Here is a 51848-nt window from a genome sequence, read left to right on the forward strand (position 1 = left end):
ACCGCCAGAACGGCACGCCGACCGCGGCGGGAGACGACCAATGACCAGCGCCAACTCCGTCACCCTGCCGCTGTCAAACGGGCTCCGAGCCGCCCCAGCCAGACCGTCACGGTAGATTGGAATTGCGCGGAACGCTGCTGGCGGAGAAGAATTTTCTTGGTATGCGATGGTCTCGTGCTGGCCCGGCAATGCATCGGAAACCGAGATGATCGCAGCTTCGACCTTTGACTTGCACATCGACCGCCGCGGCAGCAACTGCGCCAAATGGGACAAGATGGAGGCCATCTACGGCGTGCCGGTCTCCGACGGCATCGCCATGTGGGTCGCCGATATGGACTTCCGCCCGCCGGCCTGCGTTCAGGCCGCGATCGAGGCGATGGCAGCCCATGGCGTCTACGGCTATTTCGGCGACGAGAAGACCAACAGCGACGCGATCCGCTGGTGGATGCAGGAGCGCCATGGCTGGACGGTCGAGCCGCAGGCGATCTTCACCACGCACGGGCTGGTGAATGGCACCGCGCTCTGCGTCGACGCCTATACCAGGCCGGGCGACGGCGTCGTGCTGATGACGCCGGTCTATCACGCCTTCGCCCGCGTCATTAAGGCGGCCGGCCGCGAGGTCGTCGAATGCCGGCTGGCGCAGCAGGATGGCCGCTACGTCCTCGACATCCCCGCCTGGGATGCGCAGATGACCGGCAAGGAGAAGGTGCTGATCCTGTGCTCGCCGCATAATCCGGGCGGGCGGGTCTGGAGCCGTGAAGAACTCAGGCAGATTGCCGATTTCTGCGTCCGCCACGACCTGGTCCTGGTCTCGGACGAGATCCACCACGACCTCGTCATGCCCGGCCACAAGCACATCGTCATGCCGCTGGCTGCGCCGGAGATCATCGATCGCCTGGTGATGATGACGGCGACGACCAAGACCTTCAACATCGCCGGCGCCCATGTCGGCAACGTCATCATTCCCGACGAGAAGCTGCGCGCGCCGTTCCGTGCCCGGATGAATGCGCTCGGCATCTCCCCGAACTCCTTCGGCATGGAGATGTCGACCGCCGCCTACAGCAAGGAGGGCGCGGCCTGGGTCGATGCGCTCACCGCCTATCTCGACGGCAATCGCCGGGTCTTCGACGCGGCCATCAATACCATCCCCGGCCTGCGTTCGATGCCGCTGGAGGCGACCTACCTCGCCTGGGTTGATTTCTCAGGCACCGGCATGGAGCCGAAGGACTTCATCGCCCGCGTCGAGAAGCAGGCGAAGATCGCGGTGAACCACGGCGTCAGCTTCGGCGCCGGCGGCGACAGCTTCCTGCGCTTCAACCTGGCGACCCAGCGTTCCGTCGTGGTCGAGGCGGCCGAGCGCCTGAAGCAGGCCTTCGCCGACCTTCAGTGAAGGCTGGGACCTTCAGAAATGCGCGAGATAGCCGCCGTCGACCGGTAGCGTCACGCCGGTGACGTAAGCCGCTTCCGGCGAGCACAGGAAAGCGACGGCGCCGACCAACTCGTTGGGAACGCCCCAGCGCCCGATCGAGGTTCGCTGCGCCAGCATGCCGGCGATGCCGGGGTCGGCGACGAGGCCGGCATTGGCTTCGGTGGCGAAGAAGCCAGGCGCAACGGCGTTGACCGTAATGCCGCGCGGGCCGAGCTCGGCCGCAAGCGCGCGGGTGAGCGCCTCAAGCCCGCCCTTGGTCGCGATGTAGCCGGGGTCGCCGGCGCGCGCGATCGAACCGGCGATCGAGGTGATGTTGACGATGCGCCCGCCATCCGGGATGTGCCGGGCGAGCCGCCGCACCAGGTCGAAGGGCGCGACGAGATTGACCTCCAGCAGCGCGCGGAAGGCGGCACGGTCGAGCGCGTCGAGCGGCCGACGGTCGCGCAGGCCGGCATTGTTGACGAGGATGTCGATGCGGGGATGACGGGCGACCAGCGCATCGAGCGCCTGCGCGGTCGCATCCTCGTCGGTGAGGTCGGCGGCGAAGGTCGAGACCGCGAGGCCTTCCGCCGCCAGCTCGGCCGCGGCGCTGTCCAGCACGGCCTGGCTGCGACCATGGATCACCACATGCGCGCCGCGTGCGGCGAGCCCCTTGGCGATCGCGAGGCCGAGGCCCTTGGCCGCGCCAGTGACCAGAGCCGTTCGTCCGTTCAGATCAGTCATCGGCTCTCGTCGTCAGCCATGTAGGGGACGCCGAGTTTGTCACTCGGCGATGCCCTATCGCGTCAGCACCGGCCGGGTCCATCACAGCCGCTGCGAGGTCGTGCCCTTGGCGATGATCGGGCCGGTCGGGCGCCCGGTCGGCGAGCCCGATGCCGGCTCCAAGGTGATCTCGAAAAGCTGGCCGTTGCCGAGCGGCAGATTGTCGAGCCGCAGGGGCGTCGAGCGCGCGCGATCGATCAGGCCGACCGAGCGCGGGCCGACGGCGCGGTCCCACAAGGTCCAGATCTCCAGCGCCTTGCCGGCCGGCACGTCGATGCTCTGCAGGGGCAGCATCTCGACGCGGCCATCGGCGAAGGTGTTGACGACGGCGGCAGCGGCATTGCCCTCGGTCAAAAGCACCGCGACCATCAATGGCTGGCGCTTGGCGCGATCGAGCGCGCCGAAAAGCCCGGCCGCCAGCAATATGGTCGCCAGCGCGCCGGCGAAGGCCGCTCCGCGCCAGACGAACAGGCTGTTCCACCACTCGGCGACGCGGCTGGAGCCGGCCATTGCCTGGCGGGCTGTCGCCGCCGAGGCTGCCGGCTGGATCAGGCCGGCTAGTCCGGTCTCGATCCGGGGCCAGAGATCGGCGGGGGGCGTGATCGGGGCGGCCGTGGCGTCGAGCGCAGCGAAATGGCGGCGCCAGCGTTCGACCGCCGCCGCGAAGGCACTGTCCTGCTCGAGATGCTGCTCGGCGGCCTCGCGTTCCCGGCCTTCGAGCAGGCCGAGGACATATTCGCCCGCGAGTGCGACCGCTTCAGGCGAGGCTGAATCTGCGGAGGGGCTCATCCGAGGCACTCCTTCAGCGAGAGCAGGGAACGCCGGATCCAGGACTTCACCGTGCCGAGCGGCAGCTTGAGCCGGCTGGCGATCTCGCCGTGAGTGAGGCCTTGGACGAAGGCTAGCAGCACGAGGCTGCGCCGCTGCGGCGACAGCATCTCCAGGCAGGCGCGCAGCGCGCTGGCGTCGGACAGTTTCGCCATCACCGTTTCCGGATCGTCCTCCTCGCTCGCCGTTTCCTCGGCGATCGGCGTGTCGCTGGTTTCGGTGCGTTTCTCGTCGCGCAGGATCGAGAGCGAACGGTTGCGCAGGATCGCGTAGATCCAGGTCAGGCCGGCACCGCGCTCGGGATCGAAGCGGCCGGCATGCCTGAAGATCAGCACGAATGCGTCCTGCACCGCTTCCTCCGCCAGGGCCCGGCGCTTCAGCAGACGTTGCGCCACACCGAGCATACGCGGCGACTCGGCCTCGTAGATGCGCCGGAGTGCAGTTTTATCGCCGGCGGCGCAGGCGAGCAGTGCGGTCTCGATCTCGCCGTGCGCTACGGGCTGCTTCACGTCGCTCGCCATCCATCTCCCCGGTCTCCGGCCGCTTTCGCGGACCAAGCGGCCCATTGTTACGCGATGCCGGCAACCTTGGATGCAGGGTGCGGCTTTTATTTTTTCATCCGCATCCGCCCCGGAGGCTTGCCGCTATCCGCCATGGGTGCCGCACCGCAGGAGGCGTCGGCCAGCCCCTTTGAGATCGCGACACGAACCGGAGGACATCACATGACCAAGGCTCGCAACCTGCTTCTCGCTTCCACCGTTCTCGGCGCGGCCCTTGCCGCCAGCGCTGCCCAGGCGGGCACGCTCGCCGTGCTGACAGGCGACGACACGCTGACCATGGTCGATACCGCGACCCAGAAGGCCGGCAAGTCGATGAAGGTCAGCGGCATCAACGGCAAGATCGCCGGCATCGACGTTCGCCCGGCCGACGGCATGCTCTATGCGCTCGCTACCGACGGCACGATCTACACGGTCGACAAGGCCGGCAAGGCGACGATGAAGTCGAAGATGGACACGGTGCTCTCCGCCAGCACGATGGCGACGGTTGACTTCAACCCGGCAGCCGACCGTCTGCGCGTCATCGGCGCCGATGGCACCAATCTTCGCGTCAATGTCGAGGACGGCAAGACCACGGTCGACGGCAAGCTGAAATTCGCCGAGAGCGACATGCACAAGGGCGAGACGCCGATGGTCGTCGCCGGCGCCTACAGCAATTCGGTCAAGGGCACCAAGGAAACGGCGCTCTACGACATCGACGGCAAGATCGGCGGCTTGCTGAAGCAGGCGCCGCCGAATGACGGCGTGCTCGGCGCAATCGGCAAGCTCGGCATCGCCCCGAAGGCGATCGCCTTCGACATCGAGACGGCCGCCGATGGCAGCAACACCGGCTGGCTCGTCGCCGATGGCGGCCTCTACAAGGTCGATCTTGCGTCGGGCAAGGCCACGATGGTCGGTAAGATCGGCGGGCTCGCCGCGCTGGTGCGTGATGTCGCGGCGCTGCCGGCGATGTGATCCGAACGCTGCTTTCGACCGGCGGGAGGCCGTCGCTCCAAACGGGGCGGCGGCCTTTCTCATCCGGGAAGCAGCTGAGGCGGTGGCCGGGCTTTCGCCATAGTTGCAGTGGAGCCTGCAATCGGCGACGCAGATTGCAGAGGCGAGTCATGGCGGATCGCTCCGAGCCAGGTCGGAAGGCACTGACGCTGCAGCGCTTCGGCCTCGGCCTGAAGCAGGGGCAGGGCGGAATGCTGAGCGATGTCCGCGAGCGCCTGCTGGCGGAGATTCGTAGCGACGGTGCTGCCCAGCCGCGCGTCAGCTTCTCCGGCGCGGCGCCGATCGGCCGGGCGCTCTATGCTTTCGAGGATGAGGAGCGCGCCGCGCGTGAATCCCGCCGCATCGCCGGCCAGCAAGGCGCGGGGCAGGGCGTGCAGGTTGCCGCTGCGCCGCCCGCTCCGGGACAGCCGCAAGGCCAGATGCCGCGGCCGGCCCAGCCGGAACCGCCCTTTCCGGCGAAGGTCTATCGTGAGGAAGCGGTTGCCCGCGTCCAGGGCGCGCTCGATGCCGAGACCGGCTTCGCCGAGCGGCTGGTGCAGTTCTGGTCGAACCATTTCTGCGTCTCGGTGGCCAAGGGCAATTTCGTCCGCGCCATGGCCGGCGCCTTCGAGCGAGAGGCGATCAGGCCCAACATCTTCGGCCGCTTCGAGGATCTGCTGATCGCGGTGGAGAGCCATCCGGCCATGCTCAACTTCCTCGACAACCAGCTCTCGATCGGCCCGGATTCGCGCGCCGGCAAGCGCCGCGGCCGTGGCCTCAACGAGAACCTCGCTCGCGAGATCATGGAGCTGCACACGCTCGGCGTCTCCGGTGGCTATACACAAGGCGACGTCACCTCGCTGGCGCGGATCATCACCGGCTGGACCATCGTCGGGCGCGATGCTCGTCTCGGCTTCCCCGGCTCCTTCGCCTTCAATCCCGGCCTGCACGATCCCGGCGGCCAGAAGCTGCTCGGCAAGGTCTACCGGCAGGAGGGCAAGGAGAAGGGCATGGCGGCGCTCGCCGACCTTGCCCGCCATCCGAGCACGGCCAATTTCATCGCCCGCAAGCTCGCCCGCCATTTCGTCGCCGATGATCCGCCGCAGGCGCTGGTCGCCGAGCTCGCCCGCGTCTTTCTTGAGACCGGCGGCGATCTCGCTGCGCTGTCGCGGGCTTTGGTGACCTCGGAACTCGCCGTGGCTGCGCCTGCGGCCAAGCTGCGCACGCCGCAGGAGTTCCTGGTCGCCTCGTTCCGAGCGCTCGGCCGCAAGCCGGATTTCGGCCAGATCGCCGGCCCGCTCGGTGCGATGGGCCAGCCGCTCTGGCAGCCCTCCGGGCCGGACGGCTATCCCGATACGAACGCAGCCTGGGCGACGCCGGAGGGAATCAAGACCCGGATCGACGTCGCCGCCCAGCTCGGCCGGCAGGCGGCCGGCTCGTTCGCCGATCCACGTGCGCTGGTCGAGGAGTTGCTCGGCCCGCTCGCTTCGCCGCAGACCCGGCAGGCGGTGGCGCGAGCCGAGAGCAAGCCGCAGGCGCTTGCGCTGCTGCTGATGTCGCCCGAATTCCAGCGGAGGTGAGCATGGCCGCCGACGATGATGATTGCGAACGGATGACGCCTTCGCGCCGGGCCGTGCTCGGGGCGGCCAGCGCGCTCTTCGCCTGGTCCTATATGCCGAAATTCGCCCATGCGGCGGCCGGCGCGCGCGATTCCCGCTTCCTGCTGGTCGTGCTGCGCGGCGCGCTCGACGGGCTCTCCGCCGTGCCGCCGCTCGGCGATCCCGGCTACGCCGATCTGCGCGAGGGCATCGCGCTGGCGAAGGACGGGCCGGAGGCGGCGCTGCCGCTCGACGGCTTCTTCTACCTGCATCCGGCGATGCCGAACCTGGCGCGGCTCTATGCCGGCGGGCAGGCGGCGATCGTCCATGCCAGCGCCACCGGTTATCGCGAGCGCTCGCATTTCGACGGGCAGGATGTGTTGGAGAGTGGGCAGGGCGGTCCCGGCAAGACCGAGAGCGGCTGGCTCAACCGGCTGATCGCCAGCCTGCCGGCGGGCGAGGCGGTGTCGCGCCATGGCGCGCTCGGCGTTGGCGTGGTGCCGCCTCTGGTGGTACGGGGTGAGGCGCCGGTCCTCGGCTGGGCGCCGCCGCGCATGGCACGGGCCGGCGCGGATCTGGTCCAGCGCCTCGGTGATCTCTATGGCGAGCGTGATCCCGCTTTGGCGCTGGTGCTGAAGCGAGCGATCGAGACCGAACTGATCGCGTCGAAACAGGGCGCCGAGCAGCCACGCGGCGGCGGTGGGCCCGACAGCGTTGAGGGCATGAAGCGCATCGCCGAGGGGGCTGCGCGATTGGTCGGCGCCGAGGACGGCCCGCGCATCGCGGCACTGGCGTTCGAGGGCTGGGACACGCATGCGAACGAGGGCGGCGCCAAGGGGCGCCTTGCTAATCTGCTCGGCGGGCTCGACGGTGCACTCGCAACCTTCGAGAGTGGGCTGAAGCCCGTCTGGAAGGACACGGTGGTGATGGTCGTCACCGAGTTTGGTCGCACCGCCCGCGTCAACGGCACGGTCGGCACCGATCATGGCACCGGCACGGTCGCCTTCCTCGTTGGCGGCGCGGTCAAGGGCAGGCGGATGATCGCCGACTGGCCGGGATTGAAGCCCGAGCAATTGCACGAGCAGCGTGACCTCAGACCGACCACCGACATCCGCGCGGTTGCGAAGGGCGTTGTTGCCGACCTCTTCGGGCTCTCGGGGCCTGTGCTGGCCGAGAAGGTGTTCCCCGGCACCGGCGGATTGGCGCCGATGCAGGGGTTGGTGGTTTAGCCACCTTCTCCCCCCCAAGGGGAGAAGGAAGAGCAGGCTCAAGCCCAGGCGCGGCCCTTCAGCTTCTCCTCGAAGGCGTCGATCTTGGTCGATTTCTCCATGGTGAGGCCGATGTCGTCGAGGCCGTTGAGCAGGCAGTGCTTGCGGAACGGGTCGATCTCGAAGCGGAGCTCGCCGCCGTCCGGGCCCTTGATCGTCTGGTTGACGAGATCGACGGTCAGCGTCGCGTTCGAGCCGCGATCGGCGTCGTCGAACAGCTTCTCCAGGTCTTCCTGGCTGACCACGATCGGCAGGATGCCGTTCTTGAAGCAGTTGTTGTAGAAGATGTCGGCGAAGCTGGTGGAGATCACGCAGCGGATGCCGAAATCGAGCAGGGCCCAGGGCGCGTGCTCGCGCGACGAGCCGCAGCCGAAATTGTCGCCGGCGACCAGGATCTCCGACTTGCGATAGGCCGGCTGGTTGAGGACGAAGTCCGGGTTCTCCGAGCCATCCTCCTTGTAGCGCATCTCCGAGAACAGCGCGGTGCCGAGGCCGGTGCGCTTGATCGTCTTCAGATACTGCTTGGGGATGATCATGTCGGTGTCGACATTGATCACCTTCAGCGGGGCGGGGGTCGAGGTCAGGGTGGTGAAGGGCTGCATGGCGGATACTCCGGCGGTCTTGTCTGATGAGGTTGGGGCGAGGCGGCGCGCTAAAGCTGTGCCGTCAGGAGCTTGAAGCTGGCGAAGGTGAAGAAGGCGGCGAGGCAGGCTTCGGCGCGGCGGCGGATCCTGCGATAGCCCGCCACCATCGCGGCGGTCGAGAACAGGTAGGCATAGGTCTGGTTGATCGCGAGCGAGATCGTCAGGCAGCCGAGGATGATGGCATAGAGCACTACCGTCGGCGTCTCTGGCCTGAGGCCGAGCGCGATGATCGCCGTCCAGCTCAGTATCGCCTTCGGGTTGGTGAGGTGCATCAGGTAGCCGCGCAGATAGAGGCGGCGGCCCGAGCCGCTGGCTTTCGGCGGCGGCATCTCCGCCTGCATGGCCGAGCGCGCCGAGCGCCAGGCCAGGAACAGGAGATAGAGCCCGCCGACGATCTTGATCGCGTAGAGCGCGCCGGGATGGGCGACGATCAGCGCGGTGACGCCGATCGCGGCGAGGATGCCCCAGGTCAGCGATCCCGTGGTGACGCCGAGCGCCAGCGTCATCCCGGCCTTGCGGCCATGCTCCATCGAGGTCGCCATCACCTGGAGATTGCTCGGGCCGGGGCTGGCGACGGCGATGAAGAAGGCCGAGAAGACCAGAGCCAGGTCCGGCAGGTGGCGGATCAGATCATCGAGCATCGTCTTTATCCCGCCGCCTTCTCGATCGCGTCCATGTCATCATCGTCGAAGCCGAAATGGTGGCCGATCTCGTGGACGAGCACATGGGTGACGATGGCGCCGAGCGTCTCGTCGTGCTCGGCCCAGTAGTCGAGGATCGGCCGGCGATAGAGATGGATGGTGTTGGGCATCTGTCCGGTCTGCGGGGCATAGCCTTGCTGCGGCAGGCCGACCCCTGAGAACAGGCCGAGCAGGTCGAACGGGCTCTCGGCCTCGAGCTCCTTCAGCACGTCGTCCTCGGGGAACTCGGTGACGTTGATGACGAGATCGGCGCAGAGCTTGCGGAAATCCTCTGGCAGGCGGTCATAGGCCGCCTGCGCCAGGATCTCGAACTCGGCGCCCGAGGGCGCCCGCACGCCATCCCAGTCAAGACCCTGCGAGGCCTCGCCCGAAGCGGCTGACTTGATCGAGGGAACGGAGCCCATCACCAGATCTTCAGTTGATGCCCGAGCCACCAGGACAGGCCGATGAAGGCGATCAGCGAGAGGCCGCGACCGATCCTGCGGCCCCAGAGCTCGATTTGATCGCCTTCCGGCGCGTCCTTGCCGGAGAAGTGGTCGGCCGCACGGCCCATCGAGGAACCGAGGTAGCTCTCGGAATCGCGCTTGACGCGATCGAGTGCTTCCTTGGCCTCGTCGGCGCGGGCGGCTTCGCGGGGATCGGCAGTCATTTGACCACGCCAGGAGCTGCACGACCGGCGAGCATTCCCTCCAGCGAGAGGTCTTCATCGACGTCCGGCCAGTGGACTCCGATGCCGGGTCCCAACAGTTCCCAGTTTCCCCGCTGCGCAGGCGTGGCGCCGAGCAGACGCGGATACCAGAACAACGGTGTCCCCAGCGATCGGCCATCGCTGAGGTCGACGAACAGCATCGTCTCGTCGCAGCGGACGTTGCGGATCAGGACCCTATCGGTAGCCTTGGCAGTGCTCATTCCAACGCTCCTGCAATTCGTGCCGATGTGCCCGAACGATCGCCAATATGCGCGCCAACTCCTTGGCGGAAAAGCCGCCGGTGTCGGCGAAGCTGAGATCGTGCAGCCAAATCTTGGCAACGAGCCGGTCGCGCTGAACGTGCATATGCGCCGGCTCGGTGCAGTCCGCGCTGAAGAAAAGGAAACGATAGGGTCCTTCTCTCAGCGCGGTCGGCACGATCTGTTTCAGCCCAGCGTGCGCACGTCGACAAAGCGGCCGGTCAGGGCCGCCGCCGCCGCCATCGCCGGCGAGACGAGGTGGGTGCGGCCGCGATAGCCCTGGCGGCCCTCGAAATTGCGGTTCGAGGTCGAAGCGGCGCGCTGGCCCGGCTTGAGCTGGTCGGGGTTCATGCCGAGGCACATCGAGCAGCCCGGCTCGCGCCATTCGAAGCCGGCGGCGATGAAGATCTTGTCGAGCCCCTCGGCCTCGGCCTGCTGCTTCACCAGGCCCGAGCCCGGCACGATCATGCCGTAGTCCAGGCTCTCATGGATCTTCTTGCCCTCGACGATCTTGGCGACGGTGCGCAGATCCTCGATGCGGCCATTGGTGCAGGAGCCGATCCAGATCACGTCGAGCGGGATCTCGGTCATCTTGGTGCCGGCGGTCAGGCCCATGTACTCGAGCGCCCGCTTCTTCGAGGCGCGCTTGACCTCGTCCTCGATCTGCTCGGGATCGGGCACGGCGCCGGTGACCGAGATCACGTCCTCGGGGCTGGTGCCCCAGGAGACGATCGGCGGCAGGTTGGCGGCGTCGAGCTTGACGATGCGGTCGAAATGCGCGCCCTCGTCGCTGCGCAGCGTCTCCCAATAGCGCACGGCCTCGTCCCAGGCCGCACCTTGAGGCGCCTTCGGCCGGCCCTTGAGATAGGCATAGGCCTTCTCGTCCGGCGCGACCATGCCGGCGCGGGCGCCGCCCTCGATCGACATGTTGCAGACGGTCATGCGGCCTTCCATGGTGAGGCCGCGGATCGCCTCGCCGGCATATTCGATCACCGAGCCGGTGCCGCCGGCGGTGCCGATCTCGCCGATGATGGCCAGCGTGATGTCCTTGGCGCCGACGCCCGGAGCGGGCTTGCCGTCGACCTGGACCAGCATGTTCTTGGCCTTCTTCTGGATCAGCGTCTGGGTGGCGAGCACATGCTCGACCTCCGAGGTGCCGATGCCGTGGGCCAGCGCGCCGAAGGCGCCATGGGTCGAGGTGTGGCTGTCGCCGCAGACGATGGTGGTGCCCGGCAAAGTGAAGCCCTGCTCGGGGCCGACGATGTGGACGATGCCCTGGCGGATATCGAGTTCGTTGAAGTACTCGACGCCGAAATCCCTGGCGTTCTGGGCGAGTGCCTCGACCTGGATCCGGCTTTCCTCTTCCTGGATGCCCTTGGAGCGGTCGGTGGTCTGGATGTTGTGGTCGACCACGGCCAGCGTCTTGTGCGGCGCATGAACCTTGCGGCCGGTCATGCGCAGCCCCTCGAAGGCCTGCGGGCTGGTGACCTCGTGCACGAGGTGGCGGTCGATATAGAGCAGGCAGGTGCCGTCGTCCTGGCGGTCGACGACGTGGTCCTCGAAGATCTTGTCGTAGAGGGTGGTGGGGGCCTTGGTCGCAGTCATGGCTTCATCGCCTTCGGTATGGAAATCAGGTAGCGGCCCGCTTTGGGGCCAGCACGCATCGCAAAAAGCCTGTCGCCGGCCGGACGGCCGGTCTCAGGCGCAGGTAAGGCCAGCTGCGAGCGAGGCCGTAAAGCGGCCGAAGAAGCGCCAGGGCAGGCGGGCATGGTCATGCAGCGCGGCGAAGCCCTGGGTGGTCGGAAAACGGCGCAGGTTCAGCGTGCGGCGCATCACGCGCCGGACTTCGCCCCTGTTCTGCCGCTTCACCGTCATGGCTCGCTTCTACCAGTTCCAAACTGCACGGGCAACGCACTGAGGCTGTCGCAGCGGCAGGCGCGTAGCGCGTTCCGTGCAGGGCTGATATCTAGCGGCTCCCGCCGCGCCGCGAAAGGGTGGCTGCGCCGGCAAACGGATTGGTGATGCGATGGCGCGCTTCTTCCCCTTCATGCTGCTGGCGGTCATCGCTTATGGCGTCACTGTCGCGGCGTTGGGCATCCCGCTCTCGCGCGAGATTCTCAATATCGGCCTGCCGTCGGGCACGGCCTTCGTGCTGACGGTCAGCGAGCTCCTGCTCGCGATCTCGACCATCGTTCTGTTCTTCGAGATCATGAATGCGACCAGCGCCAAGTCGAGCTCGATCCTGAACCATGGCCTGTCCATGGTGGTGTTTATCGCCTGCGGGCTGATCTTCCTGTTCGTGCCCGGCTTCGGCACCGGCACCTTCGTGATCATCACGCTGATGGCGCTGGTCGACGTGATCGCCGGCTATTCGATCAGCATCCTGACGGCACGGCGGGATATGACCTTCGGGAACAACGAGTAACGCTTCCCGTCATGGTCGGGCTTGTCCCGGCCATCCACATCTTCCTTCAGCGAATGCGGTGTTCAAGACGTGAATGCTCGCCACAAGGGCGAGCATGACGTAGCAAGTGCGCCTTCGTCCTAAAGCTCACTCCGCAGCTGCCACAGCTCCGGGAAGAACGAGCGCTCCAGTGCCGTCTTCAGGAACTTGACCCCGCTGGAGCCGCCGGTGCCTTGCTTGAAACCGATGATGCGTTCGACCGTCTTCATGTGGCGGAAGCGCCATTGCTGGAACTGGTCCTCGACATCGACCAGCTCCTCGGCGAGCTCGTAGAGATCGAAATAGCGGTGCGTATCGCGGTAGATCGAGAGCCACGCCGCCTTCACCGCCTCGTTCGCCACGTGCGGCTGGCTCCAGTCACGTTCCACGCACTCTGCCGGGACCGGTAGGCCGCGCCGGGCCAAGAGCCGCAGCGCCTCGTCATAGAGGCTCGGCGCGTTCAGCAATTCCTGCAGATGGGCGTGATGTTCGGGGTGATGCTTGTGCATCGCCGCCATGCGCGGATCCTTGGCGCCGAGGCGGAATTCAAGCGCGCGATACTGGTAGGACTGGAAGCCCGAGGACTGGCCGAGCGCATCGCGGAAGGCGAGGTAGTCGGCCGGGGTCATGGTCGAAAGCACATCCCAGGCGCTGATCAATTGCGCCTGGATGCGCGAGACCCGCGCCAGCGATTTGAAGGCCGGCTGCAATTCGTCGGTCTTGATCGCGGCGATGGCGCCGTCGAGCTCATGCGCGGCGAGCTTCAGCCAGAGCTCCTGCACCTGGTGGATGGTGATGAACAGCAATTCGTCGGGCGCGTCGCTCAACGGCTTCTGCGCCGCCAGCAGGAGGTCGAGGCCGAGATAGGAGCCGTAATCCATCCGCTCCTTGAAATCGGTCTGCATGCCCGGCTCGATCCGGCTCTGGTGATCGCCCGTCCCGCTGGTCATGATGCTGCCCTCGCTTCGCCTCGCGCCTTGACTGAGGGGAGGCGCAAGATATTTTAAGTTTAAAGTATTTTACCCGTTCGGCAAGGTGGCGGAGCCTGATGATGGACCAGACGACCAATGCTCCCGCGCCGCTCGGCCGCCCGCCCTTCGACCTTGCCGCCGAGTTCTCCAGCTTCCGCCAGAACTGGCCTGAAAAGCTGCATTTCGCCGCCCACAGCCATCATTTCTGGCCCGATGCCACCCGCGAGGCGCATTTGCGCGCCTGGGACGATGCCGCCCGGCTCGTCGACGGCAAATGGCAGGAGGTGCTCGGCCCGGTCTGGCTGAAGGTCGCTGAGGGCGTGGCCAAGCACCTGAACCTGCCGGGGATCGACGGGCTCGTCCCGGCCAACAACACCCATGAATTCGTCAACCGGCTGCTCTCCTGCCTGCCGCGCGAGCGCAAGCCGCGCGTCCTGACTAGCGATGCCGAGTTCCATTCCTTCCGGCGCCAGATCGAGCGGCTCGCCGAGGACGGGCTGATCGAGCTCACCGTGGTGCCAGCCGAGCCCCTCGCTGGCCTGACCGAGCGGCTGGTCGCGGCGGCACAGCAGGGCTCCGGCCCCGACATGGTCTTCGTCAGCCAGGTCCATTTCAACTCGGGCTATGCGCTGACCGGCCTTGAGGTGCTGGTCGATGGCGTCAGCGCGCCCGGCCGGCTCGTCGTGATCGACGGCTATCACGGCTTCCTGGCCCGCCCGACCGATCTCTCGGGGATCGCCGACAAGGCCTTCTACATCGCCGGCGGCTACAAATACGCGATGTCGGGTGAGGGCGCCTGCTTCATGCATTGCCCGCCCGGCTTCGCCATGCGACCGCGCGACACGGGCTGGTATGCCTCCTTCGGCGCGCTTGCCGGGCCGCAGGGGGGGATAGGCTATGCCGAGAACGGCTGGCGCTTCATGGGCGCGACCTTCGACCCGTCCGGCCTCTATCGCATGGGCGCGATGTTCGACTGGCTGGAGGCCAAGGGGATCGACGTTCCTGCCATTCATGCCCACGCCCATGCCCTGCAGGCGATCTTTGCCGAGGGATTGGCGCAGCGGCCCTGCGGCGTGCTCGCTCTCGAAAACCTGGTCGTGCCGCTGAGCGAGCCGGCGCGCGGCAATTTCCTCACCTTCCGCCATGCCGACGCGGCGCTCTGGCATGAGAAGCTGAAGCAGGCCGGCATCACCGTCGACCTGCGTGGCGACCGCCTGCGCGTCGGCTTCGGGCTCTATCAGACGGAAGCCGATGTGAAGCTGCTGCTGGAGCGGTTGCTGACGTTGCGGTAGGCTCTGCTCGCGATCGGCTTGCACCCCGCGCCGATCGATCAAGCGGACGGAGCTGACGCATGAAGACGCTGCCGGGCCTTGTGATCGCTGCCGCTCTCGCTTCTCTCGCTCCCGCCTTCGCCCAGGCGCCGCGGAAAGCCATTGCCTCTCCGGCGGTACAGAAGGAATTCGATGGTTTCATCGGAAAGTTCCGGGCAGCGCTGACGGCCAACGATGCGATGGCCGTCGCGGCCATGACGCGCTTGCCCTATATGGCCGACGCCTCCATCAGCAACGCAGCGCAGTTCCGCGCCAAGGCCTGGCCGCAGGATTTCACCGCGAAGAACCGTACCTGCCTCCAGCGCACCAAGCCGGTCTACGACCGCGACGGCGCCGGGAACGAGGTCTACGCCATCGCCTGCGGCGGCAGCATCTTCACCTTCACGAAGACGGCGAGCGGGTTCCAGCTCACTGACGTCGATATCGCCGATTGATCAGGTCATGCGCGCGTCAGCGCTGCGCCGTATCGACGCTGACCACCACCGACATGCCGGGCGAGAGCCGTTCGGCGAGTTCCTGACCGGGATCGATCATGATGCGGACCGGCACGCGCTGGGCGATCTTGACGAAATTGCCGGTGGCGTTCTCCGGCCGGATCACGCTGAACTCGGAGCCGGCCGCCGGTGAGAAACGCTCGATCTTGCCGGTCAATCTGGCATGGCGCAGCGCATCGACCGTGAAGGAGACCTTCTGGCCGAGGCGCATGCCGGGCAGCTGCGTCTCCTTGAAATTGGCGATGACCCAGACCTGGCTCGGCACCAGCGCCATCAATTGCGTGCCGGCCGAGACATATTGGCCGAGCCGGGCAGAAACCTCGCCGAGGCGCCCGTCCTGCGGCGCGGTGATGCGGGTGTTCTGCAAGTCGATCTCGGCGAGATGGACCGCCGCCTCGGCGCCCTGCACCGCAGCTTCGAGCGAAGCCTTGTTGACGATTGCGCTCTGTACGTCCTGCCGGGAGACATCGACGGCCGCATGGCTCGCCGTCAGGGCGGCCTTCGCCTGGTCGAGCGCCTGCAGGCTCTGGTCGGCATTGGTCTGGTTGACGACGCCGCGCTCGCGCAGCGGCTCGATTCGGCCCCAATTGGCTTCCGCCGTGCGCAGGGCAGCCTCGGCGCTGGCGACATTGGCTTCGCTGGCGCGCAGGCGCGCCTCGGCGGCGTGACGGGCCTGTTCGGAATTGGCGAGCGCGGCGCGCTGGGCGGCGAGGCTGGCGCGGGCCTGATCGAGCCGCTGCTGGAAGATGCGCTCGTCGATGCGAACGAGGAGTTGGCCCTGCTTCACCGTGGCGAAATCCTGAACGGCCACCTCGGCGATATAGCCGGCGAGCTGCGGCGCGATCACCGTGACCTGGCCGCGGACATATGCGTTCTCGGTGGTCTCGATCGCGCTGGCGAAGGGTGGCAGCCGCCATGCGTAGAGGATGACGGCGAGCCCGGTGAGGCCGACGGCGAGCGCGATATAGGTCGAGATGGAGCGGAAGATGCGGGTCATGGCCGGGGCGAGGGTTCAGGCGTGGTGGTCGGAGCGGTGAAGCGCTCCCGCAGATGCAGGATGGCGAGATGGGCGAGGAGCCCGGTGAGCGCGCTGCCGGCGATTAGGGCGATCAGCAGGAAGGCGTCGTTATAGGCGAGTACGGTCGCTTCCCGGATCGCCTGCTGGGCGAGCAGGGTGACGCCCTCGGCTCGCGTTAGCCCGGCGTCGGTCAGCATATGGCCATAGGTACCGGCAAGCTCCTGGATGCGCTGGGCGACCATTGGGTCGGCCAGCGAGAAATGCTCGGCGAGCTGGCTGTAATGGAAGCTGGTCCTGAGCGTGATGAAGCTGCCGAACAGGGCCGAGCCGAGCAGGCCGCCAATGCTCTGGGTGAACAGGAAGATCACGAAGAAGCTGAGGATGTAGACCGGCCCGCGCGCAAGCGCCGGGGCGAGGCCCTGTCCCATGGCAGCGGGCAGGAAGAGGGCGGAGCCATAGGCCACCAGCGCCTGGCTGAGGTGGATGTCGTCCGGGCGGGTCAGGTTGGTGGCGCTGCTGTCCAGCAACGCACCGGTCATGATGCAGATCAGCGCGGCCGCGTAGAAGGCGTTCTCCCGCCCGGGCCGCAACAGCGCCGCGCAGGTGAAGCCGCCGGCCAGGATCGCCGCCAGGATCACGCCGTAGAGCGGCAGGGTCTGCTCGTTCTGGAAGCCGAGTGCCTGGAAGAAATTGGAGGCGCCGACCGTCTGCTCCGCCAGCACGATCCGGAAGAGCAGCAGCACGGTGGCGTAATGCAGCGTCGCCGGGCTCGTCAGCCAGCGTATGTCGATGAGCGGGCTTTGCCGGTGCAGTTCGATGATCGCTGCCAGCGTCAGACAGAGCATCGCGCCGGCGAGGAGCCAGCCGAGCCAGGGCGCCTCCAGCCACCAGTAGATCCGCCCGAGCGAGAGCGCGACGGCGATGGCGCCGAAGCCGAGCGCGATCAGGAGATAGCTCACCCCATCCAGCGGGCCGATCACCTTGACCCGCGGCGGCGGCGTCAGCGGCAGGGCGTAGACCAGCCCGAAGGCGAGCAGCGCCAGCCCCATCTCGAACAGGGTGAGGCCGTGGAAGCCGCCGATCTCGAGCAGGCTCGGCGACAGCAGTCGCGTGATCGGAATGCCGAGCGTGGTGTTGGTCAATGCGAGGGAGAGGCCGACCGTCAGCTTCTGGCGCGGCTGCAGCGGCTCGATCATGTAGAGAAAGGCGAGCGAGGACAGCGGCGCGGCCGCGATCCCGCTCATGAAGCGCACGACCACAGCCGATTGCAGGTCGTGCACGAAGAAGTTCAGCAAAGCGGCGATGACGAAGCCGGCGATGCTGATCTCGGCGAAGTTGCGCAGCCCGTATTGCATCCTGATCTTGATCAGGGCGATCGAGAGCGAGACGTTCGGCGCCAAATAGGCAGCGATCAACCAGTTGGTCTCGGCGACGGTGGCGCCGAGATCGCCCTGGATCTGGTAGACATTGGTGGTGACGAGATTGGCGCCGACCTGCTGCGTCATCGCCAGCATGGTCGAGGCCAGCATGTAGCCGAGCGCACGCGCCCGGCTCATGCTCGTCGCGGCGGGAGGCGGCGGCGCGGCCTGCGGAGCGGGGGAGGGCGCGTTCATCCGGCCGCCCCGCGATTGGCGGCGATGTTCCGCGACATCCGCGAGAGCACGCGCAGGGCGATCTCCAGCTCCTCCCGGTCGACCCCGTCGAGCACATCGGCGCGCAATTCGGTCAGGAAGGCAAGAATGTCTTCGGCCTGGGCGCGTGCTGCCGGCGTCAGGAACACGTGCCGGGCCCGTCGGTCGCCTTCGACGGCGCGGCGTTCGATCATGCCGGTGCGTTCGAGCCCGTCGAGCAGGCGCACCAATGTCGGCTGTTCGATGTCGAGCAGCCCGGCGAGGTCAGACTGGATCGGCCCATCGGCCTTGGCGAGCTGCATCAAAAGGCGGGCTCGCGAGAGCGTCAGCCCCATGTCCCGGGCGCGCTCGTCGACCAGTGCCCTGAGCTTGCGGTTGGCCGACGCCAGCTCGGCAGTGAAGGCGGCTTGAAGCTCCGGAGAGTCCATAGCGTTCACATGAATAGCTTGCTAATGATGTGCTTACATATCAATGTGAATGACGCATCGCAATCGCCGTTTTCTGGATCGGATATGCGCTATGGGAATGCCGCGCTTTGCGCCTGGGCGGGCATAGGCAACAAAAAACGCGGCCCGAAGGCCGCGTTCCCGAAATTCCGAAGCGGGTAAAGGAGGCTCACTTGCCGTCCTTGCCGCCCTTGGCCTCGACGCGCTCGGCGATGCGGGCCGACTTGCCGCGGCGATCGCGCAGGTAATACAGCTTGGCGCGGCGAACCTTGCCCTTGCGGACGACCTTGATCGAGTCGAGGTTCGGCGAATACAGCGGGAAGACGCGCTCGACGCCCTCGCCATAGGAAATCTTGCGGACGGTGAAGCTCTCGTTGAGGCCGCCGCCATTGCGGGCGATCACGACGCCTTCATAGGCCTGGACGCGGCTGCGCTCGCCTTCCTTGACCTTGACGTTGACCTGCACGGTGTCGCCGGGCTGGAAGTGCGGAATCTCCTTGCTCGCGGCGAGCTTGGCGATCTGCTCCTGGTCGAGCTGCTCGATGATGTTCATGGTCTTCTCCATGGCCGTGTTCGCGCGGGTAGCGCGGGCTTTCGGCTCGCTGTTTTCAGTTGAGGGCGTGGCCATACAGCAGGGCGGCGGGTTTGTCGAGACGCCGCAGCGACTGGTCCGAGCCCGTGTCCGATCATCTTGCACAATTTCGCCGGCAAGGCGACGAGATGCGACATGCTGGCCGAGATTCTGTCCTATGCGTCGCTGTTCACCCTGCTCGTCGGGCTGATCGCCGGCACTGTCGGCGGCGTGGTCGGGACAGGCTCCTCGATCATGCTGCTGCCGGTGCTGGTTTGGTCCTTCGGGCCGAAGCAAGCGGTGCCGATCATGGCGGTGGCCGCGGTGATGGCGAATCTGGCGCGGCTCGCGGCCTGGTGGCGCGAGGTCGACTGGCGCGCCTTCCTCGCCTATGCGCTGCCCGGCATCCCGGCGGCGATGCTCGGCGCGCGCACGCTGCTGCAATTGCCGGCTGCGGCGATCGATATCGGCCTCGGCCTGTTCTTTCTGCTGATGATCCCCGGGCGGCGCTGGCTCGCGGTGCGCCAGATCAGGCTCGGCCTCTGGCAGCTCGCTGTGGCCGGGGCGGCGATCGGCTTCCTGACCGGCCTCGTGCTCTCGACCGGGCCGCTCAGCGTTCCCGCCTTCGCCGCCTATGGCCTGAGCAAGGGTGCACTGCTCTCGACAGAGGCCGCGACCTCGCTGTTCATCTACCTGACCAAGGTCGGGACCTTCCGCAGCTTCGGCGCGATGCCGCTGGCGATCTTCGCCAAGGGCTTCATCGTCGGCTCCTCGCTGATGCTCGGGGCCTTCGTCGGCAAGGCGCTGGTGCGGCGCATGGATGAACGCACCTTCCAGATCCTGCTCGACGGGATGCTGCTGCTCTCCGGTCTGTTCCTGCTGCTGGCCGCATTTCGTTAGATCATCGCGCATCCAAACGGATGCGGTCACGATGATCTATCATAGTGTCATCGCATGGGATTCTTCCGAAAAGTGGATTCCACTTTTCGGTCCGATGCTATAGGCGCGCTTCCGGCCGGCGGCGTCGGGCTGTATGCAAGCGACAGTCCCAAGATTGCGGAGCAGCATCATGTCCGAGAGTTCGATCAAGACCGCCCTCGTCACCGGGGCCGCGCGCGGGATCGGGCTCGCGACCGCCAAGCGTTTCCTCGCCGACAACTGGCGCGTCGCCTTGCTCGACATCGATGAGCCGGAACTGGCCAGGGCGATGGCCGACCTCGACGCGCCAACGGCGACGATGTCGATCGGCTGCGACGTCGCAGCGCCCGAACAGGTCGGGGAGGCGGTTGATGCAGTGGTCGAGCGCTTCGGCCGGCTCGACGCGCTCGTCAACAATGCCGGAACCGCCGTGTTCAAGCCGCTGCTCGAAACTAGCTATGCCGAATGGCAGCGCGTCCTCGCCGTCAATCTCGACGGCCCGTTCCTGACGACCCAGGCGGCCGCGCTGGTGATGGCCGATAATGGCGGCGGGGCCATCGTCAACATCACCTCGATCTCAGGCCTGCGCGCCTCGACGCTGCGTGTCGCCTACGGCACCAGCAAGGCGGCGCTCGCCCATCTCACCAAGCAGCAGGCGGCCGAGCTCGCGGGGCTCGGCATCCGCGTCAACGCCGTCGCGCCCGGCCCGGTCGAGACCGCGATGGCCAAGGCCGTGCACTCGCCCGAGATCCGCGCCGACTATCACGATGCCATCCCGCTCGCCCGCTATGGCGCGGAAGAGGAGCTGGCCGAGGCGATCTTCTTCCTGTGTAGCGACAAGGCGAGCTACATTACCGGCCAGGTCCTCGCCGTCGATGGCGGCTTCGACGCGGTCGGCATCGGCCTGCCGACGCTGCGCGGGCAGCGCCGCAACCGCTAGCCCAACAGCCCCGCCAGCGCCTCCTTTAGCGTGACGCTGCCGCGGCGCGTCTCGCCGACGTCCTCGAAGGCGGCGCGGCCGGCGTTCATCGCATCGTAGAGCCCGGCCAATTCGCGCGCATGGCTCGCGCTCAAGCCCGCAGCGACGAGGCCAGGCTCCCATTCCTCACGCGGCGTCGGCACCGCCATGACCGGCTTACCGAGCAGCTCAGCCAGCGCCAGCGCCGCATCCTCCGGCGAATACTCCGCTGGCCCCTTCAGGTTGACGATGCGTTCGCCGGCATGCGGGCGGGCAAGCTCTGCAGCCGCCTGCCGGCCGACATCGATCGCGGAGACGGTTTCGCCGGCGGCGTCGAGTGGCTGGCGCATGCTCGGCAGGATGCCGTGCTCGGCGGCGACGGCGAGGACGCTACCCCAGTTCTCCATGAATTCGGTGGCACGGATGAAGGTCAGCGAGGGCGCGGAGCCGCGTAGCACCTGCTCGAAATCGTACAGGGCGCGCACGATGCCGGTGCCTTCCGTGCGGTGGGCGCCGCTCGACGACAGCACCACCACATGCGGCACGCCGGCACGCCGGATCGCTTCGGCGATCGTCGCTCCGTTCTTCGCCGCAGCGGCGAAGACGTCCTCCGCGGCGTGCGGGACCGGGTTCAGGACGTAGACCGCATCAGTGCCGGCGAAGGCGGCCGTCAGCGCTTCGACATCGTCGAGGTCGGCCTTTGCCAGAACTGCGCCCTTCTCGGCCAGCGCCGCCACACGGCTCGGCTCCCGCACGATCGCCCTGACCGCATGGTCGGCTGCGAGCGCAGCTGCCAAAGCCGCGCCGCCCGTCTGTCCCGTCGCTCCCATGATCGCAAACATCTCGGTCCTCCATCGGTTGCTGCGATGGAGATAACAGGGCAGTATCAGAAGGATAAGTACGCACAATTTTTATACTTACTTGGAGCTGCCATGCGCCCCTCGCTGAAGGACATCCCCTATGTCTGGTGCCCGGTGGAGGCGACGATCGACGTGATCGGCGGCAAGTGGAAAGCGCTGATCCTGTTCCAGCTGACGCAGGGACCACGCCGCTTCAATGCGCTGCGCCGGCTCCTGCCGCATGTGACGCAGCGGATGATGACCCTGCAGCTGCGGGCGCTTGAAGAGGACGGCATCATCTCCCGCAGCGTGCAGGAGACGGTGCCGCCCAAGGTCGAATATGCGCTGACCGAGCAAGGTTGGGCGCTCGCGCCGATCTTCGAGGCGATGGCGCAATGGGGCGAGGCACATGGCCTGCGCAGGTCAGAGCCGGCCTGAGCCTGTGGGCAATATTCCGCTTGCGCCGGTCCCGGAACGGCGCGAACCTGCCCCTCGACATCCCTCTTCGACGGCCGCCCGACCCTGTCGGGCCGGAGCGACCGCCGCCCCGCCGGCGTGGGCGCTCCGTTTCAGTTCCCGCCGGTCAATCGCTGCATCGGACTCAAGCCTTGAAGGCCGTCGTCCGCGCGGCCAGACCCGAAGGAGGACGACATGGCTGCGACTTCCGGCAATGGAGGAAACCCGTCCGGCGTCAGAGGCAGGGGGCCGCGATGCATCGCGCTCGTCGGCCCCTTCCAGAGCGGCAAGACCAGCCTGTTCGAGAGCATTCTGGAGCGTTGCGGTGCCGTCTCGCGTGCCGGCTCCGTCAAGACGAAGAACAGCGTCGGCGACGCTTCGCCAGAGGCGCGTTCGCATCAGATGAGCACCGAGCCCAATGTCGCCAGCGTCGACTTCATGGGCGAACGCTACACCTTCATCGACTGCCCGGGTTCGGTCGAGTTCCTCCAGGAGATGCGCCATGTCCTGCCGGTGGTCGACGCCGCGGTGGTGGTCTGCGAGGCTGATGACCGCAAGGCGCCAGCGCTGGAGCTCGTGCTGCGCGAGCTCGAGGAGGCCGACATCCCGCGCTTCCTCTTCCTCAACAAGATCGATTCCGCCTCGCGGCGCGTGCGCGAGACGCTCGGATTGCTGCAGCGCGCCTCGCGTACCCCACTGCTGCTCCGGCAGATTCCGATCTGGCAGGGCGGCATCGCCGTCGGCTTCATCGACCTCGCCCTGGAGCGCGCCTTCATCTATCGCGAGCATGCCCCGAGCGAGGTCGTGCCGCTGGCGCCTGAAGAGGTCGAGCGCGAGCGCGACGCGAGATTCTCGATGCTGGAGAAGCTCGCCGATTACGACGACGAATTGATGGAAGGCCTGCTCGGCGACATCGAGCCGCCGCGGGACCTCGTCTTCGACGACCTCGCGCGCGAGCTCAAGGAACGCCATGTCGTCCCGGTGCTGATCGGCGCGGCCGAGCGCGGCAACGGCGTTACCCGTTTGCTCAAGGCGCTGCGGCACGAGGCGCCGCCCCTGGAGGTGACGCGCGGTCGGATCGGCGTCGTCGACAGCGGCGCGCCGCTCGCTCTGGTGCTGAAGACCTGGCAGTCCGGCCAGGGCGGCAAGCTCTCTCTGGCCCGCGTGCTGCGCGGGCGGATGGCGGAAGGCGATGTGATCACCTCGTCCGGCGGGGTCGAGGCGCGTATAGCCGGCGTGCTCGAGCTCAAGGGCTCCGAGCAGCAGCGCCGTCCGGCGGCGGAGGAGGGTGAGACCGTCGCCTTCGCCCGGCTCGAAGGGGTACGTACCGGCGACGCAATCGCGGTCGGCAAGATCCGGCCCGATATCGTCAGTGCCGTCGCGCCGCCCGAGCCGGTCCATGCGCTCTCGGTCGGCGTCAAGGATCGCAAGGACGATGTCAGGCTCACCACCGGCCTCGCCAAGCTGATCGAGGAGGATCCGGCGCTCGCGCTCGAGCATCGTGCCGAGTTCGGCGAGATGCGCCTGTCCGGCCAGGGCGAGATGCACTTGCGCGTCGCGCTCGAACGGCTCGCCGGCCGCTATGGCGTCAATGTCGACAGCGGTGCGACGCAGATCGGCTATCGCGAGACCTTGCGCGGCAAGGCCAGCGCCCGCGGCCGGCACCGCAAGCAGAGCGGCGGCCATGGCCAGTTCGGCGATGTCGTACTGGAGATCGCTCCGCTCCAGCGTGGCGAAGGCATCCGCTTCGTCGACCGCATCACCGGCGGCGTCGTGCCCAAGCAGTACATCTCCTCGGTCGAGGCCGGCGTACGCGACTATTGCCAGCGCGGGCCACTCGGTTTCCCGCTGGTCGATATCGAGGTGACGCTGACGGACGGCTCCTACCACACGGTCGATTCCTCCGACATGGCCTTCCGCCAGGCGGCCCGGATCGCGATGGGCGAGGCCTGCCCGCAGGCCAGGCCCGTGCTGCTGGAGCCGATTCTGGCGGTCGAGATCGTCATTCCTTCGGATGCGATGTCGCGGGCCTCGGCGATCGTCTCGGCGCGGCGAGGCCAGATACTCGGCTACGATGCGCGGCCCGGCTGGCGCGGCTGGGACCAGATCAACGCGCTGATGCCCGAGGCCGAGATGGGCGGTCTGATCGTCGAATTGCGCTCGGCGACGGCCGGTGTCGGCTCCTTCAGCGCCCGCTTCGACCATCTCGCCGAGCTCGCCGGCAAGCCGGCCGATGCGGTGGTCGCGGCGCAGGCGATGGCACAGGCGCGCTAGAGCTTGCACGGCAAGTCGCCGCACAAGCAGCTTATAGACTTTAGTCTATGAACTAAAAGGGTAAGGGCAGATTCGCCGGTCAGCTTGTCTCGATCTGACCGGATTCGCCTCTGCCTGTGGTGCGGTGCCTTGCCTGCGATCCGGCGCGACGTTTGGCGCCGGCTGTTGCAGCGAGAAGGTTTATATGTAAACTTTCTAGCGGCGGGTGCTTGCGCCCGCCGCTAGGCTTGCGCAGTGTAGCGCCAGACAATCATAAGGTGCGGAACGTGACCGGCGGGCAGCCGAGCGTCCGCCGCGCGGTGCTCACGCCCGGCAACAGGGCAGGCCGCAGAGGGGAGGATGAGGATGACGGCTCTTTCCGCGGTTCAGGCGACATCGGATACGCGTCCCTGGCTGGCGCATTATCCGCCGGCCGTGCCGCCGGTGATCGATGATACCGGGGTCGGCACGCTGGCCGATCTGATCCGCAACGCCTGCGAGACCTATCCCGATCGTCAGGCCTTCGAGAGTTTCGGTAAGTCGATCACCTTCGCCGAGGTCGGGCGCGCGGCGCGTGCCTTCGCTGGCTGGCTGCAGGCGCAGGGCTTCGAGAAGGGCGATCGCATCGCGCTGATGATGCCGAACATCCTGGCCAATCCGGCGACGATCTTCGGCACGCTGCTCGGCGGCTTCACCGTGGTCAACGTCAATCCGCTCTACACCGCCCGCGAGCTCACGCATCAGCTCAACGATTCCGGCGCACGCGCGCTGGTGGTGATCGAGAATTTCGCCCATGTCGTCGAGGAGGCGCGGCCCAATATCAAGCTCGACGCCATCGTCGTCGCTACCGCCGGCGACCTGATGGGTTTCAAGGGGGCGATCGTCAATTTCGTCGCCCGCAAGATCAAGAAAGTGGTCAAGCCCTACAACCTGCCGGGCGCGGTGCCGTTGAAATCGATCTTCGCCGCGCCGTCGCAGATGATCCCGGTCGCAATCGTGCCCGAGGACATCGCCTTCCTGCAATACACCGGCGGCACCACCGGCGTCGCCAAGGGCGCGACCCTGACCCATCGCAACGTTGCTTCCAATGTCGCGCAATGTGCGCTCTGGCTCGGCTGGGAGCTCGAGGCGCCGCATGGCCGCGACGACTATCAGCACGTCATGGTGACGGCGCTGCCGCTCTACCACATCTTCGCCCTGACCTGCTGCTGCATGTTCATGCTGCGCATCGGCGCCAAGAGCCTGCTGATCGCCAATCCGCGCGACATCGCCGGTTTCGTCAAGATACTGAAGGGGAGCCGGTTCACGCTCTTCTCCGGCGTCAATACGCTCTACAACGCGCTCGCCAGCCATCCCGAGATCAAGGATGTGAACTTCTCGGAGCTGCGCTTCGCGATCGCCGGGGGCATGGCGACGCAGGCTGCCGTCGCCAAGCGCTGGAAGGAAGTCACGGGACGGCCGATCATCGAGGGCTACGGCCTGTCGGAGACCTCGCCGGTCGCATCGGTCAACCGCACCGACATCACCGAGTTCACCGGCACGATCGGCTATCCGCTGCCGTCGACCGACTTCGCCATCCGGGACGCCGAGGGCAACGACATGCCGGCCGGCCAGCCCGGTGAGATCTGCATTCGCGGGCCGCAAGTGATGGCCGGCTACTGGAACCGGCCGGACGAGACCGCCAAGGTGATGACGGCGGACGGCTATTTCCGTTCCGGCGACGTCGGCGTCCTCCTGCCGGACGGACAGGTCAAGGTCGTCGACCGGATGAAGGACATGGTCCTGGTCTCCGGCTTCAACGTCTATCCGAACGAGGTCGAGGATGTGCTCGCCAAGCATCCCGGCGTGCTCGAATCGGCGGTGATCGGCTTGCCGGACGAGCATTCCGGCGAGGCGGTCACAGCCTTCGTGGTCAAGCGCGATCCGGCCGTCACGGCCGAGGAGCTGCGCGCCTTCTGCAAGGAGAACCTCACCGGCTACAAGGTGCCCAGGCAGATCATCTTCCGCGAGGCCCTGCCGAAGACCAATGTCGGCAAGGTGCTGCGCAGGGCGCTGCGCGAGGAGATCGCCGCGCAGACGGGCTGAGTCCGTTCTGGCTTCAGTGACCTCATATCGAGGACACCGTGCGAGCGGCCGTCTCGAAGAAAAAGGGCTCCGATCTCGCCGAAGGCTCTTATTCCGGAGCGTGAATCGTCGCGCGCAGCGCCTTGAACTGTGGCAGCGCAGCGGCGAGGCTGGCCTGGTCGGTGGCGCAGATCAGCGCCGTGCGGCCCTTGGCCGTCTCGAGGGTCGAGGTGAACATGCGCACGTTCTGCGCGTTCGGCCCGGCCTTGGGCGTCACGATCAGCTCGACGCCGGCGAAACCCTGGTGCTCGAACAGCTTCAAGTCGGAGACGGTGCCGATCGTCTCGAACATCTCGCGATAGAGCTGCTGCCATTCGGGCTTGGCCATCTGCTCGTTGATCGCCTCGCGGGTCAGCTGGGCGTTCTGGGTCGCGCTCTTGAAGCCGAGCGTGCAGAGCTGGCCGGCGGCATTGACCGCCTTGGGGGCGCCCGTCTTCGAGCTGATGTCGATGGTCACCTCGAATTGCGGATGTGCCTTGCCTGCCTCCGCCTTGAAGCCGGCGGGCGGCGAGACCGACAGGCCGCTGGCTGAATCGCCATAGGACTGCGCGGCGGCGCCTCCGGCGAACAGGGTGACGGCGAGGGCGGCGGACAGGCGAAGCGATCTGGTCATGGTCACGGGCTAATTCCGGATTGCGACGGTAACGAGACGGGCGAATTGCTGCGGCTATTGGGCCGGCATGGGCCGATCGGTCAAGCCGCCAGCAGGGATTTGCCGGCCTGGGCATGGGCCGTCACCGGCAGGATCTGGCCGGGTTCGATGCTGCGACCGAAGCGCACAAGGGTGAAATCCTCGGCCCGGCCGGTGTCGCCGCGCTCGGTCAAAACGGAGAGCGTCCGGCCGATGCGGGCTGCGAGATGCCCGGCATGCGCCGCTTCCGCCGCCTCGCGCAGGCGAGCCGCCCGCTCCTTGATCTCGCCACCAGCGACCTGCGGCATGCGGGCTGCCGGCGTGCCTGGCCGCGCCGAGAACGGGAAGCCGTGGACATAGGACAGGCCGCACTCCTCGATCAGGGCGAGCGTGCGGGAGAACATCGACTCGTCCTCGGTCGGGAAGCCGGCGATCAGGTCGGCCCCGAAGACGAGATCGGGACGCAAGCTCCGCATCTCGGCGCAGAAATCCACCGCCTGCGTGCGGCTATGCCGGCGTTTCATCCGCTTCAGGACGAGGTCGTCGCCCGATTGCAGCGACAGATGCAGATGCGGCATCAGTCGTGGTTCTTCGGCGATCAGGGCGCGTAGATCATCGTCGACCTCGACCGCGTCGAGCGAGGAAAGGCGCAAACGCTTCAGCTCGGGTAATGCGGCGAGGATCGTGCCGACGAGTGCACCGAGCGTCGGGCCGTCGGATCGCTCCCGGCCATAGCTCGTCAGATCGACCCCGGTCAGCACGATCTCGCTGGCGCCGTCCGCGACGAGGCGACGCGCCTGCACCACGACCTCATCGACCTCGGCCGAGCGGGCATTGCCGCGTCCGAGCGGGATGACGCAGAAGGTGCAGCGATGGTCGCAGCCGTTCTGCACCTGCAGGAAGCCACGCGTGTGCAGGCCGAGCGCCTGCGTGCGGTGAGGGGTAGCATCGCGCGCCTGCATGATGTCGCCGACGGCGATCTTGGCGGTCGAATCGTCGTTCCTATCCGTGGCCCGCAGGCTGTTGGAGCTTGCAAGCGTCCGCCAGCTCGCCGCGTCGAGCTTCTCGGCATTGCCGAACACCCGCGCCACCTCCGGCATGGCGGCGAAGCGTGCCGGTTCGATCTGCGCGGCGCAGCCGGTCACCACGATCGGGCGCTCCGGCTGCTCGCGCGCGAGGCGGCGGATCGCCTGGCCGGCCTGGCGCACGGCTTCGGCGGTCACTGCGCAGGTATTGATCACCGCGATGTCGGCGAGGCCGGCGGCGCGCGCCTGCCGCTCGATCGTCTCGCTCTCGACGAGGTTGAGCCGACAGCCGAAGGTGACGAGCTCGACGCCCATCAGGCGACGGCGGCGAAGAGCCCGGGCTCCAGCACGCCGTCCCAGTCGAGCGCGGCCGGCCCGGTCATCAGCACATGGCCATCGCTCTCGCGCCACTCGATGACGAGGTCGCCGCCGGGCAGGCTGACGGTGGCCTTGCGATTTGACAGCTCGCGGCGCACCGCCGCGACCAGTGCCGCGCAGGCGCCGGAACCACAGGCGCGGGTGATGCCGGCGCCGCGCTCCCAGACCCGCAGCACGATATGGTCCGGCGCCTTGACCGCAGCGAGGCCGATATTGGCGCGATCCGGGAAGATCGGATGGTTCTCCAGCAGCGGTCCGATCTGCTCGAGGTTGAAGCGATAGGGATCGTCGACGAAGAAGACGGCGTGTGGATTGCCCATGCTGACGGCACAGGGCGTATGCAGGATCGGATCGTCGATCGGCCCGATCTGCAGTTCGAAGCGGCTGGTGTCCTCGAACGGCTCGGCCAGCGGAATCTCGTCCCAGGCTAGGCGCGGCGCACCCATGTCGACGGTGAAGACGGCGTCCGACAGGCGCGCAACCGGCAGAAGTCCCGCCTTGGTCTGCAAGAGGAGTCCGTCGCGGCCGGCTTGTCCCATCTCGGGGTCGGCGGTCATCGCCCAGGCGACGCAGCGCGTGCCGTTGCCGCAGGCGCCGGCTTCCGAGCCATCGGTGTTGTAGATGCGGACATAGGCGTCGATGCCCGCCGCCTTAGCGTCGTGCAGAACCATGAGCTGGTCGAAGCGGGTGCGCTCCTGGCTCGCGATCGCGCGCGCCTCGGCTTCGGTGACGAGATGCTTTGTCCCGCGCAGGTCGAGCACGGTGATCTCGTTGCCGAGTCCGTTCATCTTGAGGAACCGGCGATTGGCGAGGGCGTTCATATGGTCACACGTCGTTGATGATGCGGGTATATGAGCCTGACGCCGAAAAATTGCCACCCTTCGCGATCTTCCTGCCGTAACGCGATCGTCGTAGCTTGCGGCTCGGCGCGAATCGGTCGTGTCAGCTCGGGATGTTCGGGTATGCGGCAGTCGAGATTCAGCGCGCTTCTCCTTGTGCTTGCCTTTGCCTATCCGGCCGCCGCGCAGACGCGTGTTGCGCCGCCGACGGCCGTGGAGAGCACGCCGCTTGCCGCACCGCCCGGAGCGGCGACGCCGGCACAGAATGCGCAGCCCGCTCAGCAAGCCCCGACCCAGAGCCAGGCCGCTCCGTCGGCTCCGGTCGAGCCGCAGCCCGTGCAGCCGCCGCCGGCTCCGCAGGGGCAGGTCGTGCCGCAGCCGGTCCAACCAGCGCCCGCACCTCAGACGCCGGTCGAGCCGCAGCCCGTCCAGCCGCCACCGACCTTGCCCAATCCGCAGCCGGCGCCGCCCGTGCAGCAACAGCAGACCGGCGTCCCGAACCCGAATGCGACGCTTGCCGGCAAGCAGGGCGACCCTTCGGATGTCGACGAGATCCAGCTGGTCGCCAAGCCGGTTCTGCTGCTTGCCGGTCAGGCGAGTTGGGATCAGGGCTTCCAGAAGCTCTCGGAGGCGATCGCGCTGCTGCGGGCTGAGGCCGACAAGGCCGGGCTCAAGGTTGCCGGCCGGCCGCTCAGCCTGTTCGTCGAGACCGACGACAACGGTTTCAAGTTCGAGGCGATGCTGCCGGTAGACAGGGCGGCAGACGCCGGAAAGCCGCTCGCGTCTGGCGTGCGCAACGGCCAGTCGCCGGCCGGGCGCTCGCTGCGCTTCGTCCACACTGCGCCCTATGACGATATCGACTCGACCTATGAGACGATCACCGCCTATCTCGAGGCCAAGAATGTCGTCGTGAAGGACGCCTTCCTCGAGGAATATGTCAGCGATCTCAAGGATCCCGCCGATCCGAACCTCGAGATCAATGTCTACGTCCAGCCGAAATAGGTAATCCTACTCCTGACCAAACTTGGTCATCCCGGACGGAGCGCCGCGGAGGTCCGGGATTCATTCCTGAGCGTTTCCGAAAGAGGTTCCGGAATGGGTCTCGGGTCTCCCTCCGGTCGCCCGGGAAGACTGAGGTTAAACTGGCTCAGGTGAACCTCGCGCCTCCCAGACAAGCCCCGGGCGCATCGGTCGGAAGCGCTCTTCGGGCACCTCCGCCTTCGCCAGTGCGACCTTCAGCGCCTCGGGCGGGCGACTCACGCCTTCGTCAGTGAGCTGGAAGGTGCCCCAATGGTGGCCGAGCGCCTGCTCGGCCCGCAGCGAGCGCATCACCGCGACCGCCTCTTCCGGATTCATGTGGTTGTCGCTCATGAACCAGCGCGGTTCATAGGCGCCGATCGGCAGGGCCGCCAAGCGGAACGGGCCATGTTCCTGGCCGAGCCGCTCATAGAGCGAACCGTCATGATAGCCGGTGTCGCCGATATGGAAGAGCTTGCCCGCCGGCGTCTCGATCACGAAGGAGCACCACAGCGCCATGCGCCGGTCGAAGGCGCCGCGGGCCGACCAGTGATAGCTCGGCACCAATGTGGTCGAGACCTTGTCCGACAGGTCCAGCCGTGTGTTCCAGTCATGGGCCTCGGCCTGGATGCTTGCCTCGCGCGATTTGACGATCACGTCGTTGCCGAGCGGCATGATCATGCGCGGATTGTCGCGTGCATGCACCAGCGCCAGCGTCTCGACGTCGAGATGATCGTAGTGGTTGTGGGTGACCAGCACGACATCGATCTTCGGCAGGTCGGTGAAGGCGACGCCCGGCGCATTCACTCGCTTCGGTCCGAAGAAGGAGAACGGGCTGGCGCGCTCGGAGAAGACGGGGTCGATCAGGATATTGAGGCCGGCGACCTGGTAGAGGAACGATGCGTGGCCGAGATGGACCACGCGCAGGCCCTCGACGCGCGCCGGCGGCTTGTCCTGAGGCGGCGCCTCGTATTGCGCCGGGAAGACCTCGCGCTCGCGCTTCGAGAACTGCCAGCGCAGCACGTCGGTCAGCCCCTTGGTGACAGGCCGGCCGTCGCTGAAGATCACCCCGTTGAAATGATCGCTGACCGGACCCTGGTAATAGGGATTGCGTGAGCGCGCATACGAAGCCCAGGCGAGCCCAGTCGAGCTGAGCAAAGCGGGGATGCCGAGGAGGCGCAGGAGTTTGCGGCGTGTCATGGCATCGAGAAGTTGGGTGCGGATCGCGCGGCGTCAAGGCTGCGCCTTTCGCTTCAAGACAACTTGATCGCCGTAGCATGGAGCCAGCGCGTCGGCTCCTGGTCGTAGCCGCCGCCAAGATCCTCTTGGATGTCGAGGCTGCTCCAGCGAGCTTCGCCGTAGGCAGATCGCAGCCAGTCGGCGTCCGGATAATTGTAGTAGCGGCCGAAGCGGTCGCGCCCTTCCGCCTCGCCGGCCTTGAAGCTGGCATAGAAGGCCCCGCCCGGCCGCAGCGCCCGGTGTACTTTGGCGAGGATGCCGGGCAGGGCCGGGCGCGGCACATGCAGCAGGCAGGCATTGGCCCAGATCCCGTCGAAGGCCGCCTCGGCCACGAGGTCCTCGAACAGCAGTACCGAGACCGGCCGACCGAGCCGCTTTTGTGCCTCTGCGGCGAGCTCGGGCGAGCCGTCGGTCGGCGTGACGTCGAGGCCGAGCGCGAGCAGGGCTTGGCTGTCCTGCCCGCCGCCGCAGCCGAGTTCGAGCACTTTGCTGCCGGTGGGGAGCAACCCGGCGAAGCGCTGCAACCGCGCCTCGCCGAGCCTGCGCGCCCGTCCTGCGTAGACCTCGGCCTCGGCGGCATAGAAGCCGAGCGTGTCCGCGTCGCGTTCGTTCACTTGCAAGACTTTCAGTTGCTGCCCGAGCGCACTGCGACGGTCGCGATACCCGCACCGATCAGCAGTGTGCCGCCGGCCTTGTTGAACAGGCCGATCGCCCGGGGATTGCCGACGAGGGTGCGGGCGCGCGAGGCGATCAGCGCGTAGCCAAAGGCGTTGGCGAAGGCGAGGGTGATGAAGGTCGCCTCGAAGACCAGCATCTGCGTCCAGAAGTCGGCCTTCGGGTCGAGGAACTGCGGCAGGAAGGCGACGAAGAAGGTGATGCTCTTCGGGTTCAACGCCGTCACCAGCCAGGCGTGGCCGAGCATCTTCAGCGCCGAGCTCGCGTCCCGGCGCGGCTCGGCATCGAGGCTGCCGCCGGCGCGGAAGAGCTTGACGCCGAGATAGATGAGATAGGCGGCGCCCGCCCATTTCAGCACGGTGAAGATCGTCGCCGAAGTCGCCAGTAGCGCGCCGACGCCGAGCATGGACAAGGTCATCGCGGTGAAGTCGCCGAGCGCGACGCCGACCGCCATCGGCAGGGCGGTGCGCCAGCCCTGGCCGAGCGCATAGGAGATCACCAGGAGGATGGTCGGCCCGGGAATGACGAGCAGAACGGCGGTGGCCGCGGCAAAGGCGGCCCAGGCTTCGAAGGTCATGATGTGAAGGCTCCGCTAAAGACCAGAGCCATCACCAGAGCGGGGCGCTTGTAAAGGGGAAAGTTGGCGGCGCTCGGCGCACCGCCATTGTCGGGTCGCGTCAGCGGCCGGCGCCGTTGATGATGCGGCAGAAGGCGGTACGAATATAGGCTTCGTCCGAGACCTGGCCGGACTGGAGCTGGTAGAAGATCTCGACGATGGCGCCGTTTCCGGCCTTGCGCGCGGTTCCCTGAAGGCGCTGCAGCCGGCCCGAGCCAGCGCCGTCCTTGAAGCCCGTCACGGTCCCTTCCTCCTGGTCGACTGTGACGTTCGAAAATCCCTCCGCGGCCATGCCGCGCTTCAGCCCGTTGAGCGCCTTGGCCGGAGCGGCCTTGACGATGCCGGAGGCGCGATAATTGATCCCGGTCAGGAAGGGCTCGCCGCCTGCCGCGAAGGTCTTCTCGCAGCTCTGGGCGAAGGCGCCTGTCGCGCCGGTGAGCGTCAGCAGCAGCGCAACGATGCCGGCGCGGGTCATGTTCGTCTTCATCGTTCTCAATCCCATCTCGAATCGGCGGCGCCGACGGCGGTGCGCTTGTCGAGGTCTGTGCCGGTTTAGAGCGGAGGGCCCCAGCGGAAGGTTGTCGTCCCGCCGCCACGCACCGGCACCAGCGGCCCGGCCGACATCTCGCGCCGCTTTTCCGGATCGCCGGCCAGCACCAGCGTCCACCAGGCGCCGTAGCGGGTCTGCGGATTCTTCGCGAGCGCGATGCCGATGCGCGTCGCCTGCGGCATGGAGAGATTGGCCTCGTGGCCGGACGACTTCTTCCAGCCGTCGAAGGCTTCTTGCGTCGAGTAATAGCCGGCGCCGAGATTTTCCGCGGCGCGCACCGTGTCGAGGCCGGCGGCGTTGACGCGGGAATTGAAGCTGCCGGCTGCACTGTGGGAGAGGTCGTCGCTGGCCGCCATCGCATCGGACTGGCGCTGGGCCATCGCGGTGAGCGTCGAATCGAGCCGGACGGGACCGAGGCCCTTGCCGGCGCGGTAGGCGTTGAGGATGCGCACCGCCTCGGCCGGGTCGGCCTTCACGGCGGCGAGGCGCTCTTGCTTGCGCGGGCTGGGCGTTACGGTTTCGCGCTGTGCTCCGGCACAGCCGGCCAGAAACAGGGCGATCAGGAGGGCTGCGCCCGAATGCGTCTTCATCTATGCGGAATCCCGGTCACGTCGCCGTCAGGTGGTGAAGCTGCCTAATGGCGTATTCTGGCGGGATTGTCGCGGCGCCTGCTTGAGGCGAGGCGCCGCATCTTCGGCCCGGTCAGCCCTGCGCGCCGGAGATCACGCGGCAGAGTGCATCGCGAACGTAACCTTCGGGAGCGACCTGGCCCTGCTGGACGACGAAGACCGCGTCGACCCGCGTGCCGCTGCCGCTCTTGCGCGCAGTGATGCGAAGATGCTGCGGCCGGCCGGAGCCGGAGGTCTCCTGGATGGCCAGCACCGAGCTCGTGGCGTTGTCGATACGCATGTCGGCGAAGCCTTCGGCCGAGACGGCGGCGCCGAGGTCCTTCAGCACCCGCGCCGGTGCACGCTTTTGCACCATGTCCCAGGTCTTGTAGGTCAGGCCGGTCAGCATCGGCGTGCCGACCACCGAGAAATTGCCTTCGCAGGACTGGGCCTGCGCCTGGGTGAGGCCGAGCGCGAACAGCGCGGCGGCGAGAACCGGAAGCTTCATGTCATCTCCGTGATGAGGATCGCGCGAGGCTGGCGTAGCCGCCTGTTGCGTGCTTCAGCTTGACTTTCGCCGCATTTGTCCGCTTTAACGCGCGCATTCGTTTCGCCGACATCGCCGAAACCTCATCCGCCGACCGGGCCGCTCGCTGAGCTGCCATGAGCCCGGAGGTCAACGCCCGACAGCGCGTCTGCGCCCTCGGGCGCGAAACCGTTTGGCGGATGACCCACGCGATGTCGGCTTCTTGAGGCCAGGCAAAGCAGGACCGCATGTTCGGCACGCTGAGCGAGAAACTTTCCGGCATCCTCTCGGGCCTGACCCGCAGGGGCGCGCTGACCGAAGACGACGTCAACGCCGCGCTGCGCGAGGTGCGCCGGGCGCTGCTCGAGGCCGACGTCGCGCTCGAAGTCGTCCGCAGCTTCACCGACAAGGTGCGCGAGCGCGCCGTCGGCGCCGAGGTGCTGAAGTCGGTCACGCCCGGCCAGCAGGTCATCAAGATCGTCAACGACGTGCTGATCGACACGCTCGGCGGCGAGGGCGAGGGCATCACCTTCGACGCCGTGCCGCCGGTGCCGATCCTGATGGTGGGTCTGCAGGGTTCGGGCAAGACCACCTCGACGGCCAAGATCGCCAGACGGCTGACCGACCGGGACAAGAAGAAGGTCCTGATGGCCTCGCTCGATACGCGCCGCCCGGCCGCGATGGAGCAGCTCGCCATCCTCGGCAAGCAGGTCGGCGTCGAGACGCTGCCGATCGTCGTCGGCCAGAGCGCCGTGCAGATCGCGCGCCGCGCGGTCGAGGCCGGCAAGCTCGGCGGCTATGACGTCATCATGCTCGACACCGCCGGCCGCGTCACGCTCGACGAGGCGCTGATGGCCGAGGTCGCCGAGGTCAAGGCGGCGACCAATCCGCATGAAGTCCTGCTCGTCGCCGACGCGCTGACCGGCCAGGACGCGGTCAACACCGCCCGCGCCTTCGACGGCCGCGTCGGCCTCACCGGCATCGTGCTGACCCGCATGGACGGCGACGGCCGCGGCGGCGCCGCGCTCTCGATGCGCGCTGTCACCGGCAAGCCGATCAAGCTCGTCGGCACCGGCGAGAAGACCGACGCGCTCGAAGACTTCCACCCCTCGCGCGTCGCCAATCGCATCCTCGGCATGGGCGACATCGTCGGCCTGGTCGAGAAGGCGGCAGCCACCGTCGACGCCGACAAGGCGCAGGCTCTGGCGCAGCGCCTCGCCAAGGGCAATTTCGACCTCGGCGACCTGCGCACCCAGCTCCAGCAGATGGAGAAGATGGGCGGCCTCGGCGGGCTGATGGGCATGCTGCCCGGCATGGCGCAGATGAAGAACCAGATCGCCAACGCCAAGATGGACGACAAGGTCATCGCCCGGCAGATCGCGATCATCAATTCGATGACGGCGGCCGAGCGCAAGAACCCCGATCTGCTCAAGAACAGCCGCAAGAAGCGTATCGCCGCCGGCTCCGGCACCTCGCCCGAGGCGATCAACAAGCTGCTCAAGATGCACCGCCAGATGGCGGACATGATGAAGCAGATGGCCCGCCAGAAGGGCGGCATGCTCGGCAAGCTCGGCAGCATGTTCGGTCTCGGCGGCGGTGGCATGCCGGCCGGCATGCCCGACCCCTCGAAGATGGATCCCGCCCAGCTCGCCGAACTGCAGAAGCAGCTCGGCGCCGGCGGCGGCCTGCCTTCGCTGCCTCCGGGCGGCTTCCCCGGTCTGCCCAAGGGCGTCACCCCGCCCGCCGGCATGATGCCGAAATTGCCCGGCCTCGGCGGTCTGCCGGGCCTCGGCAACAACCCGTTCAAGAAGAAGTAGTTTTACCGCTCAACCCAAAGGAAGAAGACCATGTCCCTCAAGATCCGCCTGACCCGTGGCGGCGCCAAGAAGCGCCCGTACTACCGCATCGTCGTCGCCGACGCCCGCTCGCCGCGCGATGGCCGCTTCATCGAGAAGATCGGCGCCTATGACCCGATGAAGGCCAAGGATTCTCCCGAGCGCGTTGTCCTGGATCTGGAAAAAGCCAAGGCCTGGCTCGCCAAGGGCGCCCAGCCGACCGACCGCGTCCTGCGCTTCCTCGACGCCGCCGGCGTGCTGAAGCGTGCGGCCCGCAACAACCCGAACAAGGCTGTTCCCGGCGACAAGGCCAAGGAGCGCGCCGAGAAGAAGGCCGAGAAGGCCGCCGCCCCGGCCGAAGCCGCGGCTGAGTGAGCTTTCGATGTTCAGGGCGTCATTCCCGGGCGAAGCGCAGCGGAGACCCGGGAATCTCCGGCAGGAGATGCTCGGGTCAAGCCCGAGCATGACGCACTGACATGAGCGACGATCTCGTCCTGCTCGGTATCGTCGGCGCGCCGCATGGCGTGCGCGGCGAGGTCCGGATCAAGACCTTCACGGCCGATCCGCTGGCGCTCGCCGAGTATGGCCCGCTCGTCGACGAGAAGGGCCGGCGCTTCGAGATCGCCGATATCAGGCCTGCCAAGGAAGTGGTCGTCGCCCGGCTCAAGGGCGTGACCAGCCGCGAAGCGGCCGAGTTGCTGAATGGGGTGAAGCTCCATATCGAGCGCTCGCGCTTGCCCGTGCCCGAGGACGAGGACGAGTTCCTGCAGGCCGATCTCGTCGGCTGTAGCGTCATCGGCCCGGATGGCGCCATCCTCGGCACCGTCACCGCCGTCGCCAATTACGGCGCCGGCGATCTCATCGACATCGAGACGCCGGATGGCCGCTCGGTGCTGATGCCTTTCACCAAGGCCTATGCGCCGCGCATCGACATCGCGGCCAAGCGCATCGAGGCCCTGCCTCCGGCCGGCCTGTTCGAGGATGACGATGCAGCCTGAGACGCCGGCCAAGGCGCTGATCTTCGACATGGACGGCACCATCGTCGACAATATGCGCTACCACGACGACGCTTGGGAAAGCTGGTACCGCAAGCACGGCCTACCCTTCGAGCGCGCGACCTTCTCGGTGCGCACGGCCGGCATGGCGATCGCCGAGATTATCGGCCCGCACTTTCCCGGCGCCGACGCGGCCGAACTCCAACGGCTCGGCGAGGAGAAGGAAGGGCTCTATCGCGACACTTACGGTCCGCTCGTTGCGCCGGTCGCCGGCCTCGTCGACCTGCTCGACCGGGCGCGTGCGCAGGCCGTGCCCATGGCTGTCGGGACGGCGGCGCCTCCGCCGAATATCGCGCTCATTCTCGACACGCTTTCGCTGCGCGAGCGCTTCGCCACCATCGTCTCGCCGAGCCAGGGCTTTCGCGGCAAGCCGCATCCCGACATGTTCCTCGCGGCCGCCGAGCGCATGGGCGTCGCGCCGGCCGATTGCATCGTCTTCGAGGATGCGCCGAACGGCGTCGAGGCGGCCCGCCGCGCCGGCATGCGCGCAGTCGCGGTGCTGACCATGCTGCCGGCGCAGGCCTTCGCCGCCTTCGACAACGTCATCGCCAGTGTCGATGACTATGCGGCGCTGGACGGCAATCCGGCGCTGCGCTTTGCTTGACCGATGGCATTCCGCGCCTCGGTTCTGACCCTCTATCCCGAGATGTTTCCCGGCCCGCTCGGCGCTTCGCTGGCGGGCGAAGGCTTGCGCAGCGGGCTCTGGTCGCTGGAGACGCACCAGATCCGCGAGCATGGCATCGGCCGGCATCGCAATGTCGACGACACGCCCGCCGGCGGTGGCGCCGGCATGGTGCTGCGTTGCGACGTGCTGGCGACGGCGATCGATGCGGCGGTTCCGGCTGACGATACCCGGCCGCGCCTCTTGATGTCGCCGCGCGGCCGGCCGCTCAGCCAGCGCATGGTGCGGGACTATGTCGCCGGCGAGGGCGTCGTCATCGTCTGCGGCCGCTTCGAGGGTGTCGACGAGCGGGTGATCGAGGGGCGTGGCCTGACCGAGGTTTCGGTCGGCGATTACATCCTCTCCGGCGGCGAGATGGCCGCCATGGTGCTGCTCGACGCCTGCGTGCGCCTGATCCCCGGCGTGATGGGCAAGGAAGCCTCCGGCGCCGAGGAGAGCTTCGAGAACGGCCTGCTCGAATACCCGCATTACACCCGCCCGCGCGAATGGGAGGGCAGGGGCCTGCCCGAGGCGCTGCTGTCGGGCGATCACGCTCGCATCGCGAGATGGCGGCGCGAGCAGGCGGAGCAGATCACGCGGGAGCGCCGGCCGGATCTCTTGAACCCTTCTCCCCTCGGGGGAGAAGGTGGCAGCGCGAAGCGCTGACGGATGAGGGCAGGATAGGCTCGTCTGGTCCTTGTCTCACCCTGTCGTACCGCCCTCATCCCCTGCCGGACCTTCTCCCCCGAGGGGAGAAGGAAGCGCGTCATGGGTAGCTCGTCACCGGCAAGCCTTCCGCCAGCCAGCCCTTGTCCTTGGGATTGCCGAGCAGCCCGCCGCGAACGTCGACCAGCTCCTTCCAGCCGCGGGCCGCGAGGGTCTTCTGCAAGGTCGAGGTTCGGTTGCCGGTCCGGCAGATCAGCGCGATCGGCTTGCCGGGATGGTCGAGCTTCAATGCGGCGAGCCTGACCTCGAAGGCGCTGCCGGTCATGTCGAGCTTGATCGCGCCCTCCGGCACGCCGGTATCGGCCCATTCCTCGGGCGTGCGGATGTCGACGAGGACGAGCTTGCCGGCCTTGGCCGCCTCATGTGCCTCGCGGACCGAGAGCGAGGGCGCGGTGGTCTGCGCATTGGCAGCGACTGGCAGCACGCAGATGGAGGCAAGGAGCAGCAGCGCGCGACGGTTCATATCAAGGCGCTACCCGAACAGGTCGATGGCGGCAACTCACGAAACCAGGATCGGAACTGCGTCCGGCTCGCCGCTCAGGGGCGCGTCGAGCGAAACCCAGTCTTGTCCGCTTCGGTGATCTCGCGCAGCACCTTGCACGGGACGCCGGCCGCGATGACACCAGCGGGAACATCGCGCGTCACGACGCTGCCGGCGCCGATGATGGCGTCGTCGCCGATCGTGACGCCCTGGTTGATCTGGACGCCGCCGCCGATCCAGACGCGGTTGCCGATCGTCACCGGCCTGGCATAGCAGCCGCCCGCGACGCGCTCGGCCGGGTCGATGGCGTGATTGGCGGTGTAGATGCCGACGCGCGGGCCGAGCAGGACGTTGTCACCGATGGTGATCTGCGCCCCATCCAGCATGACGCAGTCGAAATTGGCATAGAAGCTACGGCCGATGCTGATGTTGAAGCCGAATTCGCAGCGGAAATTCGGTTCGAAATGGGCGCCGGGGCCGACCTCGCGCAGGACGGCACGCAGCAGCGCCTCGCGCTCCGCCTGCGGCTGGCCGAGGCTGCGGTTATAGGCGTCGGTCAGGACGACGGCCCGCGCCCGCGCTGAGATCAGCTCGGGCGTCAGGTCGTCATACATGCGTCCCGACAGCATCAGGGCGCGCTGGTCTTCGAGTGTCATCACAGGTCAGGACGAGGCCGGCAGCCGAGCCGCCGGCCTTTGTCCAATCTCAGCGGAGCTCGGCGCAGAAGCGCTGGATGCGGCGGCAGGCCTCTTCCAGCTTCTCGTCCGAGGTGGCGTAGGAGATGCGGAAGTTCGGGCCGAGGCCGAAGGAGGAGCCGTGCACGGCCGCGACCGCCTCGTTCTCCAGCAGGCCCATGACCAGATCCTCGTCGGTCTCGATCTTTTTGCCGTTCGGCAGGGTCTTGCCGATCAGTTCCGAGCAGTCCGGGTAGACGTAGAAGGCGCCTTCCGGCGTCGGGCACTTCAGGCCGCGGGTCTGGTTGAGCATGGAGACGACGAGGTCGCGGCGACGCTCGAACGCCTTCTTGAACACCGGGATGTGCTCCTGCGTGCCGTCGAGCGCCTCGACCGCGGCCCATTGCGAGATCGCCGAGGTGCCCGAGGTCTGCTGGCCCTGGACCAGGTCCATGGCGTTGATCAGGTGCTGCGGGCCGGCGGCGTAGCCGATGCGCCAGCCGGTCATGGCATAGGACTTCGAGACGCCGTTCATCGTCAGCGTCCGCTCGTACAGGCCGGGCTCGACCTGCGCCGGGGTGACGAACTTGAAGTCGCCATAGACCAGGTGCTCGTACATGTCGTCCGTGAGGATCCAGACATGCGGATGGCGCATCAGCACGTCGGTCAGCGCCTTCATCTCGGCATGCGTATAGGCGGCGCCCGACGGGTTCGACGGCGAGTTCAGGATCAGCCACTTGGTCTTCGGCGTGATCGCGGCCTCGAGGTCAGCCGGCTGGAGCTTGAAGTTGTTCTCGATCGTCGCCTCGCAGAAGGTCGGCGTACCCCCGCAGAGCGCGACCATCTCGGGATAGCTGACCCAATAGGGCGCGACGCAGATCACCTCGTCGCCCGGGTTCAGCGTGGCGAGCAGGGCGTTGTAGATGACATGCTTGCCGCCGGTGCCGACGATGGTCTGGCTGGCCTTGTAGTCGAGGCCGTTCTCGCGCTTCAGCTTGCGGGTGATCGCCTCGCGAAGCTGCGGAATGCCGGGGACCGGCGTGTACTTCGTTTCGCCGCGGCGGATGGCGGCGATCGCCGCCTCCTTGATATTGTCCGGCGTATCGAAATCGGGCTCGCCGACCGAGAGCGAGATCACGTCCTTGCCCTGCGCTTTCAGGTCGCGCGCCTTCTGCGTGATGGTGATGGTCGCAGACGGCTTCACGCGCTTCAGGGCGTCGGCAAGGAAAGCCATGGGTCCAGATCTCCGGGAGGGCAAAGACGCCCGTCGCGGGCGCGGGGCGTGGTTTAGGCTCCCGGGACGGGCACTGCAAGCGACAGTGCTTGATATCGGCCAGAAACGACAGGAATGGCTGGCCGCCAGGTTCAGGCGGCGTCGCGCAGGCGCTCGCGGCGACGCAGCACGGTGGCGACCGCGACGACATTCCAGCGCGGCCGCCCGAAACAGGGAAAGCCGCGCCGGTTGAGGCGGCGGGCGAGGTCGGCGGGGTCGGTGATGCCGACCTCGACGAGTTGATCGATCAGGGCGCCGGCGGCCTCCAGGAAAATGGCGAGCAGCGCCCTGTCGAGGTCGCGGCTCGCCTTGTCGGCGATGGACATGCCCTCAATGGATGCCCATGCCATAGCTCGGCTCGACCTCGTTCGGCGAGATCAGCACGGCATTGGGATGGCCGCCCTCCGAGAGCGCGAAGCGCACCGCCTCCTTCTGGTTGCGGAAGATGCCCTCGCTGCGGCCCTCAAGGTCGCGCGCGACCCAGAAACCATGGCTCGACCGGCCGACCAGGAACAGATGGCTTTCGCCATTGAGCGGCTGCAGCGGCTTGAATTGTCCCATGTCGGCGTCCTCAGTTCGGCAAGGCGAACCAGGCGCGCAGGCCGATGAAGGCGGCGGCTGCCAGTGCGAACACGGCGAGCGCGACCATCTCGGCACAGAGGATTCCAACGGCCGGGCGGCGGCTGGCGGCGCTGTCATAGACGGCGCGGGTACGGCGCTGCTGGCTGGTGCGGAACAGGGAAGTGTTCATCGACATATCGACCTCCATCGATGCCGATGATGTAGGTCTGGCCCCGATAAGGCCGCCATGCGGAAGGTGTTCAGGCGCATAAGGCCGGCATAAAGACTTGCGCAGGCGTCGTCCGGCTGCGATGCCGGCGCCATGGATGCTCCCACGACGATTGCGATCTACATCGACGCCGACGCCTGCCCGGTGAAGCCGGAGATCTATCGCGTTGCCGAGCGGCACCGGCTCAAGGTCTTCGTCGTCGCCAACAGCTTCATGCAGGTGCCGCGCGAGCCCTGGATCGAGCGCGTTGTCGTGCCCGGCAACTTCGATGCCGCCGACGACTGGATCGCCGAGCGCGCCGGCCGTGGCGCGATCGTCATCACCGCTGACATCCCGCTGGCCGATCGCTGCATCAAGGCTGGTGCCGACGTGATAGGCCCGACCGGCAAGCCCTTCACCGAAGCTTCGATCGGCATGGCGCTGGCGACGCGCGACATGATGGAAGACCTGCGTGCCATGGGCAGCGTCAGCGGCGGCCCGAAGCCGTTCTCGCAGAAGGACCGCTCGGCCTTCCTGCAGGCGCTGGACGTCGCGGTGCAGCGCCTAAAGCGGGCTGGTTTCTCAGCCTAGATCTCGCTGAAATCGCCGCCACGGCCCTTGCCGGCGGCGAAGCGGCCGGCGCCAGCCGCCCCTTCGGTCGCGATGGTGTGGACGCCGCCGGCCCATTCGCGCGCTAGCGCCTCGCGCACGGGCAGGCCGTGGCCGGCAATGACGCTGCGGCGGTCGGCCAGCATCGCGCCGCTCGGGAAGCGCGCGATCTCCTGTGCCATCGCCTCGGCCGCGGCGCGCGCCTGCCCCTTGGCGACGATCTTCTCGCACAGGCCGATGCGAAGCGCCTCCTCGGCCTCGACCTTGCGACCGGTCATGACGATTTCGAGTGCGCGGCCCTGGCCGACGAGCCGCGGCAGGCGGACCGTGCCGCCGTCGATCAGCGGGATGCCCCAGCGCCGGCAGTAGACTCCGAAATAGGCATCGTCGGCCATCACCCGGACATCGCACCAGAGAGCGAGTTCCATGCCGCCGGCGACGGCCGGACCCTCGATCGCCGCGATCACCGGCTTGCTCATCTCCAGGCGCGAGGGGCCCATCGGCCCGCGCGGCGGTGGCGCATCGCCCGGCGGGAAGGCGAGGCCCTCCACGATTTCGCTCTGGAAGCGCTCCGCCTCGGTGAAGGCCTGCGCGTATTTCAGGTCCCAGCCGGCGCAGAAGGCGCCGCCTTCGCCCCAGAACACGATCGCCGTTGTGTCCGGGTCGGCGTCGAGCGCTAGGAAAGCGTCGGTCAGGGCGATCGCGCTCTCCGGGTCCATCGCATTGCGAGCTTCCGGCCGTGCGTGGATCACGGTCGCTACCTTGCCGTTGCGTTCGATCCGAACCGTCATGGCATTTCGTCTCCCTCATCGCCTCATTGCCAAAAAGGCTAAGACAGGACGGCACTTACATGCCAGTCGCTGGACGCAACTTCGCTTTCCCCCTAATCCTGCCGCGAAAGCCCGTCTTCCAAGCGGGCTCCCGGGAGGAAGTCCATGTCGCTGACCCGCCGTTCCACGCTCGGCCTCGTTGCCGGCGCCGTCTTCGCCCCGGCCATCGTGCGGGCGCAGAGCTACCCGTCTAAGACGATTACCCTAGTGGTGCCGTATCCGGCTGGCGGACCGACCGACGCGATCGCACGCTTCGTCGCGCAGGACCTCTCGACCTCGATCGGCCAGAGCGTCGTTGTGGACAACCGCGCCGGCGCTTCGGGCGCAGTCGGCACCCGGGCCGTCGCACATGGCGCGGCCGATGGGCACACCTTCATCTTCGGCAACAACCAGACGCACGGGAACAACATGTTCCTGCTGAAGGAGCCGGGCTATGACGCGGTCAAGGACTTCGCGCCGGTCGCCGGCGTCGGCGCCTTCGAGCACGCCTTCGTTGTCCGCAACGATCTGCCGGCCAAGAGCATCAAGGAACTGATCGCGCTCGCCAAGGCCGATCCCGGCAAGCTCAACTATGGCTCGACCGGCGTCGGCTCCGGCTCGCATCTCGCCATGGAGCTGTTCATGCAGCGCACCGGCATCAAGATGACGCATGTGCCGTTCCGCGGCGCGGCGCCGCTGGTGCAGGAGATCATCGGCGGGCGCATCGACATCGCCAATTCGACGCTGCCTTCGGTGCTGGAGCAGATCAATGCCGGCACGCTGCGCGCGATCGCGCTGGCGAGCCCCGAGCGCAATCCGCGCGCCAAGGACATCCCGACCTTGCGCGAGCAGGGCGTTTCCGATGCCGACGCCGACAGCTGGGCCGCTTTCTTCGCCCCGGCCGCGACGCCGGCGCCCGTGCTGGACACCCTCTCCAAGGCCGTGCTGGCCTCGCTCGCCAAGCCCGCGATCGCCGAGCAGATCCTCAAGCTCGGCTTCACCCTCAAGGTCCGCGATCCCGCCGCCTTCCGGCCGTATCACCAGCAGGAGATCGCGACCTGGGAGAAGATCATCAAGGAAGCCGGCGTGAAGCCGGAGTGAGCCCGAAGCACTTCTTGAGCTAACCTCCTGCGTCATGGTCGGGCTTGTCCCGACCATCCACGTCTTCCTTCCCGCAGCGCGGTGTTCAAGACGTGGATGCTCGCCACAAGGGCGAGCATGACGGGTAGGTCGCGCCCTTTGGATCGACGTTGAAGGACCACCGCCCATGAACCTCGTGCCCAAGCTCGCCGCCCGCGCCGAGGCTGGCCGCCCGGTCCGCTGTGCCTTGATCGGCGCCGGCAAGTTCGGCTCGATGTTCCTGGCCCAGGTGCCGCATATCGAGGGGCTGGAGGTCGCGACGATCGCCGATCTCGACCCGGAGCGGGCGCGTCAGGCCTGCCGCACCGTCGGCTGGGACGAGGCCCGCATCGCCGCCACCCGTTTCGTCGATAGCGGCGTCACCGCAGCGGAGACGGATGGCGTCGAGGTGGTGATCGAGGCGACCGGGCACCCCGCCGCCGGTGCCCGCCACGCGCTCGCCGCGATCGCGACCGGGCGCCATGTCGTCATGGTCAATGTCGAGGCCGATGTGCTGGTCGGCCCGGTGCTGGCGGCCAAGGCCAGGGCGGCGGGCGTGGTCTATTCCATGGCCTATGGCGACCAGCCGGCGCTCGTCGCCGAGATGGTCGACTGGGCCAGAGCCACTGGCTTCACCGTCGCGGCCGCCGGCAAGGGCACCAAGTACCTGCCGGCCTATCACCGCGTCACGCCGGACGAAGTCTGGAGCCACTACGGGCTGACGCCGGAAGCGGCCAAGGCCGCCGGCATGAACCCGCAAATGTTCAACTCCTTTCTCGACGGCACCAAATCGGCGATCGAGATGGCCGCGATCGCCAATGCCAGCGGGCTCGACGTGCCGGCCGACGGCCTGTCTTTTCCGCCCTGCGGCGTCGACGATCTCGCCCATGTCCTGCGGCCGAAGGCGGTCGGCGGCCAGCTCGAGCATGACGGCATGGTCGAGGTCGTCTCCTCGCTGGAGCGTGACGGCCGGCCGGTCTTCCGCGACCTGCGCTGGGGCGTCTATGTCGTGCTGAAGGCGCCGAACCCCTATGCCGCCGCCTGCTTCAAGCAATACGGACTGCCGACCGATTCCACCGGTCTCTATGCCGCAATGTACAAGCCCTTCCACCTCATCGGGCTCGAGCTCTCGCTCTCGGTGCTGAACGTGGCATTGCGCGGCGAGCCGACCGGCACGACCAGGAGCTGGCGCGGCGATGCCGTCGCCACCGCCAAGCGCGACCTCAAGGCCGGCGAGATGCTGGACGGGGAGGGCGGCTACACCGTCTACGGCAAGCTGATGCCGGCAGCAGCCAGCCGCGCGGCGAAGGCGCTACCGATCGGTTTGGCGCATGGCGTGACCTTGAAGCGCGACGTCGCCGCCGGCTCGGTCGTCACCAGCGCCGATGTCGCGCTCGATGAAACCTCCCAGATCGTCTCACTTCGGCGTGAGCTCGAAGCAACCGGCGGCTGAATGGTGCATTCTCTCTGAAGTGCTAGCCCTGTCTCGTTGGGGCGGGCCGTGCTGTCGTCACGAAACGGCGGCAGATTGGCTATCGACTTCGGGAGTTTCTGCATGCGGTTCGCCTTCGTCGCCCTCGCTCTTGCCCTCGCGGTGACGCCCGCCACAGCCCAGCAGCGCTACCCGTCGAGTGCCGGCGAACTCCTGGTCGAGACGGTGGCGAGCGGGCTGGAGAACCCCTGGAGCCTCGCCTTCCTGCCGGATGGGCGCATGCTGGTGACGGAGCGGCCGGGCCGCCTGCGCCTGGTCGGCAGCGACGGCAAGCTCTCAGCCCCGATCGCGGGCGTGCCCAATGTCGTGGCGCGCGGGCAGGGCGGCCTGCTCGACGTCGTGCTCGCCCCGAACTTCGCCCAGAACCGCTATCTCTACCTCTCCTTCGCCGAGCCGCGCGCCAACGGCAACGGCACCAGCGTCGCCCGCGCCCGCCTCAGCGCCAACGGCAATGCGCTTGAGGGACTGAGTGTGATCTTCCGGCAGATGCCGACGATCGCCAGCAACATGCATTTCGGCTCGCGGCTGGTCTTCGACAGGACCGGCGCGCTCTTCGTCACCGTCGGCGACCGCTACAGCCAGCGCGATCAGGCGCAGAACCCGGAGAACCATATCGGCAAGGTCCTGCGCATCCGCCTCGAGGGCGGCGCAGCGGAGGGCAATCCGAAGAAGCCTGGCTGGGCGCCCGAGATCTGGTCGATCGGTCATCGGAACGTGCAGGGCGCGGCGCTGCATCCGCAGACCGGCCAGCTCTGGACGGCCGAGCACGGCGCGCGCGGCGGCGACGAGGTCAACACGCCCAAGGCCGGCCTGAACTATGGCTGGCCGGTGATCACCTATGGCATCGACTATTCCGGCGTGAAGATCGGCGACGGCACGAGCAAGCCCGGCATGGAGCAGCCGCTGTTCTACTGGGACCCTTCGATCGCGCCCTCGGGCGCCGCCTTCTACACCGGCGATCGCTGGCCGGCCTGGAAGAACTCGCTCTTCGTCGGCGCGCTCGCCGGCCAGTTGCTGGCGCGTCTCTCGACCGATGGCGAGAGGGTCACCGGCGAGGAACGCCTGCTGACCAATCTCGGCGAACGCATCCGCGACGTCCGGCAAGGGCCGGACGGCTATCTCTATCTGCTCAGCGACGACTCGAATGGCAAGGTGCTGCGGGTTCGGCCGGCGCGCTGAGGCACTGCCGTCATTCCGGGGCGCTGCGCAGCAGCGAGCCCGGAACCCATGAACACGAGACTGCTCCAGCTCGTCATGCTCGCCCTTGTGGCGAGCATCCACGTCTTGAACACCGCCTTTGACCAGCAAAGACATGGATGGTCGGGACAAGCCCGACCATGACGGGAGAGGGTGGCGATGCTCAGTGAGTGACCAGCCTTACGGCCCGCAATCCCACTCACGCTCGACGACGAAGACCTTGCGGGTCGCAAGATGCCCGTTCGTGTCGTAGAGGTCGCCGACATAGTATTCGGTGCCGGCGGCGTCGCGCACGCTGCGGTCGACCTGCAGCGACCAGCCATAGCCGACCCGGTTTCCGCCCTTCCAGTCGCGGTGGAGATTGCCCGTCGAGGCCGAGGCGAGGATGCGGGCGCGCTCGTCGCTCGGCGAGCAGGTCGGTCCGGCAAGGGCGGCGCCCGAGATCGTGGCAAGGCACAGGGCGAGCGGCATCGGCTTGAGCAAGGCAGGCATCCTTCGGGAGAAACCGAGCAGAATCAGGCGATCTCGGCGAGCCGCGTATCGAGCGACAGAACGAGGCACCAATGTGGCTCGAAGTCGGCTCCCAGCGGCCAGATCTGCTCCTTGAAGATCGTCAGCATGACCGCCTGATAACGCTCGAACCAGTCGCGCTGGCAAAGCACGAACTTGGTCGCGCCCACAATGGTCTCCCGGTCGATGATGCACAGCGGAACGATGCCGGGGTTGGCGGCAAGATAATCCTGCACCGCGACCATCAAGGTCGGATAGCCGGGGTGCAGCATGTCGTCGAGCACGATCAGTCCGGCCTCGGAAAGGCAGGCGGTGGCGAGCGCAAGATCTTTGCTCAGGGCCGCGCGCGAATGCTCGCCGTCGATATGGATGAAGCGCAGCTTGTCGCCGCGGGCATGGCCGATCAGCTCGGCCGGCGTCATCGCGCCGGCATCGGCCTTGATCGTGACGCGGCGCTCCGGGCCGATGCCGTGCTTCAGGCAGTTCGCCTCGAACCGGTCCTTCACCTCGGGATTCGGCCATTCGAAGATGTCGATGCCGAGGGCGATCTCACCGGGCTCGAGCGCATGGGCCAGCGCAATGAAGAAGCGGCCCTCGAAGGCCCCGATCTCGGCGATCGGCCCGCTGATGCCTTCCTCCGTCTGCAGCCGCAACAGGCGCGTGCAGATTGCCGCCGCAAAGCGCGAGGACATGCCGACGACATTGTCATAGCCCTCGGCGAGATAGGCTTCGACGGCGGGGTGGCCGGAGTGAGGGATCGGTGCCATTGGCTCAGGCCTTGGCGTGGAAGATGAAGAAGGCGCCGGCAGCGATCAGGGCAAAGCCGATCGCGTGGTTCCAGGTGAGTTGCTCCTTCAGCCAGAACACCGAGAAGCCGGCGAAGACGCAGAGCGTGATCACCTCCTGCATCGTCTTCAGCTCGGCCGCCGAATAGACGCCGGAGCCGATGCGGTTGGCCGGCACGGCGAGCATGTATTCCGGCAGGGCGATCATCCAGCTCGCCAGGATCGCCAGCCAGATCGCCGTGCTCTTGTAGGAGAGGTGGCCGTACCAGGCGAAGGTCATGAAGACATTCGAGGCGATCAGCATGCCGATCGGCAGGAGATGAGCGGTGCTGAGTGTGGGCATGATGACATCCGGTGGAGTTGGGCCGTCATTCCGGACAAGCGGCGTCAGCCGCGCAGCTCCGGAATCCATCGTAGAGCGCCGTTCCCTACGATGGATTCCGGCGTTCCGCTACGCTGCGGCCGGAATGACGGAGCTTTTTCGGCTGCCTGATTGCCTGTCGTTAGCCGTAGCGCAGTTTCATCGTCAGGATGACCAGCACCAGCGCCAGCGTCACCGTGTTGGCGCCGATCAGCGGCCAGGAGGCGATCAGCACGCCATAGATCAGCCAGAGCACGATGCCGGTGGCGAACAGCGCCTGCGTCCACAAGGAGATGCCGCTGGTGTCGCGGGTGCGGATCGTCTGCCAGGCCTGCGGCAGCCAGCAGAAGGTGGTCAGCAGGGCGGCACAGAAGCCGAGCGCTTCGATGGCAGCGGTGGACATGCGGGCCTATCGGCGATTCGCGCGGGAGCGGAGATTGATCAGACATAGCCGGTTTCGACGCTTCGCGCTCGGCAGGCGTCGCATGGTTAACCTCCATTAACCGCAGCGCCCTAGATTCGCGCCAATCCTGCGATTCGGTGGACTTATGCGCACATTGATCCTGGCCTTGCCTCTCGTCCTCGCCGCCGCGACCGCGGCCCGGGCCGATTTCGACTCCTGTGTCGCCGGCCTGCGTTCGGCGGCTGCGGCCAAGGGCGTTTCCGGCGCCACCTTCGACCGCGCCATGTCGGGTGTCACGCCCGATATGAAGGTGATCGAGGCGATGAACAACCAGCCCGAGTTCAAGACGCCGATCTGGGACTATCTCGGTACGCTGGTCGACGATGAGAAGGTCGCGGAAGGGCGTTCGATGATGCGCCAGCACGCCTCGACGCTGGCCGCCGCCGAGCAGCGCTTCGGCGTCGACCGCCATACGATCGCGGCGGTCTGGGGCGTCGAGAGCGATTTTGGCAAGGCGCGGGGCAAGATGCCGCTGGTCCAGGCCCTCTCGACCGGCGCCTGCCTGGCGCCGCGCCGCAACGCCTTCTTCAAGGGCGAGCTGATCGCCACCCTGCAGATCATCCAGCGCGGCGATGTCCGCCCCGAGCGGCTGTTCGGCTCCTGGGCCGGCGCCTTCGGCCATACCCAGTTCATTCCCTCGACCTATCTCCGGCTCGCGGTCGATGGCGATGGCGACGGCCGGCGCGACCTCGTCGATTCCATCCCCGATGCGTTGCACTCGACCGCCAATTTCATGGACAAGGCCGGCTGGGTCACCGGCGCGACCTGGGGTTACGAGGTCCGCGTGCCCGGGGGCTATTCCGGCGGAACGGGCCGCAATCCCAAGCGGCCGGTCTCGCATTGGGCGAGCCAGGGCATCGTCAAGTTCGACGGCTCGGCGCTCTCCGGCTCCGGCAATGCCGGCCTGCTCATGCCGGCCGGCCGCAACGGCCCGGCCTTCCTAGTCTTCAAGAACTACGACGCCGCCTACAGCTATAACGGCGCCGATTCCTACGCCCTCGCGATCTCGCTGCTCTCCGACCGCCTGCGCGGCCGGCCTGGCGTGCAGGGCGACTGGCCGACCGACGATTTGCCGCTCTCGCGCGAGCAGCGCCGCGAATTGCAGCGCCTGCTGATCCAGCGCGGCTACAATGTCGGCGAGCCCGATGGCGCCGTCGGTGCGCTGACGCGGGCGGCGATCAAGGACATCGAAGGCAAGATCGGCATGCCCCAGACCGGACGGCCGGGCGAGAAGGTGCTGAGGGCGCTGAAGGGCGGGCGGGTTTAGGGCAGGCTCTCAGCTAGAACGGCTGCTTTCGACCCATAGCCGCCATTGCGGGCTCGTCGCCAAGTACACGCGTCCCTCTACCGCGGACGGTTTACAGACACCGCCGCCAAGGCCATCCTGTCCCCAAGGCGATCAAACGCCATCAGGGAGGTGACCATGTGCCGGATCTTCTCGGCCCAGACCGCCGATCGCTATGCCTATCAGACGCGCTCGATCCGGCTTGGCGGGCATGCGACCTCGATCAGGCTCGAAGCGGCCTTCTGGGACATTCTCGAAGAGATCGCGTTGATGCAGGGCGTCACGCTCGGACGCTTCCTCAGCAAGCTCCATGACGAGGTGCTGGAGTTCCAGGAGGAGACGATGAACTTCACCTCGCTCCTGCGCTGCGCCTGCCTGACCTACCTCTCCGACGTGCGTGGCCAGGAGGAGGATAGCGAGCGGCTGCGGCGCGACGCGGTGCAGGCTTTCCACACGGCAGCCGAGTAGCGAAAGACCTTTCTTTCGCTCTTTCGAATTGTAGTAGTCCTATACTACCCGCGCCTTCCGGAGCGCTCCTAAGCTCTCTCGACCTTCACCGAAGAGGTCGAGAGCCTTGCCTTCAGCTATCGACGAGCGCACGCCGCATCGGCGCCGTGCGGGCGCCAATCTGGATCGCCTGACGGCCACAGCCGTCTCGGTCGCTCTTGTGTGCTGCGCAGCGTGGCCTGCCATGGCGCAGGAGGTCGACCCCGCCAAGGCCAAGGCGCAGTTCCTGTCGAGCTGCGGCGTCTGCCACACCGCCGAGAAGGGCGGGGCCAACCGGCAAGGCCCCAATCTGCACGACATCATCGGCAAATCGGCGGCGGCGCGAGGCGATTTCAAGTTCTCGGATGCGCTGAAGACCTCCAGCCTGGTCTGGGACGAGGCGACGCTCGACCGCTGGATCGAGGACGCCGCGGCGATGCGGCCGGGCACGACCATGGCCTACCGCCAGCGCGACGCCGAACGACGCAAGCTCGTCATCGCCTATCTCAAGACCCTGACAGAGCCGAAATAGGAGCTGCGCTCGTGGCCAAAGCCATCCACATGATGATCCGCGTGCTCGACGAGGGGCGCTCGCTCTCCTTCTACGAGACCGCCTTCGGCCTGACGGTCGCCGACCGCTTCGGCTTCGACGGCTTCACCTTGGTCTACCTGCGCAATCGCGAGGCCGATTTCGAGGTCGAACTGACGATCAATCACGACCGCACCGAGCCCTATGCGCTCGGCGACGGCTACGGCCATGTCGCCTTCGCGGTCGAGGATCTCGACGCCGAGCATGCCCGCCTCGTTGCGGCGGGGCTCGCGCCCAATCCGATCAAGGAATTCCACCGCGAGGGCGCGCTCCTGGCGCGCTTCTTCTTCATCCAGGACCCCGACGGCTACAAGATCGAGGTCCTCCAGAAACACGGCCGCTACCGCTAGCGCAGGCACCTAACCGGCGCAGCGGAGAAACGCGCCGGGAAAAACGGGAGGACAC

General features: G+C 67.2%; 63 protein-coding genes. 26 read left to right on the forward strand and 37 right to left on the reverse strand.

The window, feature by feature from the left end; genetic code table 11:
• Positions 1-205 precede the first annotated feature (205 nt).
• Positions 206-1390 (forward strand): MalY/PatB family protein, encoded by a 1185-nt coding sequence (locus ACQKLX_RS27020; RefSeq protein ID WP_427364652.1) that lies wholly within the window; start codon positions 206-208, stop codon positions 1388-1390.
• Between the two features lie 12 nt (positions 1391-1402).
• Here ACQKLX_RS27020 and ACQKLX_RS27025 read toward each other — a convergent pair whose 3' ends face one another.
• From ACQKLX_RS27025 to ACQKLX_RS27035, 3 genes are all read right to left on the reverse strand, one after another.
• Positions 1403-2152 carry an SDR family oxidoreductase gene (locus ACQKLX_RS27025; protein ID WP_427364653.1) on the reverse strand — a complete coding sequence of 250 codons (750 nt, stop codon included), beginning with the start codon at positions 2150-2152 and terminating at the stop codon, positions 1403-1405.
• Between the two features lie 81 nt (positions 2153-2233).
• The gene (locus ACQKLX_RS27030; protein WP_427364654.1) at positions 2234-2980 is read right to left on the reverse strand and encodes an anti-sigma factor; all 747 of its coding nucleotides are present in this window, start codon (positions 2978-2980) and stop codon (positions 2234-2236) included.
• Complete coding sequence (locus tag ACQKLX_RS27035) at positions 2977-3528, reverse strand: sigma-70 family RNA polymerase sigma factor (RefSeq protein ID WP_427364655.1); 552 nt, start codon at positions 3526-3528, stop codon at positions 2977-2979. Before ACQKLX_RS27035 ends, ACQKLX_RS27030 begins: the two co-directional genes overlap by 4 nt.
• 213 nt (positions 3529-3741) lie before the next feature.
• Here ACQKLX_RS27035 and ACQKLX_RS27040 point away from each other — a divergent pair, with 213 nt between their 5' ends.
• The 3 genes from ACQKLX_RS27040 to ACQKLX_RS27050 all read left to right on the forward strand — a co-directional run bounded on the left by ACQKLX_RS27040 (position 3742) and on the right by ACQKLX_RS27050 (position 7375).
• The gene (locus ACQKLX_RS27040) at positions 3742-4530 is read left to right on the forward strand and encodes a DUF4394 domain-containing protein (protein WP_427364656.1); all 789 of its coding nucleotides are present in this window, start codon (positions 3742-3744) and stop codon (positions 4528-4530) included.
• A gap of 149 nt (positions 4531-4679) precedes the next feature.
• On the forward strand, positions 4680-6128 hold the full coding sequence (locus ACQKLX_RS27045) for a DUF1800 domain-containing protein (RefSeq protein WP_427364657.1): 1449 nt from the start codon (positions 4680-4682) through the stop codon (positions 6126-6128).
• Between the two features lie 2 nt (positions 6129-6130).
• Positions 6131-7375 (forward strand): DUF1501 domain-containing protein, encoded by a 1245-nt coding sequence (locus ACQKLX_RS27050; RefSeq protein ID WP_427364658.1) that lies wholly within the window; start codon positions 6131-6133, stop codon positions 7373-7375.
• Positions 7376-7413: 38 nt separating this feature from the next.
• On the opposite strand, the gene leuD is transcribed toward ACQKLX_RS27050, so the two are convergent.
• The 8 genes from leuD to ACQKLX_RS27090 all read right to left on the reverse strand — a co-directional run bounded on the left by leuD (position 7414) and on the right by ACQKLX_RS27090 (position 11582).
• Positions 7414-8016, reverse strand: a complete 603-nt coding sequence (leuD, locus tag ACQKLX_RS27055; RefSeq protein ID WP_427364659.1) for a 3-isopropylmalate dehydratase small subunit — start codon at positions 8014-8016, stop codon at positions 7414-7416.
• A gap of 50 nt (positions 8017-8066) precedes the next feature.
• A complete protein-coding gene (locus ACQKLX_RS27060; RefSeq protein ID WP_427364660.1) occupies positions 8067-8699 on the reverse strand; it encodes a LysE family translocator in 633 nt (210 codons plus the stop codon).
• 5 nt (positions 8700-8704) lie between these two features.
• Complete coding sequence (locus ACQKLX_RS27065) at positions 8705-9163, reverse strand: metallopeptidase family protein (RefSeq protein WP_427364661.1); 459 nt, start codon at positions 9161-9163, stop codon at positions 8705-8707.
• Positions 9163-9408 carry a hypothetical protein gene (locus ACQKLX_RS27070; protein ID WP_427364662.1) on the reverse strand — a complete coding sequence of 82 codons (246 nt, stop codon included), beginning with the start codon at positions 9406-9408 and terminating at the stop codon, positions 9163-9165. Before ACQKLX_RS27070 ends, ACQKLX_RS27065 begins: the two co-directional genes overlap by 1 nt.
• The gene (locus ACQKLX_RS27075) at positions 9405-9668 is read right to left on the reverse strand and encodes a DUF2442 domain-containing protein (RefSeq protein ID WP_427364663.1); all 264 of its coding nucleotides are present in this window, start codon (positions 9666-9668) and stop codon (positions 9405-9407) included. The genes ACQKLX_RS27070 and ACQKLX_RS27075 overlap by 4 nt, the downstream gene beginning before the upstream one ends.
• Positions 9643-9885: a DUF4160 domain-containing protein gene (locus ACQKLX_RS27080; protein ID WP_427364664.1), complete on the reverse strand. Its 243-nt coding sequence runs from the start codon at positions 9883-9885 to the stop codon at positions 9643-9645. The genes ACQKLX_RS27075 and ACQKLX_RS27080 overlap by 26 nt, the downstream gene beginning before the upstream one ends.
• Positions 9886-9893: 8 nt before the next feature.
• Positions 9894-11312, reverse strand: a complete 1419-nt coding sequence (gene leuC / locus ACQKLX_RS27085) for a 3-isopropylmalate dehydratase large subunit (protein WP_427364665.1) — start codon at positions 11310-11312, stop codon at positions 9894-9896.
• A gap of 93 nt (positions 11313-11405) precedes the next feature.
• A complete protein-coding gene (locus ACQKLX_RS27090) occupies positions 11406-11582 on the reverse strand; it encodes a hypothetical protein (protein ID WP_427364666.1) in 177 nt (58 codons plus the stop codon).
• 151 nt (positions 11583-11733) lie between these two features.
• On the opposite strand from ACQKLX_RS27090, the gene ACQKLX_RS27095 reads away from it, so the two are divergent.
• Positions 11734-12132: a hypothetical protein gene (locus tag ACQKLX_RS27095; RefSeq protein WP_427364667.1), complete on the forward strand. Its 399-nt coding sequence runs from the start codon at positions 11734-11736 to the stop codon at positions 12130-12132.
• Positions 12133-12251: 119 nt separating this feature from the next.
• Here the strand turns inward: ACQKLX_RS27095 and kynA are convergent, their stop codons facing one another.
• A complete protein-coding gene (kynA, locus tag ACQKLX_RS27100; RefSeq protein WP_427364668.1) occupies positions 12252-13100 on the reverse strand; it encodes a tryptophan 2,3-dioxygenase in 849 nt (282 codons plus the stop codon).
• Positions 13101-13201: 101 nt separating this feature from the next.
• Between kynA and ACQKLX_RS27105 the strand changes: the two genes are divergently transcribed.
• Positions 13202-14413, forward strand: a complete 1212-nt coding sequence (locus ACQKLX_RS27105; protein ID WP_427364669.1) for an aminotransferase class V-fold PLP-dependent enzyme — start codon at positions 13202-13204, stop codon at positions 14411-14413.
• Positions 14414-14472: 59 nt separating this feature from the next.
• Positions 14473-14886: a hypothetical protein gene (locus tag ACQKLX_RS27110; RefSeq protein WP_427364670.1), complete on the forward strand. Its 414-nt coding sequence runs from the start codon at positions 14473-14475 to the stop codon at positions 14884-14886.
• Positions 14887-14902: 16 nt separating this feature from the next.
• Here the strand turns inward: ACQKLX_RS27110 and ACQKLX_RS27115 are convergent, their stop codons facing one another.
• From ACQKLX_RS27115 to rplS, 4 genes are all read right to left on the reverse strand, one after another.
• Positions 14903-15943: an HlyD family secretion protein gene (locus ACQKLX_RS27115; protein ID WP_427364671.1), complete on the reverse strand. Its 1041-nt coding sequence runs from the start codon at positions 15941-15943 to the stop codon at positions 14903-14905.
• Entirely contained in the window at positions 15940-17577 is a 1638-nt protein-coding gene (locus ACQKLX_RS27120) for an efflux MFS transporter permease (protein ID WP_427364672.1), read from the reverse strand. Before ACQKLX_RS27120 ends, ACQKLX_RS27115 begins: the two co-directional genes overlap by 4 nt.
• Positions 17574-18023: a MarR family winged helix-turn-helix transcriptional regulator gene (locus ACQKLX_RS27125; RefSeq protein ID WP_427364673.1), complete on the reverse strand. Its 450-nt coding sequence runs from the start codon at positions 18021-18023 to the stop codon at positions 17574-17576. Before ACQKLX_RS27125 ends, ACQKLX_RS27120 begins: the two co-directional genes overlap by 4 nt.
• Positions 18024-18210: 187 nt before the next feature.
• Positions 18211-18594 (reverse strand): 50S ribosomal protein L19, encoded by a 384-nt coding sequence (gene rplS, locus ACQKLX_RS27130; protein ID WP_137884216.1) that lies wholly within the window; start codon positions 18592-18594, stop codon positions 18211-18213.
• A gap of 174 nt (positions 18595-18768) precedes the next feature.
• On the opposite strand from rplS, the gene ACQKLX_RS27135 reads away from it, so the two are divergent.
• The gene (locus ACQKLX_RS27135; RefSeq protein ID WP_427364674.1) at positions 18769-19512 is read left to right on the forward strand and encodes a sulfite exporter TauE/SafE family protein; all 744 of its coding nucleotides are present in this window, start codon (positions 18769-18771) and stop codon (positions 19510-19512) included.
• 169 nt (positions 19513-19681) lie between these two features.
• The gene (locus ACQKLX_RS27140) at positions 19682-20470 is read left to right on the forward strand and encodes an SDR family NAD(P)-dependent oxidoreductase (RefSeq protein ID WP_427364675.1); all 789 of its coding nucleotides are present in this window, start codon (positions 19682-19684) and stop codon (positions 20468-20470) included.
• Here ACQKLX_RS27140 and ACQKLX_RS27145 read toward each other — a convergent pair.
• On the reverse strand, positions 20467-21330 hold the full coding sequence (locus ACQKLX_RS27145; RefSeq protein ID WP_427364676.1) for an NmrA family NAD(P)-binding protein: 864 nt from the start codon (positions 21328-21330) through the stop codon (positions 20467-20469). The two genes, ACQKLX_RS27140 and ACQKLX_RS27145, sit on opposite strands and share 4 nt — an antisense overlap.
• 90 nt (positions 21331-21420) lie before the next feature.
• On the opposite strand from ACQKLX_RS27145, the gene ACQKLX_RS27150 reads away from it, so the two are divergent.
• From ACQKLX_RS27150 to ACQKLX_RS27160, 3 genes are all read left to right on the forward strand, one after another.
• The gene (locus ACQKLX_RS27150) at positions 21421-21765 is read left to right on the forward strand and encodes a winged helix-turn-helix transcriptional regulator (protein ID WP_427364677.1); all 345 of its coding nucleotides are present in this window, start codon (positions 21421-21423) and stop codon (positions 21763-21765) included.
• Between the two features lie 213 nt (positions 21766-21978).
• The gene (locus ACQKLX_RS27155) at positions 21979-24057 is read left to right on the forward strand and encodes an elongation factor G (protein ID WP_427364678.1); all 2079 of its coding nucleotides are present in this window, start codon (positions 21979-21981) and stop codon (positions 24055-24057) included.
• A 345-nt stretch (positions 24058-24402) separates the two neighbouring features.
• Positions 24403-26121, forward strand: coding sequence for an AMP-binding protein (locus tag ACQKLX_RS27160; RefSeq protein WP_427364679.1), 1719 nt, complete (start codon positions 24403-24405; stop codon positions 26119-26121).
• Between the two features lie 88 nt (positions 26122-26209).
• Here the strand turns inward: ACQKLX_RS27160 and ACQKLX_RS27165 are convergent, their stop codons facing one another.
• The 3 genes from ACQKLX_RS27165 to dapF form a co-directional block, all read right to left on the reverse strand.
• Positions 26210-26779 (reverse strand): hypothetical protein, encoded by a 570-nt coding sequence (locus ACQKLX_RS27165; RefSeq protein WP_427364680.1) that lies wholly within the window; start codon positions 26777-26779, stop codon positions 26210-26212.
• A gap of 74 nt (positions 26780-26853) precedes the next feature.
• Positions 26854-28131, reverse strand: coding sequence for a tRNA (N(6)-L-threonylcarbamoyladenosine(37)-C(2))-methylthiotransferase MtaB (mtaB, locus tag ACQKLX_RS27170; protein ID WP_427364681.1), 1278 nt, complete (start codon positions 28129-28131; stop codon positions 26854-26856).
• On the reverse strand, positions 28131-29015 hold the full coding sequence (dapF, locus tag ACQKLX_RS27175) for a diaminopimelate epimerase (RefSeq protein ID WP_427364682.1): 885 nt from the start codon (positions 29013-29015) through the stop codon (positions 28131-28133). Before dapF ends, mtaB begins: the two co-directional genes overlap by 1 nt.
• 141 nt (positions 29016-29156) lie before the next feature.
• On the opposite strand from dapF, the gene ACQKLX_RS27180 reads away from it, so the two are divergent.
• Positions 29157-30035, forward strand: a complete 879-nt coding sequence (locus tag ACQKLX_RS27180; RefSeq protein ID WP_427364683.1) for a GyrI-like domain-containing protein — start codon at positions 29157-29159, stop codon at positions 30033-30035.
• Positions 30036-30170: 135 nt separating this feature from the next.
• Here ACQKLX_RS27180 and ACQKLX_RS27185 read toward each other — a convergent pair whose 3' ends face one another.
• The 6 genes from ACQKLX_RS27185 to ACQKLX_RS27210 form a co-directional block, all read right to left on the reverse strand.
• A complete protein-coding gene (locus ACQKLX_RS27185; protein WP_427364684.1) occupies positions 30171-31250 on the reverse strand; it encodes an MBL fold metallo-hydrolase in 1080 nt (359 codons plus the stop codon).
• A gap of 53 nt (positions 31251-31303) precedes the next feature.
• The gene (locus ACQKLX_RS27190; RefSeq protein WP_427364685.1) at positions 31304-31903 is read right to left on the reverse strand and encodes a class I SAM-dependent methyltransferase; all 600 of its coding nucleotides are present in this window, start codon (positions 31901-31903) and stop codon (positions 31304-31306) included.
• An 11-nt stretch (positions 31904-31914) separates the two neighbouring features.
• On the reverse strand, positions 31915-32541 hold the full coding sequence (locus ACQKLX_RS27195) for a LysE family translocator (RefSeq protein ID WP_427364686.1): 627 nt from the start codon (positions 32539-32541) through the stop codon (positions 31915-31917).
• 100 nt (positions 32542-32641) lie between these two features.
• Entirely contained in the window at positions 32642-33067 is a 426-nt protein-coding gene (locus ACQKLX_RS27200) for a hypothetical protein (RefSeq protein WP_427364687.1), read from the reverse strand.
• A gap of 65 nt (positions 33068-33132) precedes the next feature.
• Complete coding sequence (locus tag ACQKLX_RS27205) at positions 33133-33720, reverse strand: CAP domain-containing protein (protein ID WP_427364688.1); 588 nt, start codon at positions 33718-33720, stop codon at positions 33133-33135.
• 112 nt (positions 33721-33832) lie between these two features.
• Positions 33833-34246 (reverse strand): hypothetical protein, encoded by a 414-nt coding sequence (locus tag ACQKLX_RS27210; protein ID WP_427364689.1) that lies wholly within the window; start codon positions 34244-34246, stop codon positions 33833-33835.
• Positions 34247-34512: 266 nt separating this feature from the next.
• Here ACQKLX_RS27210 and ffh point away from each other — a divergent pair, with 266 nt between their 5' ends.
• The 5 genes from ffh to trmD all read left to right on the forward strand — a co-directional run bounded on the left by ffh (position 34513) and on the right by trmD (position 38481).
• Positions 34513-36081 carry a signal recognition particle protein gene (ffh, locus tag ACQKLX_RS27215; RefSeq protein WP_427364690.1) on the forward strand — a complete coding sequence of 523 codons (1569 nt, stop codon included), beginning with the start codon at positions 34513-34515 and terminating at the stop codon, positions 36079-36081.
• A gap of 30 nt (positions 36082-36111) precedes the next feature.
• Complete coding sequence (gene rpsP, locus ACQKLX_RS27220; protein ID WP_137884236.1) at positions 36112-36474, forward strand: 30S ribosomal protein S16; 363 nt, start codon at positions 36112-36114, stop codon at positions 36472-36474.
• A 101-nt stretch (positions 36475-36575) separates the two neighbouring features.
• Complete coding sequence (rimM, locus tag ACQKLX_RS27225; RefSeq protein ID WP_427364691.1) at positions 36576-37097, forward strand: ribosome maturation factor RimM; 522 nt, start codon at positions 36576-36578, stop codon at positions 37095-37097.
• Positions 37087-37758 (forward strand): HAD family hydrolase, encoded by a 672-nt coding sequence (locus ACQKLX_RS27230; RefSeq protein WP_427364692.1) that lies wholly within the window; start codon positions 37087-37089, stop codon positions 37756-37758. The genes rimM and ACQKLX_RS27230 overlap by 11 nt, the downstream gene beginning before the upstream one ends.
• Positions 37759-37761: 3 nt before the next feature.
• Complete coding sequence (gene trmD / locus ACQKLX_RS27235) at positions 37762-38481, forward strand: tRNA (guanosine(37)-N1)-methyltransferase TrmD (RefSeq protein ID WP_427364693.1); 720 nt, start codon at positions 37762-37764, stop codon at positions 38479-38481.
• 100 nt (positions 38482-38581) lie between these two features.
• Here trmD and ACQKLX_RS27240 read toward each other — a convergent pair whose 3' ends face one another.
• The 6 genes from ACQKLX_RS27240 to ACQKLX_RS27265 all read right to left on the reverse strand — a co-directional run bounded on the left by ACQKLX_RS27240 (position 38582) and on the right by ACQKLX_RS27265 (position 41720).
• Complete coding sequence (locus ACQKLX_RS27240; protein ID WP_427364694.1) at positions 38582-39004, reverse strand: rhodanese-like domain-containing protein; 423 nt, start codon at positions 39002-39004, stop codon at positions 38582-38584.
• 74 nt (positions 39005-39078) lie between these two features.
• Entirely contained in the window at positions 39079-39678 is a 600-nt protein-coding gene (locus ACQKLX_RS27245) for a sugar O-acetyltransferase (RefSeq protein WP_427364695.1), read from the reverse strand.
• 49 nt (positions 39679-39727) lie between these two features.
• Positions 39728-40930, reverse strand: coding sequence for a pyridoxal phosphate-dependent aminotransferase (locus ACQKLX_RS27250; protein WP_427364696.1), 1203 nt, complete (start codon positions 40928-40930; stop codon positions 39728-39730).
• A gap of 131 nt (positions 40931-41061) precedes the next feature.
• The gene (locus ACQKLX_RS27255) at positions 41062-41295 is read right to left on the reverse strand and encodes a hypothetical protein (protein WP_427364697.1); all 234 of its coding nucleotides are present in this window, start codon (positions 41293-41295) and stop codon (positions 41062-41064) included.
• Between the two features lie 4 nt (positions 41296-41299).
• Positions 41300-41530 carry a hypothetical protein gene (locus ACQKLX_RS27260; RefSeq protein ID WP_427364698.1) on the reverse strand — a complete coding sequence of 77 codons (231 nt, stop codon included), beginning with the start codon at positions 41528-41530 and terminating at the stop codon, positions 41300-41302.
• Positions 41531-41540: 10 nt separating this feature from the next.
• On the reverse strand, positions 41541-41720 hold the full coding sequence (locus ACQKLX_RS27265) for a hypothetical protein (protein ID WP_427364699.1): 180 nt from the start codon (positions 41718-41720) through the stop codon (positions 41541-41543).
• Positions 41721-41852: 132 nt separating this feature from the next.
• Between ACQKLX_RS27265 and ACQKLX_RS27270 the strand changes: the two genes are divergently transcribed.
• Positions 41853-42329 (forward strand): YaiI/YqxD family protein, encoded by a 477-nt coding sequence (locus ACQKLX_RS27270; RefSeq protein WP_427364700.1) that lies wholly within the window; start codon positions 41853-41855, stop codon positions 42327-42329.
• Here the strand turns inward: ACQKLX_RS27270 and ACQKLX_RS27275 are convergent.
• Positions 42326-43138, reverse strand: coding sequence for a crotonase/enoyl-CoA hydratase family protein (locus tag ACQKLX_RS27275; protein WP_427364701.1), 813 nt, complete (start codon positions 43136-43138; stop codon positions 42326-42328). The two genes, ACQKLX_RS27270 and ACQKLX_RS27275, sit on opposite strands and share 4 nt — an antisense overlap.
• 144 nt (positions 43139-43282) lie before the next feature.
• Here ACQKLX_RS27275 and ACQKLX_RS27280 point away from each other — a divergent pair, with 144 nt between their 5' ends.
• The 3 genes from ACQKLX_RS27280 to ACQKLX_RS27290 all read left to right on the forward strand — a co-directional run bounded on the left by ACQKLX_RS27280 (position 43283) and on the right by ACQKLX_RS27290 (position 46946).
• Positions 43283-44257, forward strand: coding sequence for a Bug family tripartite tricarboxylate transporter substrate binding protein (locus tag ACQKLX_RS27280; RefSeq protein ID WP_427364702.1), 975 nt, complete (start codon positions 43283-43285; stop codon positions 44255-44257).
• Between the two features lie 166 nt (positions 44258-44423).
• Positions 44424-45728, forward strand: coding sequence for an NAD(P)H-dependent oxidoreductase (locus ACQKLX_RS27285; RefSeq protein ID WP_427364703.1), 1305 nt, complete (start codon positions 44424-44426; stop codon positions 45726-45728).
• Positions 45729-45830: 102 nt separating this feature from the next.
• A complete protein-coding gene (locus tag ACQKLX_RS27290; protein ID WP_427364704.1) occupies positions 45831-46946 on the forward strand; it encodes a PQQ-dependent sugar dehydrogenase in 1116 nt (371 codons plus the stop codon).
• A 198-nt stretch (positions 46947-47144) separates the two neighbouring features.
• Here ACQKLX_RS27290 and ACQKLX_RS27295 read toward each other — a convergent pair whose 3' ends face one another.
• From ACQKLX_RS27295 to ACQKLX_RS27310, 4 genes are all read right to left on the reverse strand, one after another.
• Entirely contained in the window at positions 47145-47447 is a 303-nt protein-coding gene (locus ACQKLX_RS27295; RefSeq protein ID WP_427364705.1) for a hypothetical protein, read from the reverse strand.
• A gap of 32 nt (positions 47448-47479) precedes the next feature.
• A complete protein-coding gene (locus ACQKLX_RS27300; RefSeq protein ID WP_427364706.1) occupies positions 47480-48241 on the reverse strand; it encodes a class I SAM-dependent methyltransferase in 762 nt (253 codons plus the stop codon).
• Between the two features lie 4 nt (positions 48242-48245).
• Entirely contained in the window at positions 48246-48602 is a 357-nt protein-coding gene (locus ACQKLX_RS27305) for a DMT family protein (RefSeq protein ID WP_427364707.1), read from the reverse strand.
• A gap of 160 nt (positions 48603-48762) precedes the next feature.
• A complete protein-coding gene (locus tag ACQKLX_RS27310) occupies positions 48763-49023 on the reverse strand; it encodes a SemiSWEET family sugar transporter (protein ID WP_137884256.1) in 261 nt (86 codons plus the stop codon).
• Positions 49024-49168: 145 nt separating this feature from the next.
• Between ACQKLX_RS27310 and ACQKLX_RS27315 the strand changes: the two genes are divergently transcribed.
• From ACQKLX_RS27315 to ACQKLX_RS27330, 4 genes are all read left to right on the forward strand, one after another.
• Positions 49169-50350 carry a lytic murein transglycosylase gene (locus ACQKLX_RS27315; protein WP_427364708.1) on the forward strand — a complete coding sequence of 394 codons (1182 nt, stop codon included), beginning with the start codon at positions 49169-49171 and terminating at the stop codon, positions 50348-50350.
• A 156-nt stretch (positions 50351-50506) separates the two neighbouring features.
• The gene (locus ACQKLX_RS27320) at positions 50507-50836 is read left to right on the forward strand and encodes a ribbon-helix-helix domain-containing protein (RefSeq protein WP_326873417.1); all 330 of its coding nucleotides are present in this window, start codon (positions 50507-50509) and stop codon (positions 50834-50836) included.
• Positions 50837-51059: 223 nt separating this feature from the next.
• Positions 51060-51386, forward strand: coding sequence for a c-type cytochrome (locus tag ACQKLX_RS27325; RefSeq protein ID WP_427364709.1), 327 nt, complete (start codon positions 51060-51062; stop codon positions 51384-51386).
• 11 nt (positions 51387-51397) lie between these two features.
• Positions 51398-51793, forward strand: a complete 396-nt coding sequence (locus tag ACQKLX_RS27330) for a VOC family protein (protein ID WP_427364710.1) — start codon at positions 51398-51400, stop codon at positions 51791-51793.
• Positions 51794-51848 lie beyond the last annotated feature (55 nt).

The sequence above is a fragment of the Allobosea sp. NPDC003192 genome, from assembly GCF_050275675.1.
Classification (GTDB): Bacteria; Pseudomonadota; Alphaproteobacteria; order Rhizobiales; family Beijerinckiaceae; genus Allobosea.

What these genes read in the sequence shown, in the direction of transcription:
- ACQKLX_RS27155 (WP_427364678.1), top strand. Translation starts at nt 21,979, where the DNA reads ATGGCTGCGACTTCCGGCAATGGAGGAAACCCGTCCGGCGTCAGAGGC.
- ACQKLX_RS27090 (WP_427364666.1), bottom strand. Translation starts at nt 11,582, where the DNA reads ATGACGGTGAAGCGGCAGAACAGGGGCGAAGTCCGGCGCGTGATGCGC.
- leuD (WP_427364659.1), bottom strand. Translation starts at nt 8,016, where the DNA reads ATGCAGCCCTTCACCACCCTGACCTCGACCCCCGCCCCGCTGAAGGTG.
- ACQKLX_RS27195 (WP_427364686.1), bottom strand. Translation starts at nt 32,541, where the DNA reads ATGACCTTCGAAGCCTGGGCCGCCTTTGCCGCGGCCACCGCCGTTCTG.
- ACQKLX_RS27325 (WP_427364709.1), top strand. Translation starts at nt 51,060, where the DNA reads ATGGCGCAGGAGGTCGACCCCGCCAAGGCCAAGGCGCAGTTCCTGTCG.
- ACQKLX_RS27120 (WP_427364672.1), bottom strand. Translation starts at nt 17,577, where the DNA reads ATGAACGCGCCCTCCCCCGCTCCGCAGGCCGCGCCGCCGCCTCCCGCC.
- ACQKLX_RS27260 (WP_427364698.1), bottom strand. Translation starts at nt 41,530, where the DNA reads ATGGGACAATTCAAGCCGCTGCAGCCGCTCAATGGCGAAAGCCATCTG.
- ACQKLX_RS27135 (WP_427364674.1), top strand. Translation starts at nt 18,769, where the DNA reads ATGCTGGCCGAGATTCTGTCCTATGCGTCGCTGTTCACCCTGCTCGTC.
- ACQKLX_RS27305 (WP_427364707.1), bottom strand. Translation starts at nt 48,602, where the DNA reads ATGCCCACACTCAGCACCGCTCATCTCCTGCCGATCGGCATGCTGATC.
- ACQKLX_RS27030 (WP_427364654.1), bottom strand. Translation starts at nt 2,980, where the DNA reads ATGAGCCCCTCCGCAGATTCAGCCTCGCCTGAAGCGGTCGCACTCGCG.
- ACQKLX_RS27105 (WP_427364669.1), top strand. Translation starts at nt 13,202, where the DNA reads ATGGACCAGACGACCAATGCTCCCGCGCCGCTCGGCCGCCCGCCCTTC.
- ACQKLX_RS27230 (WP_427364692.1), top strand. Translation starts at nt 37,087, where the DNA reads ATGCAGCCTGAGACGCCGGCCAAGGCGCTGATCTTCGACATGGACGGC.
- ACQKLX_RS27140 (WP_427364675.1), top strand. Translation starts at nt 19,682, where the DNA reads ATGTCCGAGAGTTCGATCAAGACCGCCCTCGTCACCGGGGCCGCGCGC.
- ACQKLX_RS27160 (WP_427364679.1), top strand. Translation starts at nt 24,403, where the DNA reads ATGACGGCTCTTTCCGCGGTTCAGGCGACATCGGATACGCGTCCCTGG.
- ACQKLX_RS27040 (WP_427364656.1), top strand. Translation starts at nt 3,742, where the DNA reads ATGACCAAGGCTCGCAACCTGCTTCTCGCTTCCACCGTTCTCGGCGCG.
- ACQKLX_RS27275 (WP_427364701.1), bottom strand. Translation starts at nt 43,138, where the DNA reads ATGACGGTTCGGATCGAACGCAACGGCAAGGTAGCGACCGTGATCCAC.
- ACQKLX_RS27115 (WP_427364671.1), bottom strand. Translation starts at nt 15,943, where the DNA reads ATGACCCGCATCTTCCGCTCCATCTCGACCTATATCGCGCTCGCCGTC.
- ACQKLX_RS27250 (WP_427364696.1), bottom strand. Translation starts at nt 40,930, where the DNA reads ATGGCTTTCCTTGCCGACGCCCTGAAGCGCGTGAAGCCGTCTGCGACC.
- ACQKLX_RS27270 (WP_427364700.1), top strand. Translation starts at nt 41,853, where the DNA reads ATGGATGCTCCCACGACGATTGCGATCTACATCGACGCCGACGCCTGC.
- ACQKLX_RS27245 (WP_427364695.1), bottom strand. Translation starts at nt 39,678, where the DNA reads ATGACACTCGAAGACCAGCGCGCCCTGATGCTGTCGGGACGCATGTAT.
- ACQKLX_RS27200 (WP_427364687.1), bottom strand. Translation starts at nt 33,067, where the DNA reads ATGAAGACGAACATGACCCGCGCCGGCATCGTTGCGCTGCTGCTGACG.
- dapF (WP_427364682.1), bottom strand. Translation starts at nt 29,015, where the DNA reads ATGAACGCCCTCGCCAATCGCCGGTTCCTCAAGATGAACGGACTCGGC.
- rimM (WP_427364691.1), top strand. Translation starts at nt 36,576, where the DNA reads ATGAGCGACGATCTCGTCCTGCTCGGTATCGTCGGCGCGCCGCATGGC.
- ACQKLX_RS27020 (WP_427364652.1), top strand. Translation starts at nt 206, where the DNA reads ATGATCGCAGCTTCGACCTTTGACTTGCACATCGACCGCCGCGGCAGC.
- rplS (WP_137884216.1), bottom strand. Translation starts at nt 18,594, where the DNA reads ATGAACATCATCGAGCAGCTCGACCAGGAGCAGATCGCCAAGCTCGCC.
- ACQKLX_RS27205 (WP_427364688.1), bottom strand. Translation starts at nt 33,720, where the DNA reads ATGAAGACGCATTCGGGCGCAGCCCTCCTGATCGCCCTGTTTCTGGCC.
- ACQKLX_RS27320 (WP_326873417.1), top strand. Translation starts at nt 50,507, where the DNA reads ATGTGCCGGATCTTCTCGGCCCAGACCGCCGATCGCTATGCCTATCAG.
- ACQKLX_RS27290 (WP_427364704.1), top strand. Translation starts at nt 45,831, where the DNA reads ATGCGGTTCGCCTTCGTCGCCCTCGCTCTTGCCCTCGCGGTGACGCCC.
- ACQKLX_RS27065 (WP_427364661.1), bottom strand. Translation starts at nt 9,163, where the DNA reads ATGGGCTCCGTTCCCTCGATCAAGTCAGCCGCTTCGGGCGAGGCCTCG.
- ACQKLX_RS27050 (WP_427364658.1), top strand. Translation starts at nt 6,131, where the DNA reads ATGGCCGCCGACGATGATGATTGCGAACGGATGACGCCTTCGCGCCGG.
- ACQKLX_RS27240 (WP_427364694.1), bottom strand. Translation starts at nt 39,004, where the DNA reads ATGAACCGTCGCGCGCTGCTGCTCCTTGCCTCCATCTGCGTGCTGCCA.
- trmD (WP_427364693.1), top strand. Translation starts at nt 37,762, where the DNA reads ATGGCATTCCGCGCCTCGGTTCTGACCCTCTATCCCGAGATGTTTCCC.
- ACQKLX_RS27180 (WP_427364683.1), top strand. Translation starts at nt 29,157, where the DNA reads ATGCGGCAGTCGAGATTCAGCGCGCTTCTCCTTGTGCTTGCCTTTGCC.
- ACQKLX_RS27110 (WP_427364670.1), top strand. Translation starts at nt 14,473, where the DNA reads ATGAAGACGCTGCCGGGCCTTGTGATCGCTGCCGCTCTCGCTTCTCTC.
- ffh (WP_427364690.1), top strand. Translation starts at nt 34,513, where the DNA reads ATGTTCGGCACGCTGAGCGAGAAACTTTCCGGCATCCTCTCGGGCCTG.
- ACQKLX_RS27095 (WP_427364667.1), top strand. Translation starts at nt 11,734, where the DNA reads ATGGCGCGCTTCTTCCCCTTCATGCTGCTGGCGGTCATCGCTTATGGC.
- ACQKLX_RS27310 (WP_137884256.1), bottom strand. Translation starts at nt 49,023, where the DNA reads ATGTCCACCGCTGCCATCGAAGCGCTCGGCTTCTGTGCCGCCCTGCTG.
- ACQKLX_RS27185 (WP_427364684.1), bottom strand. Translation starts at nt 31,250, where the DNA reads ATGACACGCCGCAAACTCCTGCGCCTCCTCGGCATCCCCGCTTTGCTC.
- ACQKLX_RS27265 (WP_427364699.1), bottom strand. Translation starts at nt 41,720, where the DNA reads ATGAACACTTCCCTGTTCCGCACCAGCCAGCAGCGCCGTACCCGCGCC.
- ACQKLX_RS27145 (WP_427364676.1), bottom strand. Translation starts at nt 21,330, where the DNA reads ATGTTTGCGATCATGGGAGCGACGGGACAGACGGGCGGCGCGGCTTTG.
- ACQKLX_RS27045 (WP_427364657.1), top strand. Translation starts at nt 4,680, where the DNA reads ATGGCGGATCGCTCCGAGCCAGGTCGGAAGGCACTGACGCTGCAGCGC.
- ACQKLX_RS27210 (WP_427364689.1), bottom strand. Translation starts at nt 34,246, where the DNA reads ATGAAGCTTCCGGTTCTCGCCGCCGCGCTGTTCGCGCTCGGCCTCACC.
- ACQKLX_RS27070 (WP_427364662.1), bottom strand. Translation starts at nt 9,408, where the DNA reads ATGACTGCCGATCCCCGCGAAGCCGCCCGCGCCGACGAGGCCAAGGAA.
- rpsP (WP_137884236.1), top strand. Translation starts at nt 36,112, where the DNA reads ATGTCCCTCAAGATCCGCCTGACCCGTGGCGGCGCCAAGAAGCGCCCG.
- ACQKLX_RS27280 (WP_427364702.1), top strand. Translation starts at nt 43,283, where the DNA reads ATGTCGCTGACCCGCCGTTCCACGCTCGGCCTCGTTGCCGGCGCCGTC.
- ACQKLX_RS27255 (WP_427364697.1), bottom strand. Translation starts at nt 41,295, where the DNA reads ATGTCCATCGCCGACAAGGCGAGCCGCGACCTCGACAGGGCGCTGCTC.
- ACQKLX_RS27025 (WP_427364653.1), bottom strand. Translation starts at nt 2,152, where the DNA reads ATGACTGATCTGAACGGACGAACGGCTCTGGTCACTGGCGCGGCCAAG.
- ACQKLX_RS27300 (WP_427364706.1), bottom strand. Translation starts at nt 48,241, where the DNA reads ATGGCACCGATCCCTCACTCCGGCCACCCCGCCGTCGAAGCCTATCTC.
- ACQKLX_RS27125 (WP_427364673.1), bottom strand. Translation starts at nt 18,023, where the DNA reads ATGGACTCTCCGGAGCTTCAAGCCGCCTTCACTGCCGAGCTGGCGTCG.
- ACQKLX_RS27075 (WP_427364663.1), bottom strand. Translation starts at nt 9,668, where the DNA reads ATGAGCACTGCCAAGGCTACCGATAGGGTCCTGATCCGCAACGTCCGC.
- ACQKLX_RS27150 (WP_427364677.1), top strand. Translation starts at nt 21,421, where the DNA reads ATGCGCCCCTCGCTGAAGGACATCCCCTATGTCTGGTGCCCGGTGGAG.
- mtaB (WP_427364681.1), bottom strand. Translation starts at nt 28,131, where the DNA reads ATGGGCGTCGAGCTCGTCACCTTCGGCTGTCGGCTCAACCTCGTCGAG.
- ACQKLX_RS27285 (WP_427364703.1), top strand. Translation starts at nt 44,424, where the DNA reads ATGAACCTCGTGCCCAAGCTCGCCGCCCGCGCCGAGGCTGGCCGCCCG.
- leuC (WP_427364665.1), bottom strand. Translation starts at nt 11,312, where the DNA reads ATGACTGCGACCAAGGCCCCCACCACCCTCTACGACAAGATCTTCGAG.
- kynA (WP_427364668.1), bottom strand. Translation starts at nt 13,100, where the DNA reads ATGACCAGCGGGACGGGCGATCACCAGAGCCGGATCGAGCCGGGCATG.
- ACQKLX_RS27315 (WP_427364708.1), top strand. Translation starts at nt 49,169, where the DNA reads ATGCGCACATTGATCCTGGCCTTGCCTCTCGTCCTCGCCGCCGCGACC.
- ACQKLX_RS27060 (WP_427364660.1), bottom strand. Translation starts at nt 8,699, where the DNA reads ATGCTCGATGATCTGATCCGCCACCTGCCGGACCTGGCTCTGGTCTTC.